Source organism: Acinetobacter sp. 25-47-122, from assembly GCF_056779695.1.
The window spans coordinates 1-57,671 of sequence record NZ_JBWYIJ010000003.1; the positions used below are offsets into that span (position 1 = coordinate 1).

A 57,671-nucleotide genomic window follows, 5' to 3' on the forward strand; every position below is an offset into this window, starting at 1 on the left:
GATGGTAGTGTGGGGTTACCCATGTGAGAGTAAGTCATCGCCAGCTCATTATTCTAAACACCCCCTTCAATACAAGGGGGTGTTTTTTTATGCGGGATAATAAAGAATTAAAGAATTAAATATAAAGGGAAATGTATCTTAGAACTCACTGATAAAGATTTTTATATAGTGAGGAACTAATAATAAAAGCCTTCATCAAATCTTCATTGATCTGTCAGAGGAATGACACCATCATGCCGTTTAATCATGAGTCCTTACTTAAGTGATACATATGGATTTATGAAGAAGACACTTTTAAGCACAGTACTATTGTCATTTTTAGCCCTTAGCGGTTGTAATGATTCTGATGATAAGATCACCTCAGATCAACAAAATCAGATAAAGGAACCTACACTTGTTTCATTTGCAAAGCTTGATGTGGCTACCTATGCCGATGGACCAGATTCAGGACTTTATGTTAAAGGTGCAAATGGTATTTATCCGCCATTTAAAGGTCAGCCAGTTCAAGGATTTTCTGGGGCATTAAAAAATGCTGATGGAACGTATCTTGTAATGTCTGATAATGGATTTGGGGCACAAGATAACTCAGCAGACTATCTATTACGTCTTTATAATATTTCAGTAGATTTTAGAACTGCTAAGACCAACTCAAATAACGTTAAAGTACTGTCTCATATACAGCTTCGTGATCCGAATAAGTTAGTACCATTCAAAATTGTCAATGAGAGTACGCCAGAACGCCTTTTAACTGGTGCTGATTTTGATCCGGAATCTATACAGCGTGATAAAAATGGTGATATTTGGATCGGAGATGAATTCGGTCCATTTTTACTGCATTTTAGTGCTGATGGTGTCTTAAAGAGTGCTCCGATTGCATTGCCTCATCCTGAAAAAGAAGGAGAAGAGCTTCGATCTCCACAAAATCAACTTCATCAAAGTGCGGCTGAAATAGAAAATGCGCTCGTGCAAAGAAGTGGTGGATTTGAAGGCATGGCTATTTCTCCAGATGGTCAATATTTATATCCAATGCTGGAAAAACCATTAAGCAAGAATGCGCAAAGACATTTATTAATTTCAAAATTTGATATTGCTAAAAAAGCATATACAAATGACCATTACTATTTTGAGCTCGACCCTAAAGCAACAGCAATTGGTGATTTCCAGTTATTTAGTCAAAATGAAGGTGTTGTGATTGAGCGTGATGATACTGAAAATAATATTGGTGGTTTTAAGAAATTAGTTCGCATACAACTGAATGAACCGAAGCAGTTGGTTAATAAGACTGACTTGGCCAATTTAATGGATATTGCGAATCCAAATTTATTATATGGTACGCCACGTGAGGGCGATATTATGACGGGTGAGCGTTTCGGTTTTCCATTCTTTACCATTGAAGATATTGTGATTGAAGGACCTGATTTAATCACAGTGTTGAATGACAATAATTTTCCAGGTTCAAGTGGACGTAATGGAAAACTTGCAGATGATAATGAAATTATTCAGATTAAATTAGACAAAAAGTTATATTAATTGTTCGAGACCTCATGGATTTTGATCTATGAGGTTTTTTATTAAAATAAGTGAAAAATATAATAATGGAGTGGTTGATTCAATAAATTTGTATTTGAGCTAGATCTTATCACTACATATCAGTCAAAATGATGAAGACCCTGATTATCATAAGTCAAACAAACTTTGGTCTAATGCGATATTTGGATAAAAAGCCCAATTTTGATTGGATTTTAGACTAACGTTCAATTTTTATTAACACAGAATTATGTGAAATTTACCTCACAGACTTTAAGCACACGATTTTGATGCGTCGCTCACAACAATTAAATTCAAAGTTGGTTGGATCGTGCTTAAAGATTATTGAAATACGATCTCTCACAGGAGGTGAGGAATGTCACAGCAAGCAATGAACGTCAATAAAATTATTGACCATGCTAAATTCACACCATTTCACTTCAATGTTGTCGCTTGGTGTTTACTCATTATCCTGTTTGATGGTTATGACTTAGCAATTAATGGCGTAGTTTTACCATTATTGATGGATGAATGGGGTTTAAGTGCTGTTCAAGCAGGCATGCTCGCAAGTACTGCACTTGCAGGGATGATGTTTGGCGCAATGATTTTTGGTTCTTTAGCAGATAAGATTGGCCGTAAAAAAGTCATTATGATCTGTATTATTTTATTCAGTGGATTAACCTTTGCGGGTGGTTTTGCATCCAATCCAACTGAGTTCGGTATTTTGCGTTTCTTGGCAGGTTTAGGGATTGGTGGTGTTATGCCAAACCTTGTGGCTTTGACCTCAGAATATGCACCTCAAAAAATGCGTAGCACCTTGGTAACTACTATGTTTAGTGGTTATGCGGTAGGTGGTGTGATGGCTGCATTATTAGGTTCATGGTTTACACCAAGTTTTGGTTGGGAAATCATGTTCTTTATCGCAGGTATTCCATTACTTTTACTTCCAATTATTTGGAAATTCTTACCTGAATCTTTAACTTTCATCGTAAAAGAAAATCGTCAGGAAGAAGCTCGTCAAATCGTGGCGAAGATTGAACCTAAAGTAAAAGTTGAGAAAGATACAACTTTCGAGCTGGATCATGTAGATGAGCCTGAATCGGCAACTGTTGTCAGCTTGTTCCGTCGTGGTCGCGCTGTAAATACATTGTTATTCTGGGTTGCATTCTTTACATGCTTATTAACCATGTACGCTCTCAGCAGCTGGTTACCGAAATTGATGATGGCTGCGGGTTACTCAATGGATAATAGCTTAATGTTCATGATGGTCATGAATGTTGGTGCGGTAGTGGGGATCGTTGGCGGTGGTATCTTGGCAGACCGTTACCATTTAAAACCTGTATTGATGTTCTTGGGTCTAATGGGTGCGATTGTGATGAGCTTAATGGGCTTCCAGTCGAATATGCTGTTACTTTACATCTTGGTGTTCTTGGCAGGTGCTGCATCGATTGGTTCACAGATGTTGTTATACAGCTACGTAGCTCAGTACTATCCATTGGCAGTTCGTTCAACAGGTATTGGCTGGTCGTCTGCGATTGGTCGTATGGGCGCAATTGTTGGTCCAATCTTGATTGGCGGCTTATTGGGCATGAACTTACCAGCACATTTCAACTTTATGGCGGTTGGTTTACCTGTGTTAATTACAGCGATTGCAGTTGCTTTGATTATGAATGAAAGTGAATCTGAAAAGGTTGGTTCAAGTCAGCCGAGCATTGCAAAAGCTTAAAGAATTTAAAAGCCTCCGTAAGGGGGCTTTTAAATTCTTGTGAGACAATTGATTTAAATTTATATAAAACTTATATTCTAATTTTTAAACAATTAAAGGGATATAAGTGGCTGACTACATTAATAAAAATATATTGAGTCAAGCATACATTCATGTTGAGCCTACTCTGGTTGATTTTGATTCAATAAATGATTTTGATAACTTTAAAAAGCATATTGAGAATTTTGTTGCTAGTAGAACATCATTCTTTTTAGGCAATGATGTTTCAATACAAATTGATTTTGAAGAGGGTTCTTTAATTGCGAGGATTACAATTATTGGCACTTTGATTGCCACAGGAATTTGTAATTATCCAGACTTTAGAGAGGGTATAAAATATCTTTATCAAGACTCTAAAAGATTGGCAGAATATATAGTTTCAGAAGTTCAATTTAATACAGGTGCTAAAAATCAAAACGTAATACGTTTGGAGGCTCGTACAGGAGTGGTTGGTGCTTTAAATAAAATTTCTGCTCAAATTGAAAATATAAAAAATTCTTCTGAACATGGGCAAGAGGTAGATGAAATTTCGATCAAATTAGATAAGGTACAGAAAGACTTGGCTGATCTAATGGTAAGTTTAAATAATGAAGAAGACATAAATGTTGTAAAGAATGGATTATTTTCGATTGCGAATGATATTCCGTTGATACCTAAAGAACCTAAGGATAAGGTAAATTCTATTGAGGGAATTTTGCTATATCAAAGAAGAAGACAATATTTAATAAAAACTCTAAAAGTAAATTGAGTGCTTGATAATATATAAGTATGTTTGTTAAACATAAAAAATTATTTGGATCTAATTATCATGCAATTCAATTCCATCTCCCCAATCCCTGAAGATGACGACGAACTCCATCTTCCTGAACTCATCTATTGGGCTTCATTAGGCGAAATTACAGAAGTTGAAACAGCTTTAAACAACGGAGCTGATGTAAACCAAATTGATGATGAAGGTTATAGCGCACTTCAAGCAGCCGCAGAGAATGGGTATTTAGATGTAGTACAACTGCTAGTCGCAAAAGGTGCAAATGTTGCTTACAAAGGTCAATTTACTGCTTTAGAACTCGCTGAAATGGCAGGCGAGCAACAAATCGTAGATTACTTAAAAAGTCTGTAAAACATGTAAAATAAACCCCCTAAAAAGGGGTTTTAATCGTTTAAGACTGCGTCAATTCTTTATAAATGGCTTCATTAAATGCAGGAATATCATCAGGACAACGTGAAGTAATGAGCGGCCAACCGCCAGTATTACAACGATGCACCTCTTCATCGACCCATTTACCGCCTGCATTTTCTAAATCAATTTTTACTGACTTGTAAGACGTCAGATTTTTATCTTTGATACGTTGCGCATCAATTAATGTCCAAGGCGCATGACAAATAGCTGCGATTGGTTTTTGATGGTCAGCAAAACTTTGAATCAATTTTTGAACCTGTGGATGAATTCGCAAGTTATCCGCATTGACCGTTCCCCCAGGAATAATCAGGATGTCATAGTCGTTTGCATTGACTTCATCAAAGCTTATGTCAGGTTGAACTTGATCTGAAGGCTCTTGATCCCCAACCACAGTCTGAACAGATTTCTTTTCTTCAGCAGCATGATAGGTTTCAATCCCTTTTGATTTTAAAAATGCTAAGGGTTTGATTAATTCATCTTTTTCAACACCAAAATTTGCAGTAATAAATAAAGCTTTTGCCATGTTCACATCCTCAATCTTTAAAATTTTGTATGCAAGCCGTTTGCACTAGGATATTCCGTGTTGTAGGAACAGCATAAGTCGCTTGCACTTTGGAAATTACAGTCAGAGTTGTTGCGTGACACACTTTAAAACTAACAAATGGAATGCATGAAAGTGTTGTGAAAGCGAAAAAGCATGGTGAATAATTGTTTTACAAGCGTGACAACGTGTAGTGTGCTTAAAAATTCTATGTGCAAGAAAAAGAAAAGCCCATCTTCCTGATGGGCTTTTCTTCGTATCGGCTGCTTTTAGGTATAACTCCTGTCGTACCTCACGTCCTGATGCTCAAACTTATTATTGTTGTTTTTTGTTTGGGAAACTTCCTGTTTCCTGATGGTTTAAGAATAGTCCAGTGTCGTTGATATGCATAGCCGACAATGGAAGAGATGATTGTAGGAAAATGCTTACAAAACAATCTAAGTGATTCATTTATCGTTCAATAGATCAATTTAGCGTTTTAAATTTTCACGAATGAATTGATCACTGTATTTTACCAGCTGATCTAATGCAGGTTGCTCCACAGGGTAGTGCCCGCCATTTTGTAAACTCATCACACGATAAGGTACTTTCAACTGTTTCAAAACAGGTTGGCTCAATTTTAAAGGAGTCCATTGATCCTGTTCAGGTTGAGTCAGCAACACAGGTGCTTGATTAAACTGAGTCAAAGGATATGGTTTTTGGTAATGCATATAGCTGTTTAAAAACTCCACGCTCATGCTATTACCTGCAGATGTTTTATCAGCCAACATGATTCTTAAGGCTTCAGGGTCATTGGTGAGTTTTGACATCTTTGAGACCAAGGACATAGGTAAGGTGATTTGCTTCAAAGGGGTATGTGCTACTGCTTTCATACTTGGCAAAAGAACAGGGCTTAGAGCACTAAAACGCATGGTTCCTTTTTGAACGTCTTTAAACTCTTGATCGAGAAAGGTCATTCCGATGATGCCATCGACATGTTGATTCTGCATAGCCACATGTAGGGTGAGCATTCCACCTGCTGAGAGTCCATAAAGGAAAATAGGACGATCATCTTTTTGAGCTTGTTCGTTCACAAAATCATTGACCAATTTCACCCAATGATCATAACGAATTTCTTTTTTTGAAGGGTATTGCGTCAGACCATAACCGGGTAAATCCAATGCGAAGGTTTCATACCCTTTTTGGGCAAGTGGACGCCCAAGGATTAAACTCATCTGACGACCATTTGTACCTACGCCATGTAATAAAATGACTTTGGCTGGCGCTTTAGTATTGGGATAAGCATCGACATGTACACGGTAATCATTCCAACTCCAGTAGTACTCATGTGGTTTGTTTTGGTCGTTGATACGAAATTTCAAAGGGAGTCTTTGTTGTAATTGTTGCCAAGCTGCTTGTTGCTGGTAAGACTGTGGAATTTTAGTTTGAGTCCAAGCCAAATTGGAAATTGATAAAGCCATCATGGTGGCAACGGTTGTGAGTATTATTTTGAGCACGATTAAACGCCTTTCGTTTTTTTAAACACTATAAAAATGAAAAGCAACTTTGTTTATTACCCAAATCATCAGTCGTAAAGGAATTGAGTCAATTGCTAAGCTCAAGTTGCTGAAATTAAATGCATATTATTTTTTGTTTAGATTTGGTTGTATGTTAAATGTACAGAAACAGGTCTTAGGTCATCAGTGATGAATAGAAAATTTAAGCAGTTGTATTTGATTGTTTTTTAATCAAGCAAGTTGAGTTGAATTCATGGTAAAATGATCGGCTTTCATCTTTGATCTAATTTTTGATCTTCCATCTGCCAGCCGAGAATTGCTAGCCATGTCTACTGCTTATACCGCTCAGACTGCGCCAAAAGCGTTGTTTGATTACGACAAATATTGGGCGTCTTGTTTTGAACCCGCGCCTTTTTTGCCGATGTCACGCGAGGAAATGGACCAACTCGGTTGGGATAGTTGTGACTTTATTTTTGTCTGTGGTGATGCTTATATCGATCATCCATCATTTGTAACCGGTATCATTGGCCGTGTGCTTGAAGCGCAAGGTTTCCGTGTTGGTATTATTGCCCAACCAGACTGGACGAATGTTGAAGCATTCCGTGTACTTGGTAAACCAAATATTGCTTGGGGCGTATCGGCAGGTAACATGGACTCTATGATCAACCGTTATACGGCTGACCGTAAGATCCGTTCAGATGATGCTTATTCTCCAGATAACCAACCGAATAAACGTCCTGACCGTGCAGCAACAGTCTATTGTCAACGTTGTCGTGAAGCGTTCCCTGATGTTCCTGTTCTGCTAGGCGGTATCGAAGGCTCATTACGTCGTATTGCGCATTATGACTATTGGTCTGACAAAGTTCGTCGTTCTATTTTAATGGATTCAAAAGCCGATCTATTGATGTATGGTAATGGTGAACGCTCAATCATTGAAGTGATGCACCGTCTAGCCAAAGGCGAAAAAATTACAGACATTACTGATGTTCGTGGTACTGCATTTATTATTAATAAGCATAACCGTGCAGCGAAAGCTAAATTTGTTGAGATCGCATCAAATGATGTCGATACCATAGGCCGTGTTGATCCAATCATCAATCCATATGTGATGACCGAAGATATTGATGGCTGTGAAATTGAGAAAGACAAAGGCAACAGCTTAACGCAGTATCAGAATTTCCAAAAAGAAGTGGTCAGCAATCCGATTGTTCGTGAAGGCGACAATTTGGATGCAGATACTCAAATTGTGCAGTTACAGCCATCATCTAAGGCGATTAAACATAAATTGCCACCACGTGAATTGGCTGTGATTCGTCTACCTTCTTTTGAAGAAGTTGCCAATGATCCAGTGCTTTATGCCCATGCAAACCGTATTTTGCATCTAGAAACCAATCCAGGGAATGCGCGCGCACTCGTGCAGAAGCATGGTGAGCGTGATGTCTGGATCAATCCACCGCCAATTCCATTAACCACAGAAGAAATGGATTATGTGTTCGACTTGCCTTATGCACGTCTACCACATCCATCTTATGGCGATGCGCGTTTCCCAGCGTTTGACATGATCAAGTTCTCTGTGAACATTATGCGTGGTTGTTTCGGTGGTTGTACCTTCTGTTCGATTACGGAGCATGAAGGTCGAATTATTCAAAACCGTTCTGAAGAATCGATCTTACGTGAAGTTGAAAAGATTCGTGATACGGCGCCGGGCTTTACAGGCATTATTTCGGACTTAGGTGGTCCAACAGCCAATATGTATCGTTTGGCATGTAAAGATCCAGAAATTGAAAAGAACTGTCGTAAGCCATCGTGCGTGTTCCCGGGTGTTTGTCAAAACTTGCATACTGATCACGCACCTCTTACGCAGTTATATCGTAAAGCTCGTGCTTTACCAGGTATTAAAAAGATTTTGATTGGTTCGGGTCTACGTTATGACCTTGCAGTATTGAACCCTGAATATGTCAAAGAATTAGTCACTCATCATGTCGGTGGCTACTTAAAAATTGCTCCTGAACATACCGAAAAAGGCCCTCTCAATAAAATGATGAAGCCGGGTATTGGGACGTATGACCGCTTTAAGCAAATGTTTGATCGTTTCAGTAAAGAAGCAGGTAAGGAACAATATCTTATTCCTTACTTTATTGCGGCGCATCCGGGTACAACCGATTATGATATGATGAACCTTGCAATTTGGTTGAAAAAGAATGGTTTCCGTGCTGACCAAGTACAAACCTTCTATCCATCACCAATGGCAACTGCGACCACCATGTACTACACCGGTAAAAATCCGCTTGCGAAAGTGGCACGTTATACTGAAGATGTCGACATTGTAAAAGGTGAAAAACGCCGCCGTTTACATAAAGCTTTCTTACGTTACCATGATCCAAATAACTGGCCTTTACTGCGCGAAGCTTTGAAAGAAATGGGTCGTCAGGACTTAATTGGTAATTCTAAGCAACATTTGATTCCGACGTATCAGCCTCAGGGCACGGATGGTCAATATCAATCTGCACGTAAGAAAAATTCAACTGTTGCAGGTGATTCACAAAAACGTACGGGTCAAACCGCTAATCGTGGTCAATCACAAGGACAAAATAATCGTCCGAAGAAAGGCCAAATCTTGACACAGCACACTGGTTTGCCACCACGTGAGACTGGAGATCGCAAAAAACCTTTTGGCGAGGGGAAACCTAAGGGTAAATCCAAACCCAAGTCTCGTGCATAAATGATAATTTCTTTTAAAAGGACGCTGCGGCGTCCTTTTTTGAACATTTTCTATACAATATTTTCGGTGATGCTCATTTTATCGGAATATTGGGCTTGATTTGGATCAATCTCTTTTTTATTCAAATAAAATCATTTAAATTAGTAGTTTAGTGTGGTTTTGAGTTTTTCATTTCAGGTGATATTGTATTATCTTCAAATGAAAAATTTTTCATTGTCCAACAATTATGTAATAGTGTGATGTGGTTCATGTTTTAGACTATAGCCAATAAGTGCGGAACATGTTTAATATAAGCTTGGTCTGGAGCGCTTTTCACTTGGACTATGCGATGTTTAGCATCAGCATAATGAAACAATAATAAAAGTTGTGTTTTTTGAAGTAGTTTAAAAAAGAAATTAACGATAAGAATTCAAATAAGGATACTAGTCATGGATATCATGATCATCGCGAGTGTGATCATACTCGCTGTGGTGTTGTTCATTGCTTATAAAGGATTAAAGCATCAACAACCCTCTGATAGCATGCTCCGTCAAAGAGCAGTGTTTAGCCCCTATCAGCAAGTAACTTTCAATCGTCTTAAAGAAATCATGCCAAATGCGCATATTTTGGCACATGTCTCTTTTGACGCCTTACTGACCACAAAGTTACCACGTACACGCCGTAAATATGAGTCAATGTTTGCTGATTTTGTGGTGATGAATAAGGATTGTAAAGTTCTTGCCATTGTCAGTTTAGAAGATAAATTTTCATTCAAACGTGGACATACTTTACAGTTTCAAAATGCATTACTTGAAACCGCGGGATACAAAGTGATCTCTTACCATGCTGTGCCAGAATATGTGCAGTTAAGACGTGATTTTTTGGATGAGTACACCGAGGAAATGCCAATTGAATGGGTAGACGAATCCGTGATTGAGCATAAATTAGAAAAGTATAGTGCTGGGCGATTGGCAGATATTCGCGCATTTAGCTAATCATCTTTGAAATAATAAAGCATGCTCAGGCATGCTTTTTTTATCAAGGTTTCGCGGCTATTACCGTTAACTCAACAAGAACATCGGGATGATACAGTTTGGCCTCTACGCATGTACGCGGTAGGGCTTGAATATCAGAAACCCATGCATCCCAAACTTCATTGAATGCTACATAATCCTTTTCAATATCTTTTAGATAGATTGTCACAGACATGATATGGCTTTTATCTGTACCTGCTTCAGCCAATAAACGGTCAATAATGTCAAAGGTTTGTTGTGACTGTCCACGAATGTCGAGCGACGTGTCTTCTGCTAACTGACCTGCCAGATGAACGAAGTGACCAAAAATAGCGACCTCAGAAAAACGTTTTTGAACGTGTAAACGTTGAACAGACATAAAGCTCATCCCTTATAGATATAAATATAGATTATGAAATGCCGTATAGGATTTAGAAAGTATAGGGGAAGTGGAACTATGAATTCGGTTTAATTGCTGTATCTCTGAAAGTTTATTTTTATGGGAGGAGATCAGAAATATTTGGAGGGAAAGGACATTGTACCCATTCAGATTAGAGTGCCCTGTAATATTCGGATGGATTGTCACGCCAATCACAGGACAAATGTGTTAGATATAGGTCTTCTAACAACATCTCAGCAGACACATGGGTAAATGTATTGCGCGATTAGATTACTCTAAAAAGGAAAAAAAGGCGAAAAAAATTGACTTAATTTTGTTCTTTTGCATGAAAACTAGACGAAATTTACAATCCGAATAAATTGAGTTGCGTGTCTTGTTGTTTTTCTGAAAGTTGATACACCCCAACACCAATGAGTCTAAACTGATATTCATCAGGAATATTCATTTCCATTAACAATAATTTGAGTGCCAGTTGCAAATCCTCTATGTGATTGAAAGGTTGTTTAAAGCTTTTAGAGTGTTGTAAAACTTGAAAATTTTTAAGTTTGAGTTTGACGCTGATACCTCTAGCGATCATTTCCTTGTTTTGAAGATTTTGCCAAACACGAGAAAGCAGTGAAGTCCAAAATTGATCACATTGGTTTAAAAAAAGATCTTCATCAAACGTGGTTTCTTTAGAAATTTGCTGTCTTTGACGTTCGCTTTGAACAGGTCGCTCATCGATCCCTTGAGCATAGAGAAATAATTGTTTGCCATATTTTCCGAAATGATGAGTGAGAAAGTTTTCTTCGACCTGCTGTAAATCCCCGAGTGTTTCGAGTTGCAAAGCTTTTAATTTTTCCTGTGTGACCTTTCCTACACCAGGGATTTTTTTGAGTGGAAGATCATAGATAAACTGTTGCACCTGATTGGGTTTGATCACACAAATGCTATTCGGTTTATTCCAATCAGATGCAATTTTGGCTAAAAACTTATTTGGTGCAACGCCTGCTGAGGCGGTCAATCCAGTAAGCTGAAATATTTCATCACGAATATGCATCGCAACTTCAGTAGCACTTGGAATCTGTTGTAAATTTTCAGTGACATCCAGATATGCTTCATCCAGCGATAAGGGTTCGATGATGCTGGTATATTTTTGAAATATCTCATGAATTTGAGCTGAAACATGTTGGTATTTAGAAAAATTTGGCTCAATGACGATCACTTGTGGGCAAAGTTTTCTAGCTTGTGTCATCGACATGGCAGAACGTAAGCCATACTCACGAGCTGGGTATGATGCTGCTGCAACGACGGCCCGTGGGTGATGAGATGCAATGACCACAGGTAAGTGTTTTAATTCTGGACGCTCTCTAAGCTCCACAGAAGCGTAAAAAGCATCCATATCGATATGAATTATCTTTCGCAAAATGTTCAATCAATCATGAGATGCCTTAATTTTAACCCATAATTAAGGCGTCGTTGAGCTGATTATTGGGTATGCGTAAGGCTCCGTCAGTAAAGTCACCTTTCGACCTTGATGCTGTGCATGATCAATCACGAGTTGTAGGCTTTTCGGAGAATGATCTGCTATTCGTGGTAGAAATTCTAAAGGTTGTGAAAGTGGTTTAAAGAAATTGTCCCAATGAATTGGAATGACTTCTTTAGGTTGCAACTGATCAATAGTTTCAGCGAGATACTGTTGTTGAAACTCGGGTGATTGTTTAGAAAGCTGAGCAACTCCTAAAAACAAGACATCTACATTTAACTTTTGAAATTGATTAGGAAGCGCGCCTGTACTGGCTTTAACTAAAATTTTGCGATTATTGTGCTCAATCAAGTAATCAAAACTACCGCCCTCTTTAAACTCATAAAAACGTGCTGGCTGAGGCAGTGGATGCAGAATCTCTTCACCTAAATCATTGTTCACTGCTGTAGGTGGCGTATGTTGTGAGGGAATAGGCGTAATACGAAATGCACCCAATTGTAGTGCTTGAAAAGGCACAGCCAGTTTCAATTGATGCTCAGGCACTTTGCCGCCTCGTGCTATATTTAATGTACTCAACGAACCAATGATGTGAGTTTTTGGGAGTGAAGTTCCGAGCACTGAGATATCCAGAGCATGATCATAGTGACTGTGGGTCACCAATATGGCTTTGAGGCGTTTAAGCTCATGGTCCTGAATCATATTGTGAAGCAGTGCTTGATCACTGGAAAGGCGTTGTAAAGCAATAGTCATGAGAGATGGTCGACTAAAAAAACCATCAATTAGAATTTGTGAATTACCATCATCAAATAGCAATGTGGAAACGCCAAAAAAGCGAACATTTAATTTTTGTTCACTGACGGGTTGGTCTATTTTAGCCTTCCATTGATTAAATTCGGAGAGCTTTCCTGATGGTTGCCATAAATAAAAAAACGCAGCCATGAGCGTGACAGCCAAAAGACCAATCACCGTTAAAATCCCTTTTTTAAGCGACATCATGTCATCCTTATAAAGCGTAACTCGCTTGCTTGAGCCCAGTTGCACTCTATTTTTTAGTTAGATCTCTTTAGTTGTAACGTACTGACTCCTTAAGATTTATGGCTCAATTTGATTTAATTTTAGAAATTTTATCCAGTCGTTTTGATCGCCATTAAATACATTCAAATCCACTGGTGTAGAAATACCCTTAATTGTGCCTTTATTGGTGTATTGCCAAAAGATCCAATCTGGATTGTCTTTTAATTCAGGTTGAGTGGTGTATTCACGTACCCAGAGTGGGGTATCCGTAAAAGCACCCGCAAGTACGATGTTATAGAAGGCTTTAGAAACATAAAAGATAGGTTGTTTGCCATAATGTTGATGCAGCAAATCGTGCATAACATCGATTTCATGTAACAGTTTTTCTTTGCTATAGGTATTGATGCAATTGCTGTCGTATTCCAAATCAATGACTGGGGGAAGGGCATCTTCTTTACGTGGCACAGAATCAATGAAATTTAATGCCTGAACTTTCCCATCACGGCAAAGTCGATAGAAATGATACGCTCCGACTTTAAAACCATGCTCGCGTGCTTTAAGCCAATGATCCTGAAATTTTCGATCTTTAAAGTCGCCACCTTCTGTTGCTTTGAGGTAGACAAATTGGTATTCCTTTTTTGGAATTTGCGACCAGTGAATCTCTTTTTGATGATGTGAGACATCAAATCCTTTGATTGGATACTCTTGAGCTGTTGCTGGTTGAAACGGCAAAAAGAAAAAGCTCAATAATCCGACCATGAGTGCGATCAGGGCTGCACCTAAAAGGGAGGTCCACAAGATAATCTTCTGCGAATAGATATGCTGCTTATTTTTTGAATTCATGAGCACTTAAAGATTGGTGCGAAATATGATTAATATCATAACGCGAATAAACGTAAATGGTAGCGACAGTATCTAGAATCCATATTCATTAGTCATCATCCATTTCTTTCGGAATTTTCCAAAAAATAAACATGGTAATAATATTAATTGAGCCCATTAAAATTAAGGTCCATTGGAAGGCCTGTTGCATTTGTGCAGTACCAAGATAAGCGGTGAACACATTGACCAGTGTACCTGCAAGCGCTACACCAATACTCATGGATACCATCATAATCATCGAGAGAAAACTGTTACCACTACTAGCATCTTGTTGAGGCAAATCCTTTAAGGTTAGCGTATTCATAGAAACAAATTGCAGTGAGTTCAACATGCCAAAGATGAAGAAATGCAATGTTCTTAGCCATAAAGGTGTTTCGGCTGAGGTGAGGGCAAAACTTGCAATACATAAGCCAATAAGGCAGGTATTGACTAATAACACACGACGATACCCAAATCGTTGAATAATTTGGCGAATGATCGGTTTTGATGCCAGTGAACCCAATACCGTTGGAATCATAAGTAAACCGGTAATAAATGGTTCAAAACCAAAAGCAACTTGTAGCATTAAGGGGATAAGAAAAGGCATCGCATTGCCGCCTAAGCGGGCAAAAAAGTTGCCTACAATACCAATCGCGAAAATTTGATTTTTGAATAGTTTCCCACGAAATAGAGCATTTTGGTGGGTATGGGCATGCACCATGTACCAAGCACTTGCAGATAAACCAAACACAATAAGAACAATACTCCACCATAGTGGAAGATAGGGGCTAGCAAAATTTTCAATCCCTAAACTTAAGCCAACCATCGCGATGACTAATAACAAGAAGCCAAAAAAATCAAACTTAGCAACATGGGTCTCAGTCACATTTGGCATGGCTTTAAATGTGAGAAAAACTCCAATGAGTCCAATAGGAATATTAATTAAGAAAATCCACTCCCAAGTCACGTACTCCACTAACCATCCGCCAAGAGTAGGACCGATTAAGGGACCAATCAGACCAGCAAGACTCATCAGAGACATGGCTGCAAGGAATTGGGTTCTAGGAATGATTTTCAACATTGCAAGACGCCCAACTGGAAGCAGTAAAGCACCTCCAATCCCTTGAATCACTCGGAAAAATAACAGCTCATTTAAATTAGAAGAAAATGCACATCCGAGCGATGCCAAAGTGAAAATGATAATTGCAGAAAAATAAATATTTCGGACACCAAATCGGTCAGCCAGCCAACCACTGAGTGGAATACAGGCTGCGACTGACAATACATAAGCCACCACGACACTATGCATGTGTAGAGGATCTTCATTGAGGTGATGAGCGATTGCAGGAATCGCAGTATTGATGATAGTTGTGTCTAGACCTTGCATAAAAAAGCCGATCGAGACCAAAAACACCAATAATCTAAACTCAGGCTGTAAGGGTTGGTGTGCTGTGCTGCTCATCTTGTAGGATCATATTAGTAAGTTAATATTTTAAAACTGTTTCTCTGTATCACTTGTGGTTTATTTACGAAAGATTTGCAACAAAATTGCAATCTAATGGTCACAGCATTGTCATCGCATGGTCATAAAGTTGTTGCCAACAACACCATAAGAAGATTAAAAAAATGAAGCTAAAGTCTAACGCACTTGTGATCGCAATGTGTGCATTGGGGCTAGGGGCATGTAATGATGACACTAACAATATCACATCAGTACCAGATATTACGCCTGAATCGATTGAACTCAACTATCTCAGTCGTACAGAAAGTCGTGGTTTTGCGGTCAGCGCAGCAGAGATACCTGCCTATGATGCACAAAGCCAAAGATTGTTTGTTGTAAACGCAAAAGAAGGCGTGGTTGATATTTTTGATTATCGCCAACCTCAGCAACCTAAATGGATTGGCTCTTTAGATGCTAAATCTTATTTAACAGACTCGGAAGTAAATAGTGTTGCTGTCAAAAATGGAATTGTTGCCTTGGCTGTACAAGCCAAAGATAAAACAGATCCAGGAATCGTGGCACTTTTTAATGCCAATGATTCGAGCTTTATTGCCCAAGTTCCAGTGGGTTCTCTACCCGATATGCTGACTTTTAGTGCAGATGGTAAAACCTTATTGGTGGCGAATGAAGGAGAGCCATCTCATGATTATGCGATTGATCCCGAAGGTTCGATTTCAATCATTGATCTCTCAAATTTGAACAAACCAGTTGCAAAAACAGCTGACTTCAAAGCCTTTGACAGTCAAGCACAGCTATTACGTGATCAAGGTGTGCGAATTTATGGTCCAAATGCAACAGTAGCGCAAGATTTTGAACCTGAATACATCACACTCAGCGCAGATGGCAAAATTGCATGGGTCGCATTACAGGAAAATAATGCCTTAGCTAAAGTGGATGTTTTGAATGCCAAAGTTATGGCAGTCTATCCGCTCGGTTTTAAAGATCATGGCTTACAAGGTCATGGTTTAGATGTCAGTGATGCCGATGGTGAAAATGGTCTTGCGAAGATCAATATTCAAACTTGGCAGCATGTTCGTGGCTTATATATGCCAGATGCGATCTCAAGTTACGAAGTCAATGGTAAAACGTATATTGTCACTGCCAATGAAGGGGATGCTCGTGCTTGGGGTGAAGATGATCCTGAATATTGGGGAGAAAAATTAAAGGATAACCCGAATGCTCAAGGCAATATTAAAAACGGTTTTATTGAAGAATGGCGTGTGAAGCATCTATTTCATAAAGATGGTTTCGACAGACGGCAAGGGGAAGATCTGCCACCACAATTAAGAGCACTGGCGAAAGGTGCTGAATTGAATCCTCTGCATTTTGCATATTGTGGAGCGATCGATGGCGATGCTAAAGGATGCCGTGAAGACAAGATGCTTGGTCGTTTGAATATCACTTGGACTGAAGGTTATCAAAAGAATACTGATGGCACACCTAAACTCAATGCTCGAGGCAATTTGGTTTATGATCATTTATATAGCTTCGGGGCACGATCTGTCAGTATTTGGACAGAAAATGATGCTCAAACAGGATTAGAGCTGGTTTGGGATTCGGGTGATGATTTTGAACAATATATTGCTCAGCACCATCCTGAGATCTTTAATGCAAACCATGAAGAAGCAGGGTTCGATAATCGTAGTGACAATAAGGGACCAGAGCCAGAAGGCGTGGTGATAGGTCAAATCGGCCAGAAAACTTATGCATTTATTGGTTTAGAACGAGTTGGAGGCGTGATGGTATATGACATCTCCAATCCTGCCCAACCCCAATTTGTGCAATATATTCATTCGCGAAAACTTGATGCAACCACTGCCGATATCGAGGCAGGTCAGGCAGGAGACTTAGGTCCGGAAGGATTAACCTTTGTTTCCGCAAAAGAATCTCAAACGGGTACGCCTTTACTGATTGTAGGGAATGAAGTCAGTGGTACTACAGCAACGTATCAAATCACGTTGAATTAGAGCCTGATCGTGTAGATGTATGATAAAAGAGCCATATGGCTCTTTTATTTTTTACTCGTCATGCGTAATGCTTTAAAGTCTTGTTGAATTTAGACCACGAATTGTTCAGGGCATTTCATGTTTGCGATGGCATTGATGATTTGATGTGAATGCTCGCATACGATGATTTTTGCCCGATGTTGAGCAGGTAGAAAACCTTCTTCTACTGCATGATCGAGTTGTGCAATCAAGGCATTATAGAATCCATTGACGTTATAAATAATCATTGGTTTTTGGTGTTGATTTAACTGTCCCCAAGTTGCGATTTCTAAGATTTCTTCAAATGTACCTAAACCTCCCGGGAGTGCAACAAAAGCACTAGCACGTTCAGCCATCATGGCTTTGCGTTCATGCATTGTTCTTACCACGTGAAGTTCTGTTAATTGATTATGGGCAACCTCGTAATCAAGCATAAATTCAGGAATCACGCCAACAACTTCACCATGGTTTTCAATGACTGTATCTGCGACTTGTCCCATTAATCCGATACTTGCACCACCATATACGATGCCAAATCCTTGCCTTGCAATTTTTTCAGCCAAAGCAATGGCTTTTTGTTGGTAAATAGGATTATTGCCAAAACGAGAACCACAATAAAGTGCAATAAGGCATTGAGTTGCTTTTGATTTAACTGATGTATTGGTCTCTAAGGTGTTATTAAGAACGCTTGTATTCATATTTATTTACTCACCTTTTTTAAATTAACTTCATCATGCAGTTTAATCTAAGCAAGAAAGGTGACAACTGTATAGATAAATAAGAATTTTTTGAAATATTTTGTAGTTTCATTCCAAAATGATTGATAAAGCCAATCTTGATTCACCGAAAAAATAGTGAATTGCAATAAAATCTTTTCTATACTGAAAATCTGTTCGGCAACCAATACATCAATATGAGTAGTGATCGACATCGCTCAATAGAACAAAATATTATTTATTTTCTAAATTTAAATACTGCATTTATAACTTTGCCTCATCACTTTGGTTTAAATGAATCCCATCTTCCTGAAACGTGGGAGTGTAACTCATGATTTTTGAATGGATGTCTGATCCTTCCGCATGGGTGGGACTCTTAACTTTAATTATTTTAGAAATTGTTCTCGGGATTGATAATCTCGTCTTTATCGCGATATTGGCGGAAAAACTGCCGCCTGAGCAACGCAATAAAGCCAGAATTTTAGGCTTAACGCTCGCGCTTGGCATGCGCCTAATACTTTTGGCGTCAATCGCTTGGATTATCACGTTAACGAATCCATTATTCCATATCTTTGATCATCCGTTTTCAGCCCGAGATCTTATTTTGATTTTTGGCGGTATTTTCTTGTTAATGAAGGGAACTTTAGAACTACATGAACGTCTAGAAAGTAAAGTTCATGTTAAAGAAGAAAATCCTGTTCATGCTGCATTTTGGATGGTCATTGTACAGATCGTGGTATTGGATGCAGTGTTCTCACTCGACAGTGTGATTACAGCAGTCGGTATGGTCAAAGATCTTTCGGTCATGATGATCGCCGTAATTATTGCGATAGGAATCATGCTATGGGCCTCTAAAGCCCTCATGGACTTTGTGAATAAGCATCCAACTGTGGTGATTCTGTGTCTATGTTTCTTGATGATGATCGGTTTCTCATTGGTTGTCGAAGGCCTAGGCTTCCACATTCCGAAGGGTTATCTATACGCTGCAATTGGTTTCTCTGTCCTGATTGAGTTTTTAAATCAATTGATGCGCCGCAACCAAGAAAAAACGGTAACAACGACTGATTTACGTTTTAAAACAGCTTCTGCCGTCATTCGTATGCTGGGTGGTAAGTCAAAAACGGCAGATGCTCAATCGGCAAATACAGATGATGTCTTGGCTACCCAAGCGTTGGTAGAGGAAATGTTCTCGGATGAGAATGCGGTATACCAGAGCGTGATGTTGCAAGGAGTATTAGGTTTATCTGAGCGACCAGTCAAATCATTAATGACCCCACGTCCAGAACTCGAATGGATCGATTTAAATGACGATCCTGAAAGTATTAAACATCAAGTGCTTTCTATGAAACATTCACGTTTGATCGTTGCACATGGCGAGCTGGACAATATTGCTGGGGTGGTGCTCACGCATAACGTTTTGAATGACTATATTGAATCAGGCGATTTTAATTTCGAAAAACATATTCGAGAGCCTGTCATTGTCCATGAAAGCGCTCAAGTCTTAATGGTGATGGATCAATTGCGTCAGGCACCATTACAAATGGCGATTGTTCTCAATGAATATGGTTCCATTGAGGGTATTGCAACACCGATTGATATTTTAGAAGCGATTGCCGGTGAATTCCCGAACGAAAATGAAATAGAAACTGCAGTTGAAAGCTTAGAGGATGGTTCACTCATGCTCGAGGGTTCAACTGATATTCGTCATATTTCATTATTGCTTGATCGTGATTTAGTTGATGAGTCAGAACAGTATTCTACGCTGTCTGGTTATATCTTATTCCATTTAGGACATTTACCTGAAAATGGAGAAACCTTTGAAGCAGAAGGATATCTATTTGAGGTGGTTACAATGGATGGTCATAAAATCGAAAAAGTACATATTGTACCCATCGTAAAACAAGACCCATCAGAATGATTTAAACTCAGTTAAAATAGCATCTCATTAGGTGCTATTTTTTTTTGGAATATTGATGTCCGAACTCAATTGTCCTTGCGGGCATGGAATTTATACACACTGTTGTGAACCTTTACATCGTGGTCAGCGTGTTGCAGAAAGTGCTGAACAGCTCATGCGTTCTCGCTATAGTGCGTTCGCTAAACATGAAATCGACTATATTGTGAGTACCACAGCATCTGGTCAGCAAAGTCATTTAGACATTGCTGCCATTCGGCATTGGGCGATGAGCAATCAGTGGTTAAAATTAGAGGTTATTCAGCATTTGCCTCGACTGGATAAAACCCACGCTCAAGTCGAATTCAAAGCACATTACCAAAATGGCGATCAGGTACATGTCCATCATGAAACCTCAAATTTCGTATTCATCAATAGACAGTGGTATTTTTTAGATCCAACGACAGATCAAAATGTGACGATGAAGCAGGCTTGTATTTGCGGATCAGGAAAAAAATTTAAGCAATGTTGTGCGCGATTTCTATAGAATTAATTTTTAATTAACTTAGAATATTGCGCATTAAAAACCCTCATTTGGAAGTAGGGCAATGTTACTCACCGTTATTTATATTATTGCGATTACTGCGGAAGCGATGACAGGCGCCTTGTCTGCAGGTCGACGAAGTATGGATTGGTTTGGTGTCATTATTATTGCCTGTGTGACTGCTTTGGGTGGAGGGTCAGTCCGTGATGTTTTGCTAGGGCATTATCCTTTAACTTGGGTGAAACATCCTGAATATCTAGTACTTACATGTTGTGCAGCATTGTTTACGATTTTTATCGCAAAATGGATGCGACATCTACGTTCGGTATTCTTACTTCTGGATGCCTTAGGTCTGATAGGTTTTACCATTATTGGTTGTCAAATTGCGATTCAAATGGAACAGGGTTTCGTGGTTTGTGCAGTGGCAGGTGTATTGACAGGCGTTTCAGGGGGTATTTTACGAGATATCTTATGTAACGATGTGCCTTTAGTTTTCCGTCGCGAACTTTATGCCAGTATTTCTTTTGTTGCAGTCATTTTCTATTGGGGCTGTATCGAAGTCGGTTTTTCACAAGATATCACCATTATTTCTACTCTTGTTTTTGGTTTCACATTGCGTTGTATCGCAATTTACTTTGGCCTTGAAATGCCAAAATTTATTTATAAAGATGATGATGAACAGTCGGCGTCATCAAAAGATGTAAATTAAACTTTTTACACTCATCTTTCAAAATGGCCGATAATGTGATCGGTCATTTTTATATGGTTCTTTAGAAAATAAAATAAGCAGTGTTGAGAAAACAGCGATTGTCATTGGTTGTATTTAAATCACTCCGCACAGAGAGCATGCTATGGATTTAATCTCACGAATACAGCGTTTACCTATTGGTAAATTTCACTACACCTTGTTGTGGGTGATTGGATTAGGCTGGATGTTTGATGCAATGGATACTGGACTAATTTCCTTTATCTTGGCGAAGATGGCTGAAGACTGGCAAATGACGCCTGCTGAAAAAGGTTGGGTTGTATCCATAGGCTTTGTGGGGATGGCGATAGGTGCAGTGTTCTCTGGTGGACTGGCAGATCGAATCGGGCGTAAAGCAGTATTTGCTACAACTTTGGTCATTTATAGCATCGCAACAGCCCTTTGTGCTTTCGCACCAAATTTAACATGGTTATTAATCTTTAGATTTATTGTAGGTTTAGGCTTAGGCGGACAGTTACCAGTTGCCGTGACTTTAGTGAGTGAATACATTCCAGCCCATGTTCGTGGTCGCTTTATTGTGTTACTTGAAAGCTTCTGGGGGCTAGGCTGGTTATGTGCTGCACTGGTTTCTTATTTCGTCATCCCTAAATTTGATTGGCATGTTGTATTTTTATTGGGTGGTTTGCCTGCACTTTATGTCTTCGTTATTCTAAAAAAAGTTCCGGAATCTATTCCTTACTTGATCAATCGAGGTCGTATTGATCAAGCGCACGCGATTGTACAAAAAATCGAGCGGCAGTGTGGTGTTGAAGTCATCGACAAAATTGAAGTGAAACCAGTTTCAACACATTCAAATGTCAGTTTTGGCCAGTTATGGTCAAGCGGTTTCGCAAAGCGCAGTTTAATGTTGTGGTTAATTTGGTTTGGGATTGTTTATTCGTATTACGGTATTTTCACGTGGTTACCAAGTCTTTTAGTCAAAGAGGGATATACCATTGTGCAGTCTTTTGAATATGTTCTCGGGATGATTTTAGCACAATTGCCAGGTTATATTGTCGCGGCATGGCTCGTCGAAAAGTTAGGGCGTAAAGCGACGCTTTCAGGCTTTATTGCAATGTGTGCAGTATCAGCATATTTCTTTGGGCAGGCTGATACCGTAGCGATGATCATGTTCTGGGGATGCTTGATGTCATTCTTTAATCTTGGTGCATGGGGCGTTTTATATACCTACACGCCTGAACAATATCCTGCAAATATTCGTGCTTTCGGATCAGGTTGGGCAGCAGCAATTGGGCGTATTGGTGGGATTGTTGCACCTTTAGTGGTTACCCATATGATGGTGGCTTCAAATGGATTTAGCCAAGTATTTATGATGTTTACCGCTGTATTATTGGCAGTTGCAGCCGTGATCTTGGTGCTCGGTGAGGAAACCAAAGGTAAGACACTTGAGTCTATGGGGATGTAAATCTGTGAAAAAAGAGGAGCTAAGCTCCTCTTTTTTAGACCCATTTTTGACGTGCTTTAGTTAAGTCAAAATGTAATGTGTTCGACACTTGCTGAAGATTGAATTTTTCTTTATCTTCAGGGAGTTGAATTAAAATAGGCAAGGCTGATACCCCATTGTCGCCATTGACAAAAGCATAGTGACGCTCAGTCTGATTAATTGAAATCAAACTTTCAAACTCAAGGTACACCGTCGTTTCATCATGTTTTTTAGGCACTTTCACGAGATCTAAATATGCAATTCGTCGATTATTAATTCCAGCCAATTTAAGCGCTTCAAGCTCCGATTTTAACTTTTCAGTTTTATCAAACATTTTTTGAAAGAATCCTTTGTTTGATTGGCTTTCGAGTTCTCTTTTTTTCTGATTGAAAGCAATTTGATTGACTTTATGTTGGTCTAGAGCATCGGCAATAATCGTTTTGACTTGCTCAATCGCTGCTTGAGATTTGCTATGACTTGCCGCATAAGACTCTGCATCTAAACTCACAAAAATGGTATGACGGCGTTTTTCCATCAATTTTAAATAGGATAAAATTTTATATTCGAAAATTTGAGCTTGAGTATTGAAGGCAATAATGGGTTCACTTGAAAAGTCTTTATAAAAACTCGCAATATCAGAGAACAGACGATGCATACTGATAAAACAATAATCAAACTCATCAGGGTGACGAATTGAATGACGCAGTGCATATTGAAAAGGTTGCAAGATCTCAAGAGTTAAAGCTTTTTCGAAATCTAAAAGGCGCTCGTTAATGACTTGTTCGACTGAAAATCCAGAAGCATCGAGCGGTTTTTTGAGTAACGGTAATAACAGATCAAAATTGACGTTATGAAATTTTTCCATCAGATCCAAAATAGGAGTCGTGATCTGTCGTTGAATCGTAATAATTCGACTGACTTGCCATTTAAATTGTTCTAAATAACTTGGATCATTTAAACGTTTCTTATCCAACACCACGCCATTTAGGTAAACACGATCTTCAAGACCTAGCTTTTCTTCCATTAAAAAGCGGCGGATAGAATATGGGTTCTGTCTAAAGTCATGAATGGTCGCGACCAGATATAAATACTGACTGCTTTCAATCACATCAAAATCACGAATTTTTTGTTCTTGAATAATAAAGTCCTGGAATAATGGATGGCTAATTTGCTTCAGTTGTCTCGGGAGGATGGTTTTGAACCAATAGCCTAAAATTTGATGTTTAATATGAACTTCAAGAATAAAAGTACGAATTTCTTCAGCTGTTAAATGTCGGCAATTATCAGGAACATTTAAGTCGAGTGTTTTGATGATATTTGCAGCATCATATAAAAAAGTTTTTCGTAGCAGTTGTTTGTCTCTAAGAAAACTTTGATCTTCTTCTGTTTCAATACGATCAATTTGATTTTGTACAGTTTCTAAGTAATCGGCGATTTTAATTACGTCTTGATATGATTTAAGCGTTTCTAAAGTGGCTGCGATCTTTTCAGCCAAAGTTCGCATTTTCGGTGAGATTAAATGACTGCTTAAATCCTGAAGACCAACAATGCCCTTAAAAGTGAATGATTGTCGATGTTGATCCCAGTAAATATTCTTCGCAGTCAGGAATTGTTCCTGTATCAGACCTTGTATTGGTGCGGGAACACTATTTAAAATATTTTTTAAACGCGTTTGCCAATGAACATCTAGATTAGGGTCAATTTGAAATAATTTTGAGCGAAGATCATAAGGAATGTAATTATGCATGTTTGTTCCGTTCATACGATGAGTGTATGTAAAATCATTTGTTATAAAGTTGTGTTTTGATTATTGTATATTCAATAAAATTAATTGGATACAAGAAAAAAGTCCAATTTAAAATGAAATAAAACCAACTGGCCTTTTTTTTGTTATTTTATCTTTACAAAGTGTCCAACCTTGCTTGTTCTTCGCAGTTTGGGAGACTAGCATACACCCTTAAACTATTCATTCATTAGGATTTCACGATTCAATGACAAGCCTTGCGCACCAAGCGACAGAGAATCGTTCTGTAGCAGAATTTACAGAACAAGCTTACCTAAACTATGCGATGTACGTGATTATGGATCGTGCATTGCCTCATATTAGTGACGGATTAAAACCTGTACAACGCCGTATCGTATATGCGATGAGCGAGCTTGGTCTAAAGCATAGTGGTAAACCCAAAAAATCAGCACGTACAGTTGGTGATGTTTTAGGTAAATATCATCCGCATGGTGATTCTGCTTGTTATGAAGCAATGGTCTTAATGGCACAGCCATTTAGTTATCGTTATCCATTTATTGAAGGGCAAGGCAACTGGGGATCACCAGATGATCCAAAGTCGTTTGCTGCAATGCGATATACTGAGGCCAAACTATCACAATATAGTGAAGTCCTGCTCTCTGAGTTAGGTCAAGGAACTGTCGACTGGCAAGATAACTTTGATGGTTCATTAAAAGAGCCTGTAAATTTACCAGCACGCGTACCGAATATTCTTTTAAATGGTACGACGGGAATTGCGGTGGGAATGGCAACAGATATTCCACCACACAATTTACGGGAAGTTGTTAAGGGTACAATTGCACTGATTCGTAACCCGAATTTGTCTGATGAAAAAGTTGCTGAATATATTCCTGGTCCAGACTTACCGACTCAAGCAGAAATTATTACACCTGCTGATGAATTACTGAAATTACAAAGCACTGGGCGCGGCAGTTATCGCATGCGTGCGGTATATTCGGTTGAAAAAAATGAAATTGTCATCAGTGAATTACCATATCAGGTTTCTGGCTCTAAAATTATCAGCCAAATTGCTGATCAAATGCAGGCAAAAAAATTACCGTTGGTAAGTGATGTACGAGATGAATCAGATCATCAATGTCCAACACGTTTGGTAATTGTCTTGCGTTCAAATCGTATCGATGCAGATGCGGTCATGAGCCATTTATTTGCCACGACCGATCTCGAGTCGAGCTACCGCGTCAATATGAACATGATTGGTGCTGATGGTCGTCCACAAGTAAAATCTATCCGTCGTATTTTGTTGGAATGGATTGAAATTCGTAAAACGACTGTGACGAGACGTTTGCAATACCATTTGAATAAAATTGAAAAACGTCTACATATTCTGGCTGGGCTTTTAATTGCGTATTTAGATATTGATACGGTAATTCGAATTATTCGTGAGGAAGATCATCCGAAAGAAGTCTTAATGTCACATTTCGGTATTGATGAAATTCAAGCCGAAGCCATTCTAGAGCTTAAATTACGTCATTTGGCGCGTCTCGAAGAAATGGAAATTCGCCGTGAACAAGAAGAGCTTGAAGCTCGAGCAGCCGTGATTCGAGAGCAATTGGCGAATCCTGAATCTTTAAAAAATCTGATCATTTCAGAATTAAAAGAAGATGCGAAAAAGTTTGGTGATGATCGCCGATCTCCAATTGTTCAGCGTGAAGAAGCGACCGCGATTAGTGAACAAGATTTGATACCAGCTGATCCTGTCACTGTCATTTTATCGGAAGCGGGTTGGATTCGTTGTGCGAAAGGACATGAGATCGATCTAGATAAAGTCAATTTCCGTGCAGGAGATCAATATTTAAGTCATGCACAAGGTAAATCTAATCAAAAAGTGTATGTATTAGATCAATCTGGTCGAAGTTACGCATTACCAATTACAGGATTACCTTCAGCGCGCGGCTTAGGTGAACCATTAAGCTCGAAATTATCGCCAGCAAATGGAGTAAATTTCCAACAAATTCTGATTGCTGAAGATGAGGTGGAAATATTAGCGATCAGCTCCAAAGGATATGGTTTTAAAACACAAGCGAAACAATTGGACACCAATGCTAAAGCGGGTAAAGCGTTTTTAACGCTTGCAGATGATGCAAGCGCAATGCCATTGCAACAAATTGATGGTACACATATCGCTGTACTCAGCAGTTCTGGACGATTATTACTGACTGAGCTGACAGAATTACCAATGCTCAATAAAGGAAAAGGTAATAAATTGATGCAGTTGGATGCAAAGGAACGCATTGTGTCTATGACAACACTTAACTTGGATGATGTGCTTCAGGTCGTTGCTGGACAACAACAATTGAAATTAAAAGGTGATGATCTGCTGAAATACATCGGTAAACGTGCTTCAAAAGGGCAGGTATTACCACGAGGTTATCAAAAAGCAAATAAACTCTTCATTCAAAGATAAAGCTAGCATCTAGTCGACAAAATACGTTATATATGAAATGTATTTATGGCTATGGATGCTTTATTGAGCAATAAATTAAATAAGATGCTCAATACATTATCGAAAAGAAGAGTTTAAAACCAAGTATTACTAATTGGAGAATATGGCATTATGGAAAAGATTTGGTTCGCTGAATACCAAAAAACTGGAATTCCACAAACAGTAGAATTACCACCAGAAAATACCTCTCTTGTTGATATTTTTGAGAGAAACTTCCAGAAATTTGGTTCGCGTGATGCTTTTATCTTTATGGATAAAACATTAACGTTCAATGAACTTGATACGGCGAGCCGTCAATTTGCAGCCTATCTTCAAAGCCTTGGTTTAGCAAAAGGTTCTCGCGTAGCGGTCATGATGCCAAACGTACTGCAATATCCAGTGGTAGCACTTGGTGTATTCCGTGCGGGCTTAGTTCTTGTAAACGTGAACCCACTTTACACAGCTCGTGAACTTGAGCATCAATTGAATGACTCAGGCACTGAAGCGCTTGTGATTATTGAAAACTTCGCTTCTGTTTATCAATCAATTCTTGGTAAAACGCCAGTTAAGCATGTGATCGTGGCGACAGTAGGTGATATGTTAGGTACCTTAAAAGGTACACTCGTGAATTTTGTTTTACGTAAAGTGCGTAAGCAAATTCCAGCTTGGAGTATCCCAGGACATGTTAAATTTACGACTGCGATGTCTAAAGGCAGTTCTGCACATTATAAGCGTCCAGCAACAACGTTGAGCGACACTGCTGTATTGCAATATACAGGTGGTACAACAGGCGTATCAAAAGGTGCGGAATTAACACATCGCAACCTTGTGGCAAACTTAATGCAAGCAGATGGTATTTTCCAATCTAAATTTGGTGCTCAAGATGGTGCGAGCGACGATCGCATTTTCTGTGCATTACCGCTCTATCATATCTTTGCATTCATGGTTTGTGCACTTTATGGTATGTACAAGGGTCAAGCAAACGTATTGATTCCTAACCCTCGTGATCTCCCTGCAGTCATTAAAGAGCTACGCAAATATCAGCCTGGTTTCTTCCCAGCTGTGAATACTTTATTCAACGCACTCGTTCATAATGAAGAATTCAAACAACTTGACCATAGCAAATTAAAAATGGCGATGGGAGGTGGTATGGCTGTATTACCTTCAACTGCTGCAGCTTGGAAAAAAATCACAGGTACAAATATTATTGAAGGCTATGGTCTTTCTGAAACTTCACCTATTGCAACGGCAAACCCACCGGCATCTGAAGAGTTTAGCGGTACGATTGGTATCCCATTACCTTTAACGGATGTCGCTGTATTGGATGACGATGGCAATGAAGTTCCACAAGGTGAGCAAGGTGAGATTTCAATTCGTGGTCCTCAAGTCATGAAAGGCTATTGGAACCGACCAGATGAAACAGCTAAGGTGATGACCGCAGATGGTTTCTTCCGTACTGGTGATATCGGTATCATGGATGCTCGTGGTTACTTCAAGATTGTTGATCGTAAGAAAGATATGATCTTGGTATCAGGCTTTAACGTATACCCATCTGAAATCGAGGAAGTAATTGCAACACATCCTAAAGTACTCGAGGTTGCAGCGATTGGTGTGGCTGATGAAAAATCAGGTGAAGTGCCTAAGTTGTTTGTTGTGAAGAAAGATCCATCACTAACAACAGAAGAAGTGTTAGCTTTTGCGAAAGAAAACTTAACAGGATATAAGCGTCCTCGTTATGTTGAATTCATGGATGAATTGCCAAAATCGAATGTCGGTAAAATCCTTCGTAAAGATTTACGCAAATAATTCAAATAAAAAAAGCGCCGTAAGGCGCTTTTTTTATTTTATTCTTTCATTAGCCAACGGTCGATATAAGGTCGCGCTGTTGCAATAATAAATGTGAATGTCAGCATTGTACCTAAATGACGTCCTACAGCAGAACTCGGTAACTGTCCTGAATAACTGAAGTAAATATCAACTAAGCTATATACTGAAATAATGCTCAGCCAGATCCATTTATTTGCTCGTTTAATCCCTACCGCGATAAAGGCGATGATGAGAACCAGCAATGTGCCGAGAGTCGATTGCCAATTCATATTGGCACAAATTACGCTGATCAAGAAAGCCATAATCGGAAGAACGATATAAAGCACACGATCGACACGTTTTTGATGTTGCTTTTGTAACTCGAGAACATCAAATAACTTTTTTTGGTCAGAATTGGTCATGCCATTACTCAGAATTTTAATAAACAAAATAATTTAACTAAAATTATCGCACAAACATCATGCTAAGATAAAACCAGCTTAAATCATTGGACTGAAATCCATGCACGGTATTGAAGGTGTTATTTACCTTATTTTAATTGCTTGTTTACTCCCTTATTTATTTACAGTCATTGCTAAAATTGCAGGTGGTTTCAAAGGGCAGGATAATCAAAATCCGCGTGAATTCATGTCTAAAACCACAGGCTTAGCGGCTCGAGCGAATGCTGCGCAGCAAAATAGCTTTGAAAGTTTGCCATTATTTATTGCGGCAGTTTTGATGGCTGAGTATATGGTTGTTCAACAGCAATTGGTGATTTTATTAGGCTCGGCATATATCGTCTTACGAATCATCTATGGGATTTGTTATTTATGTAATTGGGCGACCCTTAGATCAATTGTTTGGTTCTTATCAATGCTTTGTCCGATCTTATTGCTTTTATTAATTATTCGATTGCTCTAAGAAAAACAGACTAACACCATACCTAAAATACATCTTCAGCTTGTATAATCGAATGATGATTGCTGAATAAAGCGTTATAATCAACCCCATTTTAATGAACACTGACAGTAAAGAGTTTGCTATGAGCTACAGTAATATCCCTGCAGGTAAAGATGCACCAAACGATATCTATGTAATTATCGAAATCCCTGCAAATGCAGCACCAATTAAATATGAAATTGATAAAGATTCAGATGCACTTTTCGTAGATCGTTTCATGGGTACTGCAATGTTCTACCCAGCAAACTACGGTTATGTACCAAATACATTATCTCTTGATGGTGATCCATTAGACGTATTAGTTGTTACACCACATCCTGTAGAACCAGGTTCGGTTATCCGTTGTCGCCCAGTGGGTAAATTAAATATGGAAGATGATGGTGGTGTTGATGCGAAACTTGTCGCTGTACCACACGATAAATTAACGCCAATCTATAAAGATGTTCAGGAATATACTGACCTTCCTCCTTTATTGATTAGCCAAATTGAACATTTCTTCCAACACTACAAAGACTTAGAGCCAGGTAAGTGGGTCAAGTTAAGTGGTTGGGAAGGTGCAGATGTTGCTAAACAAGAAGTGTTAAGCTCAATTGCTGCTTATGCTGAAGCAAACAAATAATTTGCCTGATGTATAAATAAAGCTACAAACTTTGATCTTGTAGCTTTTATAAAAAACCTGCACTTTGTGCAGGTTTTTTGTTTAGATATTGTTTGAACTTAGAATAAGCTTACAGGAATATCTAACCAAATACGCCATTCGTTGGTCGAACCAATTGCATTACTCACGTAATTGCCAGAAGCGTTGTTGTACGTATCACTACCACGTAAATAAGAGTGGCGTAATCTTAAGCTTGCATCTTTAAGATATCCAGTTTGGATGGTGTATTTGATCTGGTTGAAGAATTCATGTTCTTCTGCTTGATCAACAATTATCGAAGGAGTGTCATTTTCAGCAACATCAATATCCCAACCATAAACAAATGCAGTCGTCCAATTTAAACCTGCTAAGCCGTGATTTTTGAAGTTGTAGTTGTATTGAAGACCAACAGATTTCTCATCATTACCATTAAAGTCAGATAAATATGAGTTTGGTACATAAATACTTTGTAAACCATCTGAGTTATAAGCATAGTCATAACCTGTATTTCCAGCATTGTCTTGATACGAGATCATCACATTGTGAACATCTTTACTATAACTTGCTGAAACACCCCAGATAGAGTTGCTTAAATCTTGGATGTCAATACGTGGGTCAGATGAACCTGCACCCTGTTTCCAATCAGTGTGATAACCAGAAAAATCTAAACTTAAAGATGCATCGTTTTTTAAACCATGTGTATAGTTCACATTGGCATAATGACGATCTAATTTGTCTTTGACATCTAAGCCATAGTATGAAGAATTTAGTTGATCATTAAATTTATATTTAGCACCCCAATAGACTGCACGATCTAAATTTTGCTCATCAGTACTAATATCATTAGACCATTGATTTTTAGTAAATTTTCCTGCATACAAACTTAAGTTATCTATTTCGTTACTAATAATCGAAAGGCCAGTAAAATACTCAGGTGTTAAACGGGCTGTGTTACTTGCGATCACAGGGATTTCTGAAATTTGTGTACCATAAGTAATGGTTGTATTTGAAACTCGTGCTTTAACAAAGCCACCACCACGAACCCAGTGATCATATGCATCTTTAGTGCCATCTGAATTTAACTGATCTTTAACAGGAATCATTTGATTGCCTGTGTGACCATTTTTTCCTATTTTGAAAGAAGCATCACCAATAACACCAACACCGAAACCAACGATACCTTTCGTGAAACCAGACTCAATTTTAACCATGGCTGTTTGAGCTGCTGAGCTGGTATCTTCGACACCGTTCTTTTTATCACGATGCAAGAAACCTGTACGGAATAATACTGATCCTTCAGCATCTTCTACGAATCCCTTTGATTCACTTTGCTCACTCGCAAATGCAGTAGAAATTAAAGCAGTTTGAATAAGAACTGCTAAGCTTAGTTTTTGGAATTTTTGCATTGGGAGAGAGCCTCATACAAAATGATTATGGTTAATGTTTAGTATTTGTATACGTAATGTATAACAAAATTGGCTCTATTATTCACAATTTCGCACATAAAGTCATAAGTAAAAAGTATATAAATTGAACTAAGTTGTGAATTATTAAAGATTAAAAGTATTATAAAATTAAATTTAACTATTAATAACATATATTTATTTTTAACCTAATATTCTTTTTTTTATTTAATTTAGTCACTCTGGCACGTTTTTTTTTGTAACTCTAGAAGTAAATAAGGATCAATATATAATTTTAAATAAGAATGATATTTATTCAGTTCATTTTCATTTAATTTTTATGTGGTGAAGACATCATTTTCTTTTAGTGTTGCACTAATTTGATACTCCAAATTTAAGGTTGATTAAAAAATAGCCTTAAAATGAGGCAAGTTGTAAATGAATGTGTGATCTAAAAAGATATATCTTTAACTGAAGGGGATCATCACAAAAAATTGCTTTAAGTATTTTTAAAAATAAGAAATTTAAATAAATATACTAATAAAATCATTAATTTAAATTATTTTATCTCGTTGTTTTAATTCCTTTGTATCTAGACACCTTTAACTTTGGCATAGCTATTGCTAATTCACATATGAGTTCAACAAATAAACCGAAAAAGCATCTAATCATGATGTGGGGGAACATAAATATGAAATTAGCAATTCAAGCATTGGGTCTAGCAGTTGTAGCATCTGCATCAACATTTACTTTTGCTGAAGCACCAACTTCACCGCATTCTGTATCAGGTAATATCAGTGTTTTATCAAGTTATATATTGCGTGGTAATACGGCAGCTCCTGAAAATACTGAAGCTACATTACAAGGTGGATTAGACTATAGCCATAGTTCTGGATTGTACGCAGGGTGGTGGACATCTACGTTAGGTACAGATGCTTACGGTACTAACAATCCAATGGAAAATAATTTTTATGTGGGTTACAACGGTTCAATCAATGAAAACACTGGTTTTACTGTAGGTACAACTTATTACTATTATTATGACGTTGAAACCTCAGTTTATGATGGCTTTGAATTATTACTCGGTCTGAATTACAAAGATGTCGGAGTAACTGCTCAAACTTTGTTGGAGGATACAGGTTGGGGGAACGCTGGAGACACATATTTAAAAGCTACATATAGTTATCCTCTACCAAACGATTTTAGCTTGGACACAGCTTTGGGTTTATATGTTTATGAAAAAGACGGTAAGTATGTTGCAGAAACACCAGAGTCAGAAAGTTTTAATTTCCGTCACTTTGATATTGGTCTAAGTAAAGCTTTAGGGGAAACAGGTGTCACAGCAAGCATGAATTATATTATTGGTGGTGATGATCGTTATGGAAACAATTTAAAGAATAAAATGGTATTAGCATTGGGTTATAGCTTCTAAACTCAACTCAATTAAAAAAGGCGACTCAACTGAGTCGCTTTTTTTTATTCCTGTTTACGATAAGAGAGTGCTTCAGTTAAGTGAGCTGTTTGTATGTGTTCAGAACACGCTAAGTCAGCAATTGTACGAGCGACACGTAAGATTCGGTGGTAAGAACGTGCTGATAAATTCAAACGTTGTTGAGCCATAGCGATAATCTTTTTTGCAGAATCATCTAGTTGAGCCACTTGATCAAGCTGTTGAGAACTTAGATTTTGATTTGTCACACCTTGTCGTTGAATTTGCAACTCATAGGCCTGAATCACCCGTTTTCTGACGGTTTCAGAATTCTCCATCGGTGTAGTGCTTTGCATGTCTTGAGGAGGTAAAGGTGGCACATCAATATGTAAGTCAATCCGATCTAGTAGAGGGCCAGAAATTCGATTTTGATAGCGCTTAATTGATTCAGGTGAACATTGACAACGACTGTCTTGATTGAAGGCATATCCACATGGACATGGATTCATTGCAGCGACAAATTGAAAATTAGCCGGGAAAGTAATTTGTCTTGATGCTCTGGAAATGACGATTTCTTTCGACTCAAGAGGCTGCCTCAATACTTCTAAGACTTTTCGGTCAAACTCAGGTAATTCATCGAGAAAAAGTACACCTAAATGGGCTAAGGTGATCTCACCTGGTCGAGGGTGTGATCCACCACCAACCAAGGCCACAGCGGATGCCGTATGATGTGGCGCTCTAAAGGGGCGATGACCAAATTGATAAGGTGTATTTGCAATGGAGTAAATACTTGCGACCTCTAAGTGTTCTTGATTAGTTAATGGGGGCAAGATGCCAGACAATCTTGAGGCAAGCAGTGTTTTACCAGTGCCTGGCGGGCCTTTAAATAAAATCGAATGTCCACCAGCTGCTGCGATTTCTAAGGCACGTCTTGGACGTAATTGACCTTTGACATCAGCGAGATCAAATCGATTTTTTTGAGGTTGGATCGTTTTATTCGCTAATATGGGTTGAATTGGACTCGACTGATCAAAGTGCTGGCAAACATCTTTTAAAGATTTGGCTGTATACACCTCAAAATTGGGAAGAAGTGCTGCATCATCCAAATTACTCACAGGAATCATTAACTCATGACCTGCGGTTTGACATGCCATTGCGATCGTCAAAGTTCCAGTTACAGGTCTTAACAGACCATCGAGTGCCAATTCACCTATAAATTCAAAACGGTCAATACTTTGATCATGTAGTTGCCCTGAAGCGATTAAAATCCCCAAAGCAATAGGTAAATCAAGCCTTGAACTATCTTTGGGTAAATCAGCAGGGGCTAGATTGATCGTCAGCCGTTTGGTTGGAAATTGAAAACCGCTATTAATGATTGCAGAACGGACACGATCCTTACTTTCTCGAACAGCAGCTTCTGGAAGACCTACAATGGTGAGTGAAGGTAATCCTTGGCTGACATGAACCTCGACTTCAATCAGTGGTGCATGTAAACCAAGAAGACCTCGGGTATAAATTTTTGCAAATGACATAAAACTGAACCATTATTATATTATTTTTAGAATTGCTTTATTTTTAATCACTGACTTTGTGTTTAAGCACTGTATTGGTGCAATGTTGCTTATTTTTGATCGGAAATTAAGCTTTCTAGTGATTTTAATTGCGTTTGAAGTTCTGTTAAACGGGAATTGGCATTGTTTAGTGCAGTTTTCTGACGTTCGATTTCTTCTTTAGAAACCAAATCCATTTTACTAATCGCTTCGTTTAACAACGCTCTCACATTTTTTTCTAAATCTTTTTTGGGTTGGTCAACCTGTTCTAAGATTGCCTGTAATAAAGTTTCAATCATAGTTCTTCCGAATAATAAGTCATCAACATTGAAGTTTAACATCCGTTTTGGATTGACCCTAGTGTTAACTACATTTCATAGGTTAAACCAATAAGAACATAAAAAAAATCCATCAAAATTCCCAATATTTTTAGAACATAAGACCGTGTAGGCGTATAAAATAGGTTATAAATAAGTTCATGCTGGCTGATTAATATCCCCAACCATTATGAAGTTTGGCATGAAATTTGAACATAAAACCTTACTGGTGAAAAAAGCCGAAGGAAAACAACATGAAACTCGTAACAGCAATTGTAAAACCATTCAAATTAGATGACGTGCGTGAAGCACTCTCTGAAATTGGCGTTCAAGGGATCACCGTAACTGAAGTAAAAGGTTTTGGTCGTCAAAAAGGTCATACTGAACTTTATCGTGGTGCTGAATATGTGGTTGATTTTTTACCTAAAGTAAAAATTGAAATCGCAATCAGTGACGAAATGGTTGATTCAGTGATTGAATCAATTACACGTGTAGCTAGTACTGGCAAAATTGGTGACGGAAAAATTTTCGTGACGAATCTAGAACAAGTTATCCGTATCCGTACTGGTGAGACTGGTGCTGACGCAGTTTAATTTGGCATGAAGTTTGCTGAGTAGCGAATAACTCACAAAAACTAGGTTGGGGGATACGAATGAAAAAAATGCTAATGGCGCTGAGCTTGTCTGGCGCACTCTTAGGTGGTTCTGTCGCATGGGCTGAAGAAGCAGTGTCAGAACCAACTTCTACTGAAGTTGCAGTTGTTGAAACTGAGGCTTCATCTACAGATTCTAATTTGGTTGAAACATTACCAGCAGCTCCAGAAGAAGCTCCTGCTGAAGAAGCGGCAGTTCTTGATACGGGTGACACTGCCTGGATTTTAGTTTCAACTGCACTCGTTTTACTCATGACCATTCCTGGTTTAGCGCTGTTCTACGGCGGTATGGTACGTAAAAAAAATGTCTTAAGTACCATGGCACACAGCTTTGTCGCTGCTGCAGTGGTCAGTATCGCTTGGGTGGTGGTTGGCTACACACTTGCTTTTGGTGAAGGTAATGCCTTTATTGGAAGTCTAGATAAATTTATGTTGTCTGGTATCACTACAGAAGCATTGAGTGGAACAATTCCAGAAATTTTATTTGTCATCTTCCAAATGACATTTGCAATCATTACCGTTGCCATTATCAGTGGTTCTATTGCAGAGCGTATGAAATTTAGTGCTTTTGTTGCGTTTATCGCAATTTGGGTGGTGGTTGTCTATGCTCCTATTACACACTGGGTATGGGGTGGTGGTTGGTTAGGTAACGATGGTGCACTTGATTTTGCAGGTGGTACAGTTGTTCATATTAACTCAGGTGTTGCTGGTTTAGTTGCGGCGTATATGCTTGGTAAGCGTATGGGGCTAGGCAAAGAATCAATGGCGCCACATAACCTCACATTGACTGTCATTGGTGCGAGCTTAATTTGGGTCGGCTGGTTTGGTTTCAATGGTGGTTCTGCATTAGGTGCAAATGGTTCAGCAGGTTATGCATTGGTTGTTACTCAAGTTGCTGCTGCCGCTGCTGCCATTTCATGGTTAATCACTGAAAAAGTCGTTCGTGGCAAAGCTTCAGTGTTGGGTGCGGCATCAGGTGCGGTAGCTGGTCTGGTTGTGATTACGCCAGCTGCTGGATTCGTGACAGTAGGTGGTGCTTTAGCGATGGGCTTAATTGGTGGTGTCGTGTGCTTCTGGGGTATTACAGCATTAAAACGTGCATTGAAAGCGGATGACTCATTAGATGCCTTTGGACTTCACGGTGTTGGTGGTATCGTTGGCGCAATTCTAACCGCATTCTTTGCAAGTGAGTTCATCATGGGCGATGCAGCACCTACAAACGTATTAAGCCAATTATGGGTACAAGTTGAAGGTGTTCTTGCAACAATCGCTTATTCAGCAATCCTGACATTCATCATCTTAAAAGTCATTGATTTAATCATCGGTATTCGTGTTGAGTCAGACGATGAGCGTATGGGTCTGGATTTAAGTCAACATGGTGAGCGTGTTGAATAACGATTAAACACAATAATCAATATATAGTGTGAAACAGCCCTTTGGGGCTGTTTTTTTTCTATATATTGATGAAAGCTCAACATGAGCAGAATTTTTTGATACACTTGGTGCAAATAGAATTTGTTCAATTAAACCGCTATGCATTGTCCATTTTGCAACGCCGCTGATAGTAAGGTGATTGATTCACGTTTAGCTGCTGAAGGCTGCCAAATTCGCCGTCGTCGTGAATGTATTAGTTGTAATGAGCGTTTTACAACTTTTGAAAGTTTTGAAGTGGTGATGCCTCGTGTCACCAAGTCTGATGGTAAAAATGAACCTTATGATGAAGCGAAACTTCGTCGTTCACTCATGCATGCTTTACAAAAACGTCCCGTGACACAAGAACAAATTGAAACGGTGGTCAGTGATATTCAACTTCAAATTCGTCGACTAGGTGAACGTGATGTTCGTTCTCGTACAATAGGCGAAATTGTAATGAAGGCTTTATTTGCCCTTGATCATGTCGCATACGTACGTTTTGCCTCTGTATATCAAGATTTCCAAGATGTAGAAGCATTTCGCCGTCAAATCGAACAAATGCAACACCGAGATCAAGAACATTAATCTCGCCCCAAATTCAACTTCAAGGTTATGAATGTCTGAGTTCTCGCAACAACAGATCGATCAAGATCAAATGTGGATGCGTCGTGCAATAGCATTGGCGAAGCAAGGTCAATATTCGACAAAACCAAATCCTAATGTAGGTTGTGTCATTGTCAAAGACGGACAGATCATTGGTGAAGGTTTTCACCCCCAAGCTGGGCAACCACATGCCGAAGTGTTTGCACTTCGTCAAGCAGGGGAGCTAGCACAGGGTGCAACGGCATATGTCACACTAGAGCCTTGTGCGCATTATGGTCGAACTCCTCCTTGCGCGAAAGGCTTAGTAGAAGCGGGCATTGCAAAAGTGATAGTGGCTTGTTCAGACCCTAATCCATTGGTTGCTGGTAAAGGTGTGGCTATCCTACAACAAGCAGGTATAGACGTTGAAGTCGGGATCTGTGAGTTGGAAGCGCGTCCTTTGAACTTAGGCTTCTTTAAAGCTATGTCTAAGGGATTACCTTATGTACGTTTAAAGGTCGCGTCGAGTCTCGATGGTCGTACAGCAATGGCTTCAGGGGAGTCGAAGTGGATTACAGGTGAATTGGCACGTCAGGATGTTCAACATTGGCGTGCAATTTCTGGTGCAGTGATCACGGGTATTGAAACAGTGTTGGCTGATGATTGTCAGTTGAATGTTCGAGCTTTACCGAATATTGAATTAGAGCGAGTTGTGCAGCCTAAACGTGTGATTTTAGATCGTCAAGGTCGCTTACCTTTAGATGCTAAAGTGTTAGAGAATCCTGATACTGTCATGGTCATGGGGCCATTTCGAGCAGAGCTTGCACAACTTGGCGTGATTCAACTCGAAGTTCAGCCCTTAGTTGAATTGCTAAAAGTCTTAAAAGATTTTCAAATCTATGATGTGATGGTGGAAGCTGGTGCAACCCTATCTACTGCATTTTTGCAGGAAAATTTGGTAGATGAATTGATTAGTTATATTGCGCCTACACTATTAGGTCAATCAGCTCGTCCAATGTTTAATGCTGAATTTAAACAAATGACAGAACAACTCCGTTTTAAACTTCAAGATGTAACTCAGTTAGGTGATGACATCCGTTTAAAATTAATCCCTGATCAAGAGTCGCTATGAGTACAGAGTCAACGGTTTATCATAAACGTCGCCATGCAGCACGTACGACAGATGAGTATTTGTTTAATCAACTTGTGCCTTATTTAGGCAACAAGCGTCGTTTATTACATTTGATTCTTGAGGCATTAGAAAGCACTGGAACTTTGAATACGAGTTCAGGTCGAGCGCCTATCTTTGCGGATTTTTTTGCTGGAAGCGGTGTGGTTTCTCGTTTGGCTCGTCAAAATGGCTACCGAGTAATAGCGAACGATTGGGAGCCTTACAGCCACGCACTTAATCATGCCATATTGTCATGTACTGAAGCTCCTGCTTTTAAAGAATTAGGCGGATATCAGAAAGCAATTGATTATCTTAATCGCTTGCCTGAGGTCAAAGGATGGGTGACACACAATCTCTGCCCTCGTAATGATGAAATCTATGATCCTTCAAGAGACCGTTTATTCTTCAAACGCCGAAATGGCATGCGCATTGATGCAATTCGCCAACAAATTGCAACTTGGCAAGCTCAAGGTGCAATTGATGATGTGGAAATGAGCGCTTTACTTGCACCTTTATTGTATTCAGCAAGTTTTGTGAGTAATACGTCAGGCGTATTTAAGAGTTTCCATCACGGCTGGGGCGGTAAAACTCAGACGGCTTTAGAGCGAATTGAATCATTACTATGGCTGACCCCAAGTCGTTTTTGTGAAAATTCAAATCTGACAGGCCCAGCGGCTGAAATGTGGTGTGTGGATGCTCAACATTTAGCAAATCAAATGAGCGGTTTCGAAGTCGATGTGGCATATTTGGATCCACCCTATAATCAGCATGCGTATAGTAGCAACTATCATGTATTGAATGCTTTGACTTTATGGGATCAGGTAGATTTACCAAGTCCAGATACTAAGGGTTTCAAGAGCGGAATCGACCGTGCTTGGCGTAAAGAACGACCAAGCCCATACAATTCTTCTAAACATGCCAAAGAAGCGTATGAAAAGCTTTTGCAAACCATTAATGCACGCTATATTTTGACCAGCTATTCAACAGATGGAAATATTGAGGCTGGTGATTTACTTAAAGCGAATTTAGAGCGTGGACGAGTCACAATTTTGACTCAAGATGTTCCAAGATATCGTGTGAGTAAGCAGCGTCAGTCTGAGCGTGCGCGCGTTCTTGAGTTTATCGTGATTACAGACACGCACGCAAAATCAGGACCGCCAATTCGACAGTTACTTGGTCAGTTACACCACTATGCTGAATTGGGTGGTGTTGACACTACAGGCGTCGCTGAACAATTGGATTTATGGTAAAAATAGAACAAATTTAAGAGTACCCATTATGTTTACAGGCATTGTTGAAAGTTTAGGAAAAGTCGAAAGTTTACAAAATGTAGGTGGTGATATCCGCTTGCGTATACAGACTGATCTTGATATGTCTGATGTTCACTTGGGTGATTCAATTGCGACCAATGGCATCTGCTTAACTGTTATTGCATGGGGCAATCAATGGTACGAAGCAGACGTGTCACTTGAAAGTATTCATCGTACAACTTTATCGAGTTGGAAGGTTGGGCAAACCGTCAATGTAGAAAAAGCGATGTTGCCGACAACTCGCTTTGGTGGTCATATTGTCAGTGGACATGTGGATGTTGTTGGTGAAATTACAGTGCAACGTCAAGATGCACGTTCACTCTATTTTGAGGTAACGGCCCCGCCTGAAATTGCAAAATATTTAGCGGAGAAAGGTTCTATCACAGTTGATGGAATTAGTCTTACAATCAATCGTCTACGTGGCAATGTGTTGAGTTTAAATCTTATTCCTCATACTGCAGAGCGGACCAATATTAGTACGTGGAAAGTCGGGACTAGAGTAAACTTAGAAGTCGATGTACTTGCACGATATATTGAACGTTTATTGCTTGGGGATAAGGCTGCTGAGCATAAACCTGAGTCTAAATTAAGCATGGAATTTTTAGCACAGAATGGTTTTTTACGTTAAAAAATGATTAAAATAGAAAACAGCCTAAATTTTTAGGCTGTTTTTTTGTTTAAATAAATTAGGTATACAATCTATCTAAAGGAGAAAGCAACGTGCTCAGAGAACTTCAGAATGATTGATTTTTTACTGCATTTAGAGCAGCTTTTACCTAGTTTATTAGAGCAATATGGCGTATGGATTTACGCAATTTTATTTTTAGTGATATTTGCGGAAAATGGTTCCGTTTTCATGTTTTTTTTACCTGGGGACAGTTTGCTCATCGCCATCGGTGCTTTATGTTCGACCACTGAGTTGATTCATTTGCACTATATGGGATTGTTATTATTTATCGCCTCAGTCCTTGGTTATATTCTCAATTTCTATACAGGGCGATGGCTTGGTGTTAAATATTTTAGCGAGCACTCACGTTGGTTAAAACCTGAGTATATTGCCAAAACCAATGCTTATTTCGAGAAACATGGTGGTAAGACCATTTTAATTGCGCGCTTTATCCCTTTTTTACGTTCTTTTGCTCCATTCGCTGCGGGCTCTGGATATATGAGCTATAGCAGTTTCATGTTTTACAATATTATTGGTGCTTGGATTTGGATCGCACTTTTACTAGGTATGGGGTATGGCATGGGAAATATATTCTCAGCCGTTTTAGATTTTTTTGCTTAAATTGATACTTCAAACCTGTTAAAAAAAAGCCCTCAGTGGGCTCTTTTAAATTTTATTAATGGTGAGTGATGTGCGATCAAACCAATTCTCTACCAAAGCTTCATCTTGAATTAAAAAGTCGCCTTTTTTCGACTCATGTTTTAAATACACTAAAACCGATTGAAAATCTGCTCGACTAATCAATAGTTCTTGAGCACTGATCGTGACATGTTCGCCAGATTTCAAATGAGTGATTCGTTCAGAGATGTTGTTTAAAAGATCCATGGTGATACTTTCCTCATGTCCGTCAAATCGCAGAGAGCATTTAAATCACATTCATGGTGTGACAAATATGTTTCATTTTGATGACACTAAGCATCCACCGTTCGAGCCTCTAAGAAGGTAGAGATGTATTTTTTAAAATAAGTTCGATCTCTTCTTTTGCTGCTGCTTGAAGTTTTGATTTAAAGATTTGTACGGCATCTTCAATCATGGTTTCAGCTTCAAGCTCGAGACGTAAACGAATCGTATCTAAATCTTGATGAATTGATAAATGCGCAGGAGAGTTTCCTGAAAAGTCCCGATGGGGTGTAGTCACTTTTTGGTATTTTTCAGTATATTCATCGATTTCTGCATCAATCACTTGTCGTAACTGTACGAGCGAATCGGTTTGTTGTTGAAATTTTAGATATTCGTCTTGTAGAAGCTTTTGATTATAAGCCTCTTGCAGTGCACGTTTTTCTGCTAATGATTTTTCTAAAGCCAATTGCTTACGAATACGTGCTTCTTCAATTAATCGTGCTTTTTCATCCGCATAAGCCTGTTCAACCTTTAACTGAGCCACTTGTTGGGCACGATTATCATGGTCTAACCATTGATCTGGTTGAGTTTGAGGTTCGAGTAAATCACTGATGCGATTAAGGTCGTCAATAAAAGCTTGGCGAACCGCTTCAGGTGCTTTCAACCAACGTTTTTTAAAATCTTGACCGACATTAATGGCCACCGCGATTCTCCTTTTTCCAATGACAACGCGCTAAAGTTTATGTGTTTGAGGTGAGATACCTAATTTTCGATAGGTTTTATATTTCTCTCGTCCAATTTCTTTGGCAGCTTCGTTGTTTTCAATAATTTCGATAATGTGACTGAAACGTGAAGGATCTTCAAGTGCATGAATGTGAAAATTAAACACGATCCATTCCTGAGTTTCAGGGAGCTTAGACGAAATACAAATAGCTGCTGATTGATCATCAATGCCATGTGTCAAAAAACTCTGCGGATCGAAACTCCAAAGTAAATCATCGAGTTCGTTTTGAATGCTCAATTCTGGACAATGAATCCATATTTTTGCAGGGTGACGCAGAATTTTTCGACATAAACGACAGGCACTTTGGACCTGTCGTTCTGGACTCTTTTCAAATAAGTAGAAGCTGATTCTAGACATTAATTTACGCGATTTGCGAGAAATTGAACCAATAATGGAACTGGGCGACCAGTTGCACCTTTTGCTGCGCCAGATGTCCAAGCTGTACCTGCAACATCTAAATGTGCCCAACGATATTCACGTGTGAAGCGTTGCAAGAAACAAGCAGCTGTAACAGCACCAGCTTTTGGACCACCAATATTGGCAATATCAGCAAATGGAGAGTCAAGCTGTTCTTGGTAGTCATCATAGACAGGCATACGCCATACACGGTCAAAGGATTGTTCACCAGCTTGAGAAAGTTCATGTGCCAGTTCATCATCTGGTGTGAACATACCTGTTAAAACAGAGCCTAAAGCAACAACACAAGCGCCTGTTAATGTTGCGATATCAATCACAAGTTCTGGGTTAAAGCGTTTGACATAGGTCAGCGTGTCACAGAGGACTAAGCGACCTTCGGCATCTGTATTTAGAATTTCAACAGTTTGACCACTCATCGTGGTGACGATATCACCTGGTCGAGTTGCATGACCTGATGGCATGTTCTCAGCCGCCGCAATTGCACCTACAACATGAATCGGAAGGCGAGCTTCACAGAGTGAGCGCATAGTTCCTAAAACTGAAGCTGCACCACCCATATCGTATTTCATTTCATCCATGCCTAAACCTGGTTTTAATGAAATACCACCCGTATCGAAAGTGATTCCTTTACCCACGAGGACGATAGGAGCTTGTTCAAGTTGACCTTGATATTCAAGAGTAATGATACGTCCAGGGCGATCTGAACCTTTGCTGACTGCAAGAAATGCATTCATGCCAAGATCAGCAATTTGCTGTTCATCTAGCACGGTTACTTTCAATAAATCTGGGAATTCTGCTGCCAATGCAACTGCATGATCCGCTAAATATTCAGGAAAACAAATATTTCCTGGACGATTTGCTAAATCACGTGCAACGTTTTGACCGCTTTCAATTGCTTGAATTAAGTTGAGTTGATTTGACGTTAGCGTAGAGTTTGATGCAATTAAATGAACTTGTTCGAGTATAAAGTCATTTTTTTTCGACTTAAACTCGTCAAAAGCATAAGCAGATTGAGTGAGTTTAAGTGCAAATAAGTAGTGTAATTCATTCGGCAAAGCTGAAATATCAACACTGATTTGTTTGAATTTTTTTTGTGAAGCTTTGATAATAGTTTGTGCAATTTTTGCTAATTTTGCAGCTTTAACTTCTTGTGCATTACCTAAGCCAAGTAGAATGCTATTCGGTTGATTTTCAATTTGACCCAATAACGATAAAGACTCATTGAAACCTGCTTTGAATTGAGCTGCTTCAGTTAGGCTGTCTAAATTGTTGATTTGATAGTTGCTTTTAACTGCATGGGTGTTTTCAGAGTCGACTAAAATAACCAAATGTTGGCTTTCTGAAATTTGTGCCAATGATGTATTAATTGAAAGTTTCATATGCTTGTTGTGTGCCTATTGAGACCGTTTAAATCATTAAACCATTGAAACACTACCAATGATAGAATTTCAATGAGGTTTTATATTTTTAACATTCGGGTAAACTAGCGCTAGCCGATTTAACCTAATTTTGGAAGATTACTTTGATTATAAGACGTTACCTCGTCAAACAAGTGGTATCTACCTCTGTGGTTGTGATTTCATTGCTTACACTCATCATGTTGGGTGGGCGTTTGATCAAGTATTTTGGCGTGGCAGCTCAGGGTCGAATGGATGCAAGTATTTTATTTAGCATCATTGGCTACCGTCTTCCAGAATTTTTGACATTGATCTTACCTTTAGGTTTTTTCATTGGTCTCATGTTGGTGTTTGGCCGACTGTATGTAGATCATGAAATGGCGGTTCTCAATGGCAGTGGTGTTAGTCGTAATCAATTGGCTCGTTTATTGTTACCTCTCACAGCCATTTATTTGGCCATTCAAACGGTATTAATGGTATGGATGTCTCCATGGGGTATACGTGAATTTGAAAAGCTTACGACGACTCAAGCGGTTCGATCAGGCTTTGATTTGGTGCGTCCAAAAGAGTTTATTTCCTCAGGTCCTTATACCATTTATGCTGGTGCACTTTCAGAAGATCGTAAAAACTTAAAAGAAATTTTCTTCTATCAGCGTGCAGATAAGCCTGAAAAACCTGACATCATGATTTTAGCGAAAGAAGCGACACGTGTTGAAATGGTCGGTGAAACAGCGAGTGTTGTTGATTTAACTCAAGGTCGTCGTTACGAAATTTATCAAGATAGTCCGAAATATAGTCATACCGAATTTGCTTCATATCGTTTGCGTCTTGAAAGTGATAAAGAGGCGAAATTCGAAAGTGGTGATGTAGAAGCGTTACCAATTTCGAAGTTGATTGAAACTCGTGAAGACCCTGTAGTAGCCAGTGAATTGGGCTGGAGAATATTTGTGCCATTTACATTGATTGTGGCATTGATGTTAGCAACGGCATTGTCTGAGGTTACTCCACGCCAAGGACGATATTTAAAATTATTTCCTGCACTCTTAATTTTTGCCAGTTTGATTGTGGCATTAATGGCGATTAAAACCAGAATTAGTAAAGATGAGATTGGTATTTGGGCTTATCCCGCTATCTTGATTGTTTATGCAGTGGGTGCAGCGATTTTCTCGCGTAAACAAAAACTAGCACCTAAGTTAAAAAAACGAATTGAGCAGGTGAAATCATAATGTTGGCACGTCGAATTGTCGCAAAACATGTGACGAAAACCACAGCGCTGGCGATGTTGGGTGCTACAGCGATTTTATCAGCCCTTCAAATTCTTTTTACCTATATGGGTGAATTAGGCAGCCTGAAAGAAGGATATGGAGCTTGGCAAGCGCTTATTCATGTTCTATGGGCTTCACCGCAATATTTATATGAAATTTTACCTATTTCAGCATTGATTGGTGCAGTGCTCGGTTTGGGTTCAATGGCTTCAAATAGTGAGCTGATTGTCATGCGCGCTTCAGGGATTAGCCTGTGGCGTATTGTGGGTTGGGTCATGCGCTCAGCAATGCTCTTGGTATTGCTTTCATTTTTACTCAGTGAATATGTTATTCCTTATACCAATGAGCGGGCGGAAAGTATTAAAGACCGTCGTTCTGTTGCTGAGCTTGGCGAAGTCAAAGGTTATTGGACTAGAGAAGGTCAACGATTTATTTATATTGACTATGCAAATGCGCAAGGGCAGTTACGTCAAGTTGAGATGATGGACTTTGATCAAGATTATCGTCTGAAGTCAGTCTTGACTGCGAATCAAGGTCAATTTGTACAAAATGGACAATGGTCTTTAATTGAAGCCAGTCAGATGGATATTTTTCCTGAAGGCTATTCGAGACTGATTCAAACTCCTCAGCAGGATGTTGCTTTAGCGCTTCAACCTAAATATGTTCATATGGTGACGATTGATCCTGAAGATTTAGCTCCAAGCCAATTGATCAGTTTTATGCGCTATATGGATGAATATAGTCAAGTTCCTAAAACGTATTTACTTGCATTCTGGCAAAAAGTGGCTTCGCCATTTGCATTGTTGGCACTCGTACTGATTGCTTGCTCTTTTATTTTTGGCCCTTTACGGCAACAGTCTATGGGTTTTCGTTTAGTGATTGCGTTATTTGTAGGGCTTGGTTTTTACTACCTACAAGACTTCTTAGGGTACGCGAGTTTGGTGTATTTACCATCTCCAGCTTGGTTTGTTTTTCTGCCAATTGTGCTTATCTTTGCGGTAGGTAGCTATTTGCTATATCGAGCGCGCTAGAGAATTTTTAAATTGAAAAATAGATGGTCTAGATCAATCAAAGCCATCGTGTTCAGATAGAGTCTTAATGAAAAATTCGTTAAGATACGTTGATTAATTTGTAAACAGAAAAGAGTGTATATCATGACGGATGCAACTGCTGGCAAAATCCCTCACGTTTTAGTCATTATGGATGGTGTGGGTCATCGTGAAGCGGTCGAAGATAATGCTTTTCTTGCAGCGAAAACACCTAATTTAACTGCAATGAAACAGAATCATCCACATGGTCTGATTTCAGGTTCAGGTGAAGATGTTGGTCTTCCAGATGGCCAAATGGGGAATTCAGAAGTTGGTCATATGAATCTTGGTGCTGGACGCGTGTTGTATCAAGATTTCACTCGTATTACCAAAGATATCCGTACTGGTGATTTCTATAAACATGAAGTATTGGTTGATGCTGTAGAAAAAGCAAAAGAAAATCAAAAAGCAGTACATATTTTTGGATTGTTGTCTGAAGGTGGTGTTCACTCTCATGAAGACCATATTGTTGCTATGGCAGAGTTGGCACTAAAAAGAGGTGCTCAAGTCTATTTACATGCTTTCTTAGATGGTCGTGATACTCCCCCAAAAAGTGCACAACCATCTTTAGAGAAATTAGATGCATTATTTGCCCAATATCCAGGTCAGGGTCGAATTGCAACGATGATCGGTCGTTATTTCGCAATGGATCGTGACAATCGTTGGGATCGTGTCGAACAAGCATATCGTTTATTAACAGAAGGTGAGGCTGTTCGCGTTGTTGAGTCTGCTGTGGAAGGTCTCGAACAAGCGTATGCTGCTGAAGAGTCAGATGAGTTTGTGAAAGCAACACGTATTGGGGATGTAGCCGCAGTACAAGATGGTGATGCTGTTGTTTTTATGAATTTCCGTGCAGATCGTGCTCGCGAATTGACAAAAGCATTTGTTGAACAAGGCTTCGATGGTTTCGAGCGTAAAGTTGTGCCTCAGCTTGCGAAATTTGTCATGTTAACGCGCTATCAAGCGACAATTGATGCGCCGGTGGCATATATGCCAGAACCGTTGGTCAATTCAATTGGTGAATACCTGTCTAATTTAGGTAAAACTCAATTACGTATCGCGGAAACTGAGAAATATGCCCATGTGACTTTCTTCTTCAGTGGTGGTCGTGAAGATGAGTATCCAGGTGAAAAACGTATTTTGATTCCATCACCAAATGTTGCAACCTATGATTTAAAACCAGAAATGAGTGCTTATGAAGTCACTGATGAGTTAGTGAATGCAATTAATTCAGGTGAATTTGACTTACTCGTTGTGAACTATGCAAATGGCGATATGGTTGGACATACAGGGGTATTCGATGCTGCCGTTAAAGCAGTAGAAGCAGTGGATGTCAGCTTAGGTCGCGTCTATGATGCAGTGATGGCGAAGAAAGGCCATATGTTGATCACTGCGGATCACGGTAATGTTGAACAAATGCAGGACTATGAAAGTGGTCAAGTCCATACTCAACATACAACTGAGCATGTACCATTTATTTATGTAGGTCCAACTCAAGCAAAAATTGCAGAGGGTGGTGTGCTTGCAGACGTTGCACCGACATTATTACATTTAATGCAGTTGCCTGTTCCTGCTGAGATGAAAGGTCGCAATTTAGTGACTTTAGTTTAAAAAATAAGAAGGAATTCAGTATGAATCCATTGTTATTCAAACTCATGTTAGGTCTAGCTTTAAGTTTGAATGGGGTTCATGCTTTCGCTGCTGGATCTAAGGGTCCAGCAGTTGATCCTTTAGAAGAAGACTGGTCATCAAACAGTTCAGAAGTTCCGATTGAATCTATACAGCAGTTTGTTCAGATTTACGGTACGGTAAAAGAAAACTATGTCACTGAAGTCACTGATGATCAGTTATTTTTACAAGCGATCCAAGGTTTGGTGAGTGGGCTAGATCGTTATTCTCGCTATTTATCTCCAGAAGATTATCGCCAGCTCCTCAAATATACCGAGGAGGATTTAGCGAGTATCGATTTTGATCTTAGCTTTGATACCTCACGAGGTTTATGGCAGATCGAAAATTTAGATCCCGATAGTGACTCGGCAAAATTAGGATTGGCCAACGGCGTTACACTTTACAAAATTGATGGACAAGAGCTTAGATTGCTAAACCAAGAGCAAGTCAAAGACTTGCTCAGTGGCTCGATTGGATCAACCATCAGTTTACAAAGATCACCGAACTCATCTCCAATTATTTTAGTGAGAAATCAAAAACTAGATGTTGCCGATATACAAGCACATATGTTGAGTAATCAAGTTTTACTGTTAAAGGTGAAAGTTTTTCAGCAAGATACTGCGAATGAAATTAAACGTTATATCGATGAGCATCATAGTCAACAACTCAAAGCTGTTTTAATAGATCTAAGAAATAATCCGGGTGGATTATTATCTTCTGCTGTGGAAACGGCAGATTTATTTTTAAATCAGGGTTTGATTGTATCTACGCGTAGTCGTTCAGAAGGCGATCAACAATTCCAAGCTTTACCTGGACATGAATTTACAGGGCTTAAAGTCGGAGTATTGATTAATCAACGTTCAGCTTCTGCTGCAGAAGTATTTACTGCGGCAATGAAAGATCATCAACGCGCCGTAATCATTGGTGAAAAGAGTTATGGTAAAGGTGTTGTGCAAAAACTCTTTCCACTTGAAAATGGTGCTGCACTACAAATGACAGTATCTCATTACTTAACACCCAATGGTGTCGAGATTGATGGGCAAGGTATAGCCCCTAATATCGAATATCCTTGGCCGCAGGATATGAAGGAGGAGGTTTACCTCCAACACGCAGCCGATTTGTTGTTAAGAAGCCGTTAAATATCATCAATATCGGGGTGATGCTAAGTTATTCATCTTCAGTATCTAAACCAAATTTTTTTAAACGATATCGTAATGAGCGGAATGTCATTCCCAATTTTTTGGCGGCTAGGGTTCTGTTCCAATGCGTTGAGTTTAACGCGTTGATTAAAACTTCTTTTTCTACTTTCTCAAGGTATTGTTCTAATCCCTCTTCGGGCAAACCTTTGGGTGTCTGAGAAAGTAAATCAGTAGTTGCTTCAATTTGACTATTTGGTTGTTGTGCTAAAGGTAGGGATGTTAAGCCTAATGAAGGGCTTTTAACATGCTCGACGGCTATGAGCTTATCATCGCAAAGTGTAAGTGCACGCTCGATGATATTTTTAAGTTCGCGTACATTCCCTGTAAATGGTTGTTGTTTAAGGAATTGTATCGCCTCTTGAGACAGTTGAGGGGCTTCAATACGCCATTCACTACTGATTTTATCAATAAAATGTTGAGCTAGAACAGGAATATCTTTGGGTCTATCGCGGAGTGGGGTAAGACGTAAATCCATCACATGAATTCTAAAAAATAGATCTTGTCTAAATTTGCCTTGTTGAACCAATTGCTCAAGATTTTGATGGCTTGCACTGACAATCCTAAAATCAACATCAAGCTCTTTATCACTGCCAATCGGACGGATTTTCTTTTCTTGAACTGCTCTCAGCAATTTAGCTTGCATGGCGAGTGAAAGCTCTGCAATTTCGTCTAAAAATAATGTTCCACCGTCAGCTGTTTGAATTAACCCTTGTTTGTCTTGGTCAGCACCTGCAAAACTGCCTTTGATATGACCAAATAATTCACTTTCCATCAGGTCTTCATTCATTGCACCACAATTGATCGCGACAAAGGCATGATCATGACGATTACTGAGTTGATGAATAAGATTCGCAACGATTTCTTTACCAGTCCCTGATTCACCTGTAATAAAGACAGGTGCTTGTGATCGAGCTATTTTTTTGATTGCTGTACGAAGCTGTTGAGTTTGTTCTGAGACACCAATCAGCAGTTGTTCCTCAAGTGGAAGCTGATTGAGATCATCATCCACTGCAGGGGTGTGTAATGCTTTCTTAAGCAATTGATGCAAATGCTGTTGATTAATAGGCTTACTAACGAAATCGAAAGCGCCTGCTTTTAAAGCAGAGATTGCCAACTCCATATTGGCATAGGCGGTCAGTACCGCGATGGGCGTCTTCGGATAGTGCTGGGTGACGTATTTAACTAAATCGATGCCATTGCCATCCGGTAAATTGAAATCGGTGATACACGCATCGTATTTATATTCGCTTAGAAAATGTAGCGCTTGTTTCAAATGATGTGCCATATGCGTTTTAATGCCCATCCGAGAAAGGGTCATTTGCATCAACATGCATAAATCAGGTTCATCATCGACTAAAAGTACTAAAGGTTGTTGTTTTACCATAACCTGATCTTATCCATCTAAACGTCTGTCTTATGGCATGTAATACGAAAACATGCACCTTGCTGTTCTTGCTCGATATAACTCAATTTTGCTTGGTTAGCTTCACAAATACTTTGTGATAAATATAATCCTAAACCAGTTCCATTGGTTTCAGTACTAAAAAATGGTTGAAATAATTGAGATAAATCATGTTGTTGGATGCCTTTGCCAAAATCGATAACATCAATAAAAATTTGATTTTCTGAACAACTGCTTCTGACAAAAATGTACTCTGCGGTCGGATCATTATGACGAATAGCATTACGAATTAAATTAATCAGAACTTGTCGCAGTTGGATTTCATCAAAATAAACTTCAAGATTAGCTTCAAGCTGTAATTGAATATGAGAACTGATATCTGCTAAATCTTGGTGAATAAGATCATGCATAAACTGTTCAAAATGAATTAGTACACCAGCAGTTTTTTTATTCTTTGCCATATCCAATGTGTCTTTGACGATTTTATCAATACGTTTTGCTTGCTTGGCAATCATTTGATTGAGCATACGTTTTTGTTCTTCATCCGAATCATCATTAAGTTCATTAGCTTGTACGATTGCCGCTAAAGGATTACGTATTTCATGTGCAATGCTGGCTGATAATTGACCAAGAGAAGCTAATTTCATTTGTTGAACTTTCTGATTAAGCTTTTGCGCATCTTCCAAAATTAATAGCGTGAGTGCTTGTTGAGGTGTAACCAATTTTTGAATACGAATATCAACCGTATAGGATGATTGATGCGATTCAAATTGAAAGCGCTCTCCATGAGCCACTAATGTGTTTTTGAGAATTTCATAGAGATCTGGTTGAAAATTGGCAAGATTATATTGTTCATGAGCATACAGTGGCGAAATACCGAGTAGGGAACATGCAGCAGGATTGCAGACGATAATTTTACAGTGATCATCTAAGACCAGATAACCAACTTCGATTTGCTCAAGAATATAACGATTAATATTTTGTAATTTAAAGAGTTCGTTAGCTTGATGTGTATTGACCGATTCGAGTACTTGAAACCGTTGTATTGATACTTGACCAATGCCATGAACCACAAAAAATAAAAAGGCAAGAAAGGCACTGTCACCAATATTATTTAGACTTTCAATGGAGAACAAACTACCAAAAAACTGTTGATATACGACCCCAATCACCGCAACCAATGTGATGAATAAGGCTTGGTTTTTACTGAGTAAAAAATTTGCTGCAAAGACGGAAATGACAAACAATAACCCAATTGCGATATTGGGGCCACCGAGTGCAAAAGTAAGGGTATTTAGAAAGAGCAGGTCAACTGCAAATAAGGTGATAATTTGTTTAGAAATGGCTTGTGGTAAGTATTTTAAAACGATCGTTTGTACAATGCTGCTTGCGACATAAAGGAGTAAAGCGTAAAAATAGATTGATTCGTATTGATAAAAATAACGTTCAGAATCAATAGTCAGTAGGAATATGAGCGTTAAGCTTAGGGCGATAATGACACGATAACTTGAATATAGCGTTCCAAGACGGTAGATCGTTTGGTAAATAGAAATTGAAGCAGCAGACGTCATTGGAATACTCAGATCAAATTAAGGCTTAATCAAACCATAACGAATTGCCAAATGAGTCAGTTTGACATCACTATCGATTCCTAATTTTTCAAATATACGATAGCGGTAGGTATTCACTGTTTTTACGCTAACAAAGAGTTTGTCTGAAATTTCTTGGGCACTAATACAATTCACAACCATCATCGCGACTTGCATTTCACGTTCAGAAAGTGCGTCAAAAGGAGAGGTTTGTGTATCAGATAAATAAGAACTCGCAAGCTGTTCAGCAATATCTGCACTGAAGTATTTACCACCTTGCATGACTTTATTGATTGCACGCACCATTTCTGTGATTGGAGCTCCCTTCGTGATATAACCACGAGCCCCTGCTTTTAACAGTAGTGATGGATAGGGTTCTTCCGCTAGACCACTGACGGCGAGAACTCTGGTGTCAGGCGCTGTTTGTAATAAACGTCGAGTGGTTTCTACGCCACCGATACCAGGCATATTCACATCGAGCAAGACGACATTAGGGTGGTGTTGACGAACAAGACTAATGGCTTCTTCACCGGACTCTGCTTGACCAATGACTTGAATATCTGCTTGATCTTCAAGCATACGACAAATACCTGTACGAACTAACTCATGGTCATCTACCACTAATACCGTGATCACAAACACCTCCTCTGAAATCTATTCTTACTTTTTTGTTACATGATGCAAAAACTGCTTGCATTGGACTAACAAAAATAGCAATGCTATTCCTAATCTTTACTAAAATACTGTGCATAATCACGTGGTTTAATATTAATCACGTTTGTACCTAAATGTAAGTCATATTTGAGGTGATTAGCAATGATGCAAAATGCCTCCGTAAGATGAGTAAGTTATCGTGAAAAAACAGAAATTAACGCTAATGCATGTGCTGACTACATCAGTACTACTCTCTATGAGCTCATTGAGCTTTGCAGAATTAATTAATCATGCTAATTCTGCACCGGGGCAGGCGAGTATCAGTTGGTCATCTGAAGATGCGAGCCAATTCTTAAATAATGATAGTGTCAAAGCCTCTACTTCCTCATCAGAAGAGTATACACCTCAAGCAACGACCACAATTACAACAACAATTCGTAAATCTACAGGTCCTGCGACCTCAACATCACCAACCACACAGGTTCTTGATAATAGTCGCTATAGTAATCAACCTTCAGTGAACGCGCGTGCAGCATTGGTCATGGATGCAAATACAGGTGAGGTCTTATTTAGTAAGAACACGAATACTGCTCTACCGATTGCGTCTGTTACAAAGTTAATGACAGCTGTAGTGATTGCAGATGCACAATTAAATATGTCCGAAAATATTACCCTGCAAAGCATTGATTTTGCAGGTGCGGGTGGTAAAAACTCAAGCTCGACATTGCGTGTAGGTGACACAATGAATCGTGCTGAAGCCTTATTATTCGCTTTAATGAAATCTGAAAATCCTGCAGCTGCGGCTTTGGCTCGAACATATCCAGGAGGTCGTGCGGCTTTCGTCTCTGCTATGAATAATAAAGCACGTGCCTTAGGGATGTATTCATCTAAATTTACTGAGTCTACAGGTCTAGATCCTCGCAATGTTGCTTCTGCGCGGGACTTGGGCATCTTGGTGAGTACCGCATCACAGTACGGTCTTATTCGTCAATTTTCTACGACGCCAACCTATGACTTTAACCTCGGTTATCGTGTGTTGAAATCGAACAACACGAACTCTCTCGTTCGTAACGGTGGCTGGAATATTAACATTTCAAAGACGGGATTTATTAATGAGGCTGGGCGTTGTGTGGTGATGCATACGACTTTGAATAATCGTCCAGCTGTAGTTGTGCTTTTAGGAGCAAGCAATACTCAAGCTCGTAATGATGATGCTGTTCGCTTAATGCGTTGGACCAGTCAGTTACCACGTGCGATCTAGACCATAAATAAAAAACCCTGCATCTGCAGGGTTTTTTATCATGCAATCTTACATATTAGACAAAATTGAATCGCGTACTTGATCCATCGTTGCATCAATTGAAAGCATGACTGCATCAGAACACTGTTTGATAGCAGTATCAGGATCTTTAAGACCATTACCTGTTACAGTACAAACAATGACTGAACCTTCAGCAATTTTGCCCGCTTTAATATCGCGGATTGCACCACCAATCGAAGCTGCAGAAGCTGGCTCAACAAATACACCTTCATACATAGAAAGCAAACGTTGAGCTTCTAAGATTTCAGCATCTGTTAATTCATCAAACCAACCTTGAGAGTCACGTACTACCGCTTTCGCATGGTTCCAGCTTTGTGGGTTACCAATACGGATTGCTGTTGCAACAGTTTCAGGGTTTTGAACAGGTGCACCACGTAAGAATGGTGCTGCGCCAGAAGCTTGATAGCCAACCATCGTCGGTAAATCTTCAGGTTTAGGACCAGTGAATTGATCAGTTTCAGCATCATAAATTACTTGCTCAAATTGATCCGCAGGTTGGTTTGCAACAGCTTCTGTATAACCCATCCAGTGTGCAGTGATGTTACCTGCGTTGCCTACTGGTAAGCAGTGATAGTCAGGTGCACGACCTAATTCATCAACGATTTCGTATGCAATCGTTTTTTGGCCTTGCAAACGGTAAGGGTTGATTGAGTTTACGATAGTTACAGGGGCTTGGTCAGCAACTTCTTTAACAAGGCGCATACCGTCATCGAAGTTACCACGAATTTGCATTGTGATCGCACCATACATCATTGCTTGAGCCATTTTACCCATTGCAATTTTGCCTTCTGGAATTAAAACGAATGCTTTAATACCAGCGCGAGCAGCATAAGCGGCAGCGGCAGCAGAGGTATTACCTGTAGATGCACAGATAATCGCTTTAGAGCCTTCTTCAACCGCTTTAGTGACTGCCATGGTCATACCACGGTCTTTAAATGAACCAGTCGGGTTTAAGCCTTCGTACTTCACATAAATTTCAACATTTTTGCCAATTAAACGTGGAATATTCGCAAGCTTAATCAGTGGTGTATTACCTTCGCCTAGGGAGATTGCACGAGTAGTTGCAGACACTGGTAAACGGTCGCGATAACGGTCAACTAAACCAGTGTAACGATTGGCATTAGACATGATGATGTTCCAATTGTGTGTAGAGCTGGAGAGGGCAGCAGTACCCTCTACCCGAGATGATTAATTATCAAGCGATTCTAAACGAATTCGTACAATTTCGCCATGGATGACGGGTAATGCTTGAATTTGTGAAAGCGCTTCATCCATTTTTGATTCAACAATAGGATCTGTCAGAATCACGATAGGAATAAGGTCTTTTAAGCGAGGTTGCTGCATAATGGCATCAATACTGATTCCTGCACGACTCAAGATCGTAGTAACTTCAGCAAGTACACCTGTTTGATCTTCAGCATTAATGCGGATGTAGTAACCCGTTGTCATTTCTTCACGACTTAGAATTGGTAAGTCTGTGAGTGCTTCAAATGCTAATTGTGGAATAGTTCCAGCACCGTCTTCAGTATAAGAAATGTCACGAACGATATCGACAACGTCAGCGACTACGGCAGAAGCAGTTGGACCAGCACCAGCACCAGCACCATAATATAAAGTTGGGCCGACTGCGTTCGCTTGTACGAGAACAGCATTTTTAACGCCGTTTACATTTGCGATCAACTGATCATCTGGAATGAGCGTTGGGTGAACACGTAATTCAATGCCTTTTTCTGCACGACGTGCAATACCTAAATGCTTAATACGGAAGCCAAGATCTTCAGCATACTTCACATCTTGTGCAGTAACTTTACCAATTCCTTCAGTAAAAACTTTATCAAATTGAAGTGGAATACCAAATGCACAAGAAGCAAGAATGGTTAACTTGTGAGCAGCATCAATCCCTTCTACATCAAAGGTTGGATCTGCTTCAGCATAGCCTAGTTCTTGCGCTTCTTTCAGAACGTCCGCAAAAGCACGCCCTTTTTCACGCATTTCACTTAGGATAAAGTTGCCTGTGCCATTAATGATGCCTGCAAGCCATTCGATTTTATTGGCAGCTAAGCCTTCACGAATTACTTTGATAATTGGAATACCGCCAGCAACAGCTGCTTCATAGGCGATCTGCACAGCATTGTCTTCAGCAAGTTTAAATAATTCGTTACCATGTTCAGCTAAAAGCGCCTTATTTGCAGTGACAACTTGTTTGCCATGAACAATTGCTTCTTTGATGACTTCATAAGCAGGGTGAATACCACCCATGACTTCAACAACAACATCAACATCAGGTTGACGAACGATATCAAGAAGGTCGGCACTTTGTTTAACTGAGTCTGGAAGATTTAAATCTGGGCGAGGGCGACGAGTACCCACATAAGTAATTTGAATTTCACGACCGGTGCGACGTCTAATTTCAGCAGCGTTTTCTTGTAATAGTTTAAGGGCACCACCACCTACGGTTCCTAGACCGAGTATTGCCAGACGAACTGGTTTCACGTCACACTCCAAAAAATATGTAAAATTTTATTGAACCTAGATCATAGCTAAAAAAAGAGGCAGACTCTAGGGTCAATCGAGTTAAATATTGATGTATAAAAAGCAGTAATTTATCTCATAAATATTAGTTATTTAAGCTACGTAGTATTTCATCTGCTGTCATGTATCCACCAAGATAAACACCTTCTGAGCTGTAAATTGCAGGCGTTCCATTTACACCCATTTTTAAACCCATTTGGTACTGATCTTTAACAGGATTTTCACAGTTGGTATTGTTTAATTGTTGACCTGCAATAGCTTGATCAAATGCAGTTTTACGATCTTTACTACACCAGACACTTTCCATTGCTGGGAAATACTGTTCTCCACGTGGCCACGCGATATAACGAACTTCAATTCCTTTAGAATTGATTTCATCCATATGTTCATGCAATTTATGGCAGTAAGGGCAGCTGATATCTGTAAAAACGTAAACGATATGTTTGGTTTTAGATTTAGCTGGATAAATAATGAGATCTTCAGCTTTTAACTGGCTTAGTAACCCTTTACTCAATGCCGACTGGAAGGATTGTCCAATAT

At 39.2% G+C, this 57,671-nt stretch carries 50 protein-coding genes and 2 pseudogenes (1 of these 52 running past the window's edge); 28 read left to right on the forward strand and 24 right to left on the reverse strand.

The genetic code is table 11. The features are described from left to right. Positions 1-279 precede the first annotated feature (279 nt). The 4 genes from AC1M9P_RS03050 to AC1M9P_RS03065 all read left to right on the forward strand — a co-directional run bounded on the left by AC1M9P_RS03050 (position 280) and on the right by AC1M9P_RS03065 (position 4,412). Positions 280-1,530 (forward strand): esterase-like activity of phytase family protein, encoded by a 1,251-nt coding sequence (locus tag AC1M9P_RS03050; protein ID WP_481586811.1) that lies wholly within the window; start codon positions 280-282, stop codon positions 1,528-1,530. 373 nt (positions 1,531-1,903) lie between these two features. Beyond that, positions 1,904-3,253, forward strand: coding sequence for an aromatic acid/H+ symport family MFS transporter (locus AC1M9P_RS03055; RefSeq protein WP_481586699.1), 1,350 nt, complete (start codon positions 1,904-1,906; stop codon positions 3,251-3,253). Between the two features lie 106 nt (positions 3,254-3,359). After that, on the forward strand, positions 3,360-4,040 hold the full coding sequence (locus tag AC1M9P_RS03060) for a hypothetical protein (RefSeq protein ID WP_481586700.1): 681 nt from the start codon (positions 3,360-3,362) through the stop codon (positions 4,038-4,040). 60 nt (positions 4,041-4,100) lie between these two features. Next, entirely contained in the window at positions 4,101-4,412 is a 312-nt protein-coding gene (locus tag AC1M9P_RS03065) for an ankyrin repeat domain-containing protein (protein ID WP_481586701.1), read from the forward strand. Between the two features lie 40 nt (positions 4,413-4,452). On the opposite strand, the gene AC1M9P_RS03070 is transcribed toward AC1M9P_RS03065, so the two are convergent. Together AC1M9P_RS03070 and AC1M9P_RS03075 are read right to left on the reverse strand one after the other, a co-directional pair. Further along, positions 4,453-4,995, reverse strand: a complete 543-nt coding sequence (locus AC1M9P_RS03070) for a type 1 glutamine amidotransferase domain-containing protein (protein ID WP_481586702.1) — start codon at positions 4,993-4,995, stop codon at positions 4,453-4,455. A gap of 488 nt (positions 4,996-5,483) precedes the next feature. Next, positions 5,484-6,509, reverse strand: a complete 1,026-nt coding sequence (locus AC1M9P_RS03075) for an alpha/beta hydrolase (RefSeq protein WP_481586703.1) — start codon at positions 6,507-6,509, stop codon at positions 5,484-5,486. A 325-nt stretch (positions 6,510-6,834) separates the two neighbouring features. Here AC1M9P_RS03075 and AC1M9P_RS03080 point away from each other — a divergent pair, with 325 nt between their 5' ends. Continuing rightward, positions 6,835-9,231: a YgiQ family radical SAM protein gene (locus tag AC1M9P_RS03080; protein WP_035268131.1), complete on the forward strand. Its 2,397-nt coding sequence runs from the start codon at positions 6,835-6,837 to the stop codon at positions 9,229-9,231. 428 nt (positions 9,232-9,659) lie between these two features. After that, positions 9,660-10,205, forward strand: coding sequence for a DUF2726 domain-containing protein (locus AC1M9P_RS03085; RefSeq protein WP_035268130.1), 546 nt, complete (start codon positions 9,660-9,662; stop codon positions 10,203-10,205). Between the two features lie 43 nt (positions 10,206-10,248). On the opposite strand, the gene AC1M9P_RS03090 is transcribed toward AC1M9P_RS03085, so the two are convergent. The 5 genes from AC1M9P_RS03090 to mdtD form a co-directional block, all read right to left on the reverse strand. Further along, complete coding sequence (locus tag AC1M9P_RS03090; RefSeq protein WP_035268129.1) at positions 10,249-10,602, reverse strand: RidA family protein; 354 nt, start codon at positions 10,600-10,602, stop codon at positions 10,249-10,251. A 364-nt stretch (positions 10,603-10,966) separates the two neighbouring features. Then, positions 10,967-12,028: a DNA polymerase IV gene (gene dinB / locus AC1M9P_RS03095; protein WP_481586704.1), complete on the reverse strand. Its 1,062-nt coding sequence runs from the start codon at positions 12,026-12,028 to the stop codon at positions 10,967-10,969. Between the two features lie 42 nt (positions 12,029-12,070). Then, positions 12,071-13,081 (reverse strand): MBL fold metallo-hydrolase, encoded by a 1,011-nt coding sequence (locus tag AC1M9P_RS03100; RefSeq protein WP_179998911.1) that lies wholly within the window; start codon positions 13,079-13,081, stop codon positions 12,071-12,073. A 99-nt stretch (positions 13,082-13,180) separates the two neighbouring features. Continuing rightward, complete coding sequence (locus AC1M9P_RS03105) at positions 13,181-13,945, reverse strand: glycoside hydrolase family 25 protein (protein WP_481586705.1); 765 nt, start codon at positions 13,943-13,945, stop codon at positions 13,181-13,183. An 88-nt stretch (positions 13,946-14,033) separates the two neighbouring features. Further along, complete coding sequence (gene mdtD, locus AC1M9P_RS03110; protein ID WP_481586706.1) at positions 14,034-15,425, reverse strand: multidrug transporter subunit MdtD; 1,392 nt, start codon at positions 15,423-15,425, stop codon at positions 14,034-14,036. A 164-nt stretch (positions 15,426-15,589) separates the two neighbouring features. Between mdtD and AC1M9P_RS03115 the strand changes: the two genes are divergently transcribed. Further along, on the forward strand, positions 15,590-17,431 hold the full coding sequence (locus AC1M9P_RS03115; protein WP_481586707.1) for a choice-of-anchor I family protein: 1,842 nt from the start codon (positions 15,590-15,592) through the stop codon (positions 17,429-17,431). Positions 17,432-17,520: 89 nt separating this feature from the next. Here AC1M9P_RS03115 and AC1M9P_RS03120 read toward each other — a convergent pair whose 3' ends face one another. Next, a complete protein-coding gene (locus AC1M9P_RS03120; protein WP_481586708.1) occupies positions 17,521-18,147 on the reverse strand; it encodes an LOG family protein in 627 nt (208 codons plus the stop codon). A 349-nt stretch (positions 18,148-18,496) separates the two neighbouring features. Here AC1M9P_RS03120 and AC1M9P_RS03125 point away from each other — a divergent pair, with 349 nt between their 5' ends. The 4 genes from AC1M9P_RS03125 (at position 18,497) to niaP (ending at position 22,774) form a co-directional block, all read left to right on the forward strand. Further along, entirely contained in the window at positions 18,497-20,083 is a 1,587-nt protein-coding gene (locus tag AC1M9P_RS03125; protein WP_481586709.1) for a TerC family protein, read from the forward strand. A 55-nt stretch (positions 20,084-20,138) separates the two neighbouring features. After that, positions 20,139-20,606 (forward strand): YchJ family protein, encoded by a 468-nt coding sequence (locus tag AC1M9P_RS03130; RefSeq protein ID WP_481586710.1) that lies wholly within the window; start codon positions 20,139-20,141, stop codon positions 20,604-20,606. Between the two features lie 61 nt (positions 20,607-20,667). Then, complete coding sequence (locus AC1M9P_RS03135) at positions 20,668-21,312, forward strand: trimeric intracellular cation channel family protein (RefSeq protein WP_035268119.1); 645 nt, start codon at positions 20,668-20,670, stop codon at positions 21,310-21,312. 142 nt (positions 21,313-21,454) lie between these two features. Next, on the forward strand, positions 21,455-22,774 hold the full coding sequence (gene niaP / locus AC1M9P_RS03140; protein WP_035268118.1) for a niacin transporter NiaP: 1,320 nt from the start codon (positions 21,455-21,457) through the stop codon (positions 22,772-22,774). A 34-nt stretch (positions 22,775-22,808) separates the two neighbouring features. Here the strand turns inward: niaP and AC1M9P_RS03145 are convergent, their stop codons facing one another. Beyond that, a complete protein-coding gene (locus tag AC1M9P_RS03145) occupies positions 22,809-24,539 on the reverse strand; it encodes a hypothetical protein (protein ID WP_035268116.1) in 1,731 nt (576 codons plus the stop codon). A 244-nt stretch (positions 24,540-24,783) separates the two neighbouring features. On the opposite strand from AC1M9P_RS03145, the gene parC reads away from it, so the two are divergent. Both parC and AC1M9P_RS03155 read left to right on the forward strand, forming a co-directional pair. After that, positions 24,784-27,000: a DNA topoisomerase IV subunit A gene (parC, locus tag AC1M9P_RS03150; protein WP_035268114.1), complete on the forward strand. Its 2,217-nt coding sequence runs from the start codon at positions 24,784-24,786 to the stop codon at positions 26,998-27,000. Positions 27,001-27,150: 150 nt separating this feature from the next. Next, on the forward strand, positions 27,151-28,824 hold the full coding sequence (locus AC1M9P_RS03155; protein ID WP_035268112.1) for a long-chain-fatty-acid--CoA ligase: 1,674 nt from the start codon (positions 27,151-27,153) through the stop codon (positions 28,822-28,824). Positions 28,825-28,862: 38 nt separating this feature from the next. Here AC1M9P_RS03155 and AC1M9P_RS03160 read toward each other — a convergent pair whose 3' ends face one another. Further along, positions 28,863-29,246, reverse strand: a complete 384-nt coding sequence (locus tag AC1M9P_RS03160) for a hypothetical protein (RefSeq protein WP_035268065.1) — start codon at positions 29,244-29,246, stop codon at positions 28,863-28,865. Between the two features lie 100 nt (positions 29,247-29,346). On the opposite strand from AC1M9P_RS03160, the gene AC1M9P_RS03165 reads away from it, so the two are divergent. Beyond that, positions 29,347-29,745, forward strand: coding sequence for an MAPEG family protein (locus AC1M9P_RS03165; protein ID WP_035268067.1), 399 nt, complete (start codon positions 29,347-29,349; stop codon positions 29,743-29,745). A 121-nt stretch (positions 29,746-29,866) separates the two neighbouring features. Next, a complete protein-coding gene (gene ppa, locus AC1M9P_RS03170) occupies positions 29,867-30,403 on the forward strand; it encodes an inorganic diphosphatase (protein ID WP_005233448.1) in 537 nt (178 codons plus the stop codon). Between the two features lie 98 nt (positions 30,404-30,501). On the opposite strand, the gene AC1M9P_RS03175 is transcribed toward ppa, so the two are convergent. After that, the gene (locus AC1M9P_RS03175; protein WP_035268069.1) at positions 30,502-31,827 is read right to left on the reverse strand and encodes an OprD family outer membrane porin; all 1,326 of its coding nucleotides are present in this window, start codon (positions 31,825-31,827) and stop codon (positions 30,502-30,504) included. Between the two features lie 688 nt (positions 31,828-32,515). Here AC1M9P_RS03175 and AC1M9P_RS03180 point away from each other — a divergent pair. Continuing rightward, positions 32,516-33,256 carry a TorF family putative porin gene (locus AC1M9P_RS03180; RefSeq protein ID WP_035268070.1) on the forward strand — a complete coding sequence of 247 codons (741 nt, stop codon included), beginning with the start codon at positions 32,516-32,518 and terminating at the stop codon, positions 33,254-33,256. Between the two features lie 44 nt (positions 33,257-33,300). Here AC1M9P_RS03180 and AC1M9P_RS03185 read toward each other — a convergent pair whose 3' ends face one another. Together AC1M9P_RS03185 and AC1M9P_RS03190 are read right to left on the reverse strand one after the other, a co-directional pair. Beyond that, complete coding sequence (locus tag AC1M9P_RS03185; RefSeq protein ID WP_481586711.1) at positions 33,301-34,785, reverse strand: YifB family Mg chelatase-like AAA ATPase; 1,485 nt, start codon at positions 34,783-34,785, stop codon at positions 33,301-33,303. 89 nt (positions 34,786-34,874) lie between these two features. Next, positions 34,875-35,102 carry an accessory factor UbiK family protein gene (locus AC1M9P_RS03190; RefSeq protein WP_035264082.1) on the reverse strand — a complete coding sequence of 76 codons (228 nt, stop codon included), beginning with the start codon at positions 35,100-35,102 and terminating at the stop codon, positions 34,875-34,877. Positions 35,103-35,374: 272 nt separating this feature from the next. Here AC1M9P_RS03190 and glnK point away from each other — a divergent pair, with 272 nt between their 5' ends. The 7 genes from glnK (at position 35,375) to AC1M9P_RS03225 (ending at position 41,536) form a co-directional block, all read left to right on the forward strand. Further along, positions 35,375-35,713 (forward strand): P-II family nitrogen regulator, encoded by a 339-nt coding sequence (gene glnK, locus AC1M9P_RS03195; protein WP_004650081.1) that lies wholly within the window; start codon positions 35,375-35,377, stop codon positions 35,711-35,713. A 59-nt stretch (positions 35,714-35,772) separates the two neighbouring features. Further along, positions 35,773-37,167 (forward strand): ammonium transporter, encoded by a 1,395-nt coding sequence (locus AC1M9P_RS03200; RefSeq protein ID WP_035263878.1) that lies wholly within the window; start codon positions 35,773-35,775, stop codon positions 37,165-37,167. A gap of 138 nt (positions 37,168-37,305) precedes the next feature. Then, the gene (nrdR, locus tag AC1M9P_RS03205; RefSeq protein ID WP_035263879.1) at positions 37,306-37,770 is read left to right on the forward strand and encodes a transcriptional regulator NrdR; all 465 of its coding nucleotides are present in this window, start codon (positions 37,306-37,308) and stop codon (positions 37,768-37,770) included. Positions 37,771-37,801: 31 nt separating this feature from the next. Continuing rightward, positions 37,802-38,899, forward strand: a complete 1,098-nt coding sequence (gene ribD, locus AC1M9P_RS03210) for a bifunctional diaminohydroxyphosphoribosylaminopyrimidine deaminase/5-amino-6-(5-phosphoribosylamino)uracil reductase RibD (protein ID WP_481586712.1) — start codon at positions 37,802-37,804, stop codon at positions 38,897-38,899. Next, entirely contained in the window at positions 38,896-40,188 is a 1,293-nt protein-coding gene (locus tag AC1M9P_RS03215) for a DNA adenine methylase (RefSeq protein ID WP_180028158.1), read from the forward strand. The genes ribD and AC1M9P_RS03215 overlap by 4 nt, the downstream gene beginning before the upstream one ends. Before the next feature lie 28 nt (positions 40,189-40,216). After that, positions 40,217-40,876, forward strand: a complete 660-nt coding sequence (locus tag AC1M9P_RS03220; RefSeq protein WP_481586713.1) for a riboflavin synthase — start codon at positions 40,217-40,219, stop codon at positions 40,874-40,876. Positions 40,877-40,987: 111 nt separating this feature from the next. Beyond that, complete coding sequence (locus tag AC1M9P_RS03225; protein ID WP_481586714.1) at positions 40,988-41,536, forward strand: VTT domain-containing protein; 549 nt, start codon at positions 40,988-40,990, stop codon at positions 41,534-41,536. Between the two features lie 45 nt (positions 41,537-41,581). On the opposite strand, the gene AC1M9P_RS03230 is transcribed toward AC1M9P_RS03225, so the two are convergent. The 4 genes from AC1M9P_RS03230 to AC1M9P_RS03245 all read right to left on the reverse strand — a co-directional run bounded on the left by AC1M9P_RS03230 (position 41,582) and on the right by AC1M9P_RS03245 (position 44,395). Then, positions 41,582-41,800, reverse strand: coding sequence for a hypothetical protein (locus tag AC1M9P_RS03230; RefSeq protein WP_035263886.1), 219 nt, complete (start codon positions 41,798-41,800; stop codon positions 41,582-41,584). A 109-nt stretch (positions 41,801-41,909) separates the two neighbouring features. Next, on the reverse strand, positions 41,910-42,518 hold the full coding sequence (gene blhA, locus AC1M9P_RS03235; RefSeq protein ID WP_481586715.1) for a cell division protein BlhA: 609 nt from the start codon (positions 42,516-42,518) through the stop codon (positions 41,910-41,912). 30 nt (positions 42,519-42,548) lie between these two features. Next, positions 42,549-42,956 carry a DNA polymerase III subunit chi gene (locus AC1M9P_RS03240; protein WP_481586716.1) on the reverse strand — a complete coding sequence of 136 codons (408 nt, stop codon included), beginning with the start codon at positions 42,954-42,956 and terminating at the stop codon, positions 42,549-42,551. Beyond that, entirely contained in the window at positions 42,956-44,395 is a 1,440-nt protein-coding gene (locus AC1M9P_RS03245; protein WP_481586717.1) for a leucyl aminopeptidase, read from the reverse strand. Before AC1M9P_RS03245 ends, AC1M9P_RS03240 begins: the two co-directional genes overlap by 1 nt. A 143-nt stretch (positions 44,396-44,538) precedes the next feature. Here AC1M9P_RS03245 and lptF point away from each other — a divergent pair, with 143 nt between their 5' ends. From lptF to AC1M9P_RS03265, 4 genes are all read left to right on the forward strand, one after another. Continuing rightward, complete coding sequence (gene lptF, locus AC1M9P_RS03250) at positions 44,539-45,639, forward strand: LPS export ABC transporter permease LptF (protein WP_035263893.1); 1,101 nt, start codon at positions 44,539-44,541, stop codon at positions 45,637-45,639. Next, complete coding sequence (lptG, locus tag AC1M9P_RS03255) at positions 45,639-46,709, forward strand: LPS export ABC transporter permease LptG (RefSeq protein WP_481586718.1); 1,071 nt, start codon at positions 45,639-45,641, stop codon at positions 46,707-46,709. Before lptF ends, lptG begins: the two co-directional genes overlap by 1 nt. Before the next feature lie 123 nt (positions 46,710-46,832). Then, complete coding sequence (gene gpmI / locus AC1M9P_RS03260; RefSeq protein ID WP_481586719.1) at positions 46,833-48,377, forward strand: 2,3-bisphosphoglycerate-independent phosphoglycerate mutase; 1,545 nt, start codon at positions 46,833-46,835, stop codon at positions 48,375-48,377. A gap of 20 nt (positions 48,378-48,397) precedes the next feature. Next, positions 48,398-49,573 (forward strand): S41 family peptidase, encoded by a 1,176-nt coding sequence (locus tag AC1M9P_RS03265; RefSeq protein ID WP_481586720.1) that lies wholly within the window; start codon positions 48,398-48,400, stop codon positions 49,571-49,573. Positions 49,574-49,601: 28 nt separating this feature from the next. On the opposite strand, the pseudogene AC1M9P_RS03270 reads toward AC1M9P_RS03265, so the two are convergent. From AC1M9P_RS03270 to gacA, 4 genes and pseudogenes are all read right to left on the reverse strand, one after another. Continuing rightward, a pseudogene (locus AC1M9P_RS03270) lies at positions 49,602-49,781 on the reverse strand (helix-turn-helix domain-containing protein); the annotation flags it as partial. 107 nt (positions 49,782-49,888) lie between these two features. After that, a pseudogene (locus tag AC1M9P_RS03275) lies at positions 49,889-51,017 on the reverse strand (sigma-54-dependent transcriptional regulator); the annotation flags it as partial. 17 nt (positions 51,018-51,034) lie between these two features. Next, a complete protein-coding gene (locus AC1M9P_RS03280) occupies positions 51,035-52,606 on the reverse strand; it encodes a sensor histidine kinase (RefSeq protein WP_035263899.1) in 1,572 nt (523 codons plus the stop codon). A gap of 18 nt (positions 52,607-52,624) precedes the next feature. Beyond that, complete coding sequence (gacA, locus tag AC1M9P_RS03285; RefSeq protein ID WP_035263902.1) at positions 52,625-53,260, reverse strand: response regulator transcription factor GacA; 636 nt, start codon at positions 53,258-53,260, stop codon at positions 52,625-52,627. Positions 53,261-53,477: 217 nt separating this feature from the next. Between gacA and AC1M9P_RS03290 the strand changes: the two genes are divergently transcribed. Beyond that, positions 53,478-54,539 carry a serine hydrolase gene (locus AC1M9P_RS03290; protein ID WP_481586721.1) on the forward strand — a complete coding sequence of 354 codons (1,062 nt, stop codon included), beginning with the start codon at positions 53,478-53,480 and terminating at the stop codon, positions 54,537-54,539. Positions 54,540-54,587: 48 nt separating this feature from the next. Here AC1M9P_RS03290 and thrC read toward each other — a convergent pair whose 3' ends face one another. The 3 genes from thrC to AC1M9P_RS03305 form a co-directional block, all read right to left on the reverse strand. Further along, positions 54,588-55,727, reverse strand: coding sequence for a threonine synthase (thrC, locus tag AC1M9P_RS03295; RefSeq protein ID WP_035263904.1), 1,140 nt, complete (start codon positions 55,725-55,727; stop codon positions 54,588-54,590). Positions 55,728-55,787: 60 nt separating this feature from the next. Further along, positions 55,788-57,092: a homoserine dehydrogenase gene (locus tag AC1M9P_RS03300; RefSeq protein ID WP_035263907.1), complete on the reverse strand. Its 1,305-nt coding sequence runs from the start codon at positions 57,090-57,092 to the stop codon at positions 55,788-55,790. A gap of 124 nt (positions 57,093-57,216) precedes the next feature. Next, positions 57,217-57,671, reverse strand: partial view of a DsbC family protein gene (locus AC1M9P_RS03305; protein WP_035264087.1) — the 3' portion only. It continues 361 nt past the right edge of the window; the window shows 455 of its 816 coding nt (coding positions 362-816); its start codon lies beyond the right edge, outside the window; it ends in the stop codon at positions 57,217-57,219.

What these genes read in the sequence shown, in the direction of transcription:
- AC1M9P_RS03050 (WP_481586811.1), top strand. Translation starts at nt 280, where the DNA reads ATGAAGAAGACACTTTTAAGCACAGTACTATTGTCATTTTTAGCCCTT.
- AC1M9P_RS03055 (WP_481586699.1), top strand. Translation starts at nt 1,904, where the DNA reads ATGTCACAGCAAGCAATGAACGTCAATAAAATTATTGACCATGCTAAA.
- AC1M9P_RS03065 (WP_481586701.1), top strand. Translation starts at nt 4,101, where the DNA reads ATGCAATTCAATTCCATCTCCCCAATCCCTGAAGATGACGACGAACTC.
- AC1M9P_RS03070 (WP_481586702.1), bottom strand. Translation starts at nt 4,995, where the DNA reads ATGGCAAAAGCTTTATTTATTACTGCAAATTTTGGTGTTGAAAAAGAT.
- AC1M9P_RS03080 (WP_035268131.1), top strand. Translation starts at nt 6,835, where the DNA reads ATGTCTACTGCTTATACCGCTCAGACTGCGCCAAAAGCGTTGTTTGAT.
- AC1M9P_RS03085 (WP_035268130.1), top strand. Translation starts at nt 9,660, where the DNA reads ATGGATATCATGATCATCGCGAGTGTGATCATACTCGCTGTGGTGTTG.
- AC1M9P_RS03090 (WP_035268129.1), bottom strand. Translation starts at nt 10,602, where the DNA reads ATGTCTGTTCAACGTTTACACGTTCAAAAACGTTTTTCTGAGGTCGCT.
- AC1M9P_RS03100 (WP_179998911.1), bottom strand. Translation starts at nt 13,081, where the DNA reads ATGTCGCTTAAAAAAGGGATTTTAACGGTGATTGGTCTTTTGGCTGTC.
- AC1M9P_RS03105 (WP_481586705.1), bottom strand. Translation starts at nt 13,945, where the DNA reads ATGAATTCAAAAAATAAGCAGCATATCTATTCGCAGAAGATTATCTTG.
- mdtD (WP_481586706.1), bottom strand. Translation starts at nt 15,425, where the DNA reads ATGAGCAGCACAGCACACCAACCCTTACAGCCTGAGTTTAGATTATTG.
- AC1M9P_RS03115 (WP_481586707.1), top strand. Translation starts at nt 15,590, where the DNA reads ATGAAGCTAAAGTCTAACGCACTTGTGATCGCAATGTGTGCATTGGGG.
- AC1M9P_RS03120 (WP_481586708.1), bottom strand. Translation starts at nt 18,147, where the DNA reads ATGAATACAAGCGTTCTTAATAACACCTTAGAGACCAATACATCAGTT.
- AC1M9P_RS03125 (WP_481586709.1), top strand. Translation starts at nt 18,497, where the DNA reads ATGATTTTTGAATGGATGTCTGATCCTTCCGCATGGGTGGGACTCTTA.
- AC1M9P_RS03130 (WP_481586710.1), top strand. Translation starts at nt 20,139, where the DNA reads ATGTCCGAACTCAATTGTCCTTGCGGGCATGGAATTTATACACACTGT.
- AC1M9P_RS03135 (WP_035268119.1), top strand. Translation starts at nt 20,668, where the DNA reads ATGTTACTCACCGTTATTTATATTATTGCGATTACTGCGGAAGCGATG.
- niaP (WP_035268118.1), top strand. Translation starts at nt 21,455, where the DNA reads ATGGATTTAATCTCACGAATACAGCGTTTACCTATTGGTAAATTTCAC.
- AC1M9P_RS03145 (WP_035268116.1), bottom strand. Translation starts at nt 24,539, where the DNA reads ATGCATAATTACATTCCTTATGATCTTCGCTCAAAATTATTTCAAATT.
- parC (WP_035268114.1), top strand. Translation starts at nt 24,784, where the DNA reads ATGACAAGCCTTGCGCACCAAGCGACAGAGAATCGTTCTGTAGCAGAA.
- AC1M9P_RS03155 (WP_035268112.1), top strand. Translation starts at nt 27,151, where the DNA reads ATGGAAAAGATTTGGTTCGCTGAATACCAAAAAACTGGAATTCCACAA.
- AC1M9P_RS03160 (WP_035268065.1), bottom strand. Translation starts at nt 29,246, where the DNA reads ATGACCAATTCTGACCAAAAAAAGTTATTTGATGTTCTCGAGTTACAA.
- AC1M9P_RS03165 (WP_035268067.1), top strand. Translation starts at nt 29,347, where the DNA reads ATGCACGGTATTGAAGGTGTTATTTACCTTATTTTAATTGCTTGTTTA.
- ppa (WP_005233448.1), top strand. Translation starts at nt 29,867, where the DNA reads ATGAGCTACAGTAATATCCCTGCAGGTAAAGATGCACCAAACGATATC.
- AC1M9P_RS03175 (WP_035268069.1), bottom strand. Translation starts at nt 31,827, where the DNA reads ATGCAAAAATTCCAAAAACTAAGCTTAGCAGTTCTTATTCAAACTGCT.
- AC1M9P_RS03180 (WP_035268070.1), top strand. Translation starts at nt 32,516, where the DNA reads ATGAAATTAGCAATTCAAGCATTGGGTCTAGCAGTTGTAGCATCTGCA.
- AC1M9P_RS03185 (WP_481586711.1), bottom strand. Translation starts at nt 34,785, where the DNA reads ATGTCATTTGCAAAAATTTATACCCGAGGTCTTCTTGGTTTACATGCA.
- AC1M9P_RS03190 (WP_035264082.1), bottom strand. Translation starts at nt 35,102, where the DNA reads ATGATTGAAACTTTATTACAGGCAATCTTAGAACAGGTTGACCAACCC.
- glnK (WP_004650081.1), top strand. Translation starts at nt 35,375, where the DNA reads ATGAAACTCGTAACAGCAATTGTAAAACCATTCAAATTAGATGACGTG.
- AC1M9P_RS03200 (WP_035263878.1), top strand. Translation starts at nt 35,773, where the DNA reads ATGAAAAAAATGCTAATGGCGCTGAGCTTGTCTGGCGCACTCTTAGGT.
- nrdR (WP_035263879.1), top strand. Translation starts at nt 37,306, where the DNA reads ATGCATTGTCCATTTTGCAACGCCGCTGATAGTAAGGTGATTGATTCA.
- ribD (WP_481586712.1), top strand. Translation starts at nt 37,802, where the DNA reads ATGTCTGAGTTCTCGCAACAACAGATCGATCAAGATCAAATGTGGATG.
- AC1M9P_RS03215 (WP_180028158.1), top strand. Translation starts at nt 38,896, where the DNA reads ATGAGTACAGAGTCAACGGTTTATCATAAACGTCGCCATGCAGCACGT.
- AC1M9P_RS03220 (WP_481586713.1), top strand. Translation starts at nt 40,217, where the DNA reads ATGTTTACAGGCATTGTTGAAAGTTTAGGAAAAGTCGAAAGTTTACAA.
- AC1M9P_RS03225 (WP_481586714.1), top strand. Translation starts at nt 40,988, where the DNA reads ATGATTGATTTTTTACTGCATTTAGAGCAGCTTTTACCTAGTTTATTA.
- AC1M9P_RS03230 (WP_035263886.1), bottom strand. Translation starts at nt 41,800, where the DNA reads ATGGATCTTTTAAACAACATCTCTGAACGAATCACTCATTTGAAATCT.
- AC1M9P_RS03240 (WP_481586716.1), bottom strand. Translation starts at nt 42,956, where the DNA reads ATGTCTAGAATCAGCTTCTACTTATTTGAAAAGAGTCCAGAACGACAG.
- AC1M9P_RS03245 (WP_481586717.1), bottom strand. Translation starts at nt 44,395, where the DNA reads ATGAAACTTTCAATTAATACATCATTGGCACAAATTTCAGAAAGCCAA.
- lptG (WP_481586718.1), top strand. Translation starts at nt 45,639, where the DNA reads ATGTTGGCACGTCGAATTGTCGCAAAACATGTGACGAAAACCACAGCG.
- gpmI (WP_481586719.1), top strand. Translation starts at nt 46,833, where the DNA reads ATGACGGATGCAACTGCTGGCAAAATCCCTCACGTTTTAGTCATTATG.
- AC1M9P_RS03265 (WP_481586720.1), top strand. Translation starts at nt 48,398, where the DNA reads ATGAATCCATTGTTATTCAAACTCATGTTAGGTCTAGCTTTAAGTTTG.
- AC1M9P_RS03280 (WP_035263899.1), bottom strand. Translation starts at nt 52,606, where the DNA reads ATGACGTCTGCTGCTTCAATTTCTATTTACCAAACGATCTACCGTCTT.
- thrC (WP_035263904.1), bottom strand. Translation starts at nt 55,727, where the DNA reads ATGTCTAATGCCAATCGTTACACTGGTTTAGTTGACCGTTATCGCGAC.